General features: G+C 62.3%; 49 protein-coding genes (2 of these 49 running past the window's edge). 24 read left to right on the top strand and 25 right to left on the bottom strand.

The window, feature by feature from the left end:
• Positions 1-458: the beginning of a LacI family DNA-binding transcriptional regulator gene (locus ACZ9GA_RS09420; RefSeq protein WP_457362932.1), read on the bottom strand. Its footprint begins 568 nt before the window's first position; 458 of the gene's 1,026 nt are visible here — the first part of the coding sequence; its start codon is at positions 456-458; its stop codon lies beyond the left edge, outside the window.
• Between the two features lie 124 nt (positions 459-582).
• Between ACZ9GA_RS09420 and ACZ9GA_RS09415 the strand changes: the two genes are divergently transcribed.
• Genes ACZ9GA_RS09415 through ACZ9GA_RS09405 form a run of 3 tightly spaced genes read left to right on the top strand, consistent with a single transcriptional unit; the run spans position 583 to position 3,542 of the window.
• A complete protein-coding gene (locus tag ACZ9GA_RS09415; RefSeq protein ID WP_457362933.1) occupies positions 583-1,428 on the top strand; it encodes an SDR family oxidoreductase in 846 nt (281 codons plus the stop codon).
• Positions 1,428-2,576, top strand: coding sequence for a phytanoyl-CoA dioxygenase family protein (locus tag ACZ9GA_RS09410; RefSeq protein WP_457362934.1), 1,149 nt, complete (start codon positions 1,428-1,430; stop codon positions 2,574-2,576). Before ACZ9GA_RS09415 ends, ACZ9GA_RS09410 begins: the two co-directional genes overlap by 1 nt.
• Positions 2,577-2,618: 42 nt before the next feature.
• Positions 2,619-3,542 carry a sugar ABC transporter substrate-binding protein gene (locus ACZ9GA_RS09405; protein WP_457362935.1) on the top strand — a complete coding sequence of 308 codons (924 nt, stop codon included), beginning with the start codon at positions 2,619-2,621 and terminating at the stop codon, positions 3,540-3,542.
• Between the two features lie 270 nt (positions 3,543-3,812).
• Here ACZ9GA_RS09405 and ACZ9GA_RS09400 read toward each other — a convergent pair whose 3' ends face one another.
• Positions 3,813-6,206 carry a membrane-bound PQQ-dependent dehydrogenase, glucose/quinate/shikimate family gene (locus ACZ9GA_RS09400; protein ID WP_457362936.1) on the bottom strand — a complete coding sequence of 798 codons (2,394 nt, stop codon included), beginning with the start codon at positions 6,204-6,206 and terminating at the stop codon, positions 3,813-3,815.
• Between the two features lie 129 nt (positions 6,207-6,335).
• On the opposite strand from ACZ9GA_RS09400, the gene ACZ9GA_RS09395 reads away from it, so the two are divergent.
• Both ACZ9GA_RS09395 and ACZ9GA_RS09390 read left to right on the top strand, forming a co-directional pair.
• A complete protein-coding gene (locus ACZ9GA_RS09395) occupies positions 6,336-6,569 on the top strand; it encodes a hypothetical protein (protein ID WP_457362937.1) in 234 nt (77 codons plus the stop codon).
• A gap of 13 nt (positions 6,570-6,582) precedes the next feature.
• On the top strand, positions 6,583-7,584 hold the full coding sequence (locus tag ACZ9GA_RS09390; RefSeq protein ID WP_457362938.1) for a LacI family DNA-binding transcriptional regulator: 1,002 nt from the start codon (positions 6,583-6,585) through the stop codon (positions 7,582-7,584).
• A 235-nt stretch (positions 7,585-7,819) separates the two neighbouring features.
• On the opposite strand, the gene ACZ9GA_RS09385 is transcribed toward ACZ9GA_RS09390, so the two are convergent.
• Together ACZ9GA_RS09385 and ACZ9GA_RS09380 are read right to left on the bottom strand one after the other, a co-directional pair.
• Positions 7,820-8,731, bottom strand: coding sequence for a substrate-binding domain-containing protein (locus ACZ9GA_RS09385; protein ID WP_457362939.1), 912 nt, complete (start codon positions 8,729-8,731; stop codon positions 7,820-7,822).
• 104 nt (positions 8,732-8,835) lie between these two features.
• On the bottom strand, positions 8,836-9,399 hold the full coding sequence (locus ACZ9GA_RS09380) for a GNAT family N-acetyltransferase (RefSeq protein ID WP_457362940.1): 564 nt from the start codon (positions 9,397-9,399) through the stop codon (positions 8,836-8,838).
• Positions 9,400-9,507: 108 nt separating this feature from the next.
• Between ACZ9GA_RS09380 and ACZ9GA_RS09375 the strand changes: the two genes are divergently transcribed.
• From ACZ9GA_RS09375 to ACZ9GA_RS09360, 4 genes are all read left to right on the top strand, one after another.
• Positions 9,508-9,795, top strand: a complete 288-nt coding sequence (locus tag ACZ9GA_RS09375) for a hypothetical protein (protein ID WP_457362941.1) — start codon at positions 9,508-9,510, stop codon at positions 9,793-9,795.
• Between the two features lie 102 nt (positions 9,796-9,897).
• Positions 9,898-11,328 (top strand): FAD-binding oxidoreductase, encoded by a 1,431-nt coding sequence (locus tag ACZ9GA_RS09370; RefSeq protein ID WP_457362942.1) that lies wholly within the window; start codon positions 9,898-9,900, stop codon positions 11,326-11,328.
• Positions 11,329-11,440: 112 nt separating this feature from the next.
• Complete coding sequence (locus ACZ9GA_RS09365; RefSeq protein WP_457362943.1) at positions 11,441-12,001, top strand: isochorismatase family protein; 561 nt, start codon at positions 11,441-11,443, stop codon at positions 11,999-12,001.
• Positions 12,002-12,091: 90 nt separating this feature from the next.
• Positions 12,092-12,928 carry an aldo/keto reductase gene (locus tag ACZ9GA_RS09360; RefSeq protein WP_457362944.1) on the top strand — a complete coding sequence of 279 codons (837 nt, stop codon included), beginning with the start codon at positions 12,092-12,094 and terminating at the stop codon, positions 12,926-12,928.
• A 104-nt stretch (positions 12,929-13,032) separates the two neighbouring features.
• Here ACZ9GA_RS09360 and ACZ9GA_RS09355 read toward each other — a convergent pair whose 3' ends face one another.
• Complete coding sequence (locus tag ACZ9GA_RS09355; protein WP_457362945.1) at positions 13,033-13,797, bottom strand: hypothetical protein; 765 nt, start codon at positions 13,795-13,797, stop codon at positions 13,033-13,035.
• A gap of 123 nt (positions 13,798-13,920) precedes the next feature.
• Between ACZ9GA_RS09355 and ACZ9GA_RS09350 the strand changes: the two genes are divergently transcribed.
• Entirely contained in the window at positions 13,921-14,679 is a 759-nt protein-coding gene (locus tag ACZ9GA_RS09350; RefSeq protein WP_457362946.1) for an alpha/beta fold hydrolase, read from the top strand.
• A gap of 82 nt (positions 14,680-14,761) precedes the next feature.
• Here ACZ9GA_RS09350 and ACZ9GA_RS09345 read toward each other — a convergent pair whose 3' ends face one another.
• Positions 14,762-15,001 (bottom strand): hypothetical protein, encoded by a 240-nt coding sequence (locus ACZ9GA_RS09345; RefSeq protein ID WP_457362947.1) that lies wholly within the window; start codon positions 14,999-15,001, stop codon positions 14,762-14,764.
• A gap of 265 nt (positions 15,002-15,266) precedes the next feature.
• On the opposite strand from ACZ9GA_RS09345, the gene ACZ9GA_RS09340 reads away from it, so the two are divergent.
• The 3 genes from ACZ9GA_RS09340 (at position 15,267) to ACZ9GA_RS09330 (ending at position 20,488) form a co-directional block, all read left to right on the top strand.
• Entirely contained in the window at positions 15,267-17,330 is a 2,064-nt protein-coding gene (locus ACZ9GA_RS09340) for a TonB-dependent siderophore receptor (RefSeq protein WP_457362948.1), read from the top strand.
• Between the two features lie 156 nt (positions 17,331-17,486).
• Positions 17,487-18,110, top strand: a complete 624-nt coding sequence (locus tag ACZ9GA_RS09335) for a glutathione S-transferase family protein (RefSeq protein ID WP_457362949.1) — start codon at positions 17,487-17,489, stop codon at positions 18,108-18,110.
• Positions 18,111-18,289: 179 nt separating this feature from the next.
• Positions 18,290-20,488 (top strand): TonB-dependent siderophore receptor, encoded by a 2,199-nt coding sequence (locus ACZ9GA_RS09330; RefSeq protein ID WP_457362950.1) that lies wholly within the window; start codon positions 18,290-18,292, stop codon positions 20,486-20,488.
• 104 nt (positions 20,489-20,592) lie between these two features.
• On the opposite strand, the gene ftrA is transcribed toward ACZ9GA_RS09330, so the two are convergent.
• Positions 20,593-21,567, bottom strand: coding sequence for a transcriptional regulator FtrA (ftrA, locus tag ACZ9GA_RS09325; RefSeq protein WP_457362951.1), 975 nt, complete (start codon positions 21,565-21,567; stop codon positions 20,593-20,595).
• A 94-nt stretch (positions 21,568-21,661) separates the two neighbouring features.
• Here ftrA and ACZ9GA_RS09320 point away from each other — a divergent pair, with 94 nt between their 5' ends.
• A complete protein-coding gene (locus ACZ9GA_RS09320) occupies positions 21,662-22,099 on the top strand; it encodes a rhodanese-like domain-containing protein (RefSeq protein ID WP_457362952.1) in 438 nt (145 codons plus the stop codon).
• Between the two features lie 276 nt (positions 22,100-22,375).
• On the opposite strand, the gene ACZ9GA_RS09315 is transcribed toward ACZ9GA_RS09320, so the two are convergent.
• The 6 genes from ACZ9GA_RS09315 to ACZ9GA_RS09290 all read right to left on the bottom strand — a co-directional run bounded on the left by ACZ9GA_RS09315 (position 22,376) and on the right by ACZ9GA_RS09290 (position 30,401).
• Positions 22,376-24,328, bottom strand: coding sequence for a P-loop NTPase family protein (locus ACZ9GA_RS09315; protein WP_457362953.1), 1,953 nt, complete (start codon positions 24,326-24,328; stop codon positions 22,376-22,378).
• Between the two features lie 211 nt (positions 24,329-24,539).
• Complete coding sequence (locus tag ACZ9GA_RS09310; RefSeq protein WP_457362954.1) at positions 24,540-24,773, bottom strand: DUF6429 family protein; 234 nt, start codon at positions 24,771-24,773, stop codon at positions 24,540-24,542.
• A 23-nt stretch (positions 24,774-24,796) separates the two neighbouring features.
• Positions 24,797-25,768 (bottom strand): 5'-nucleotidase, encoded by a 972-nt coding sequence (locus tag ACZ9GA_RS09305; protein WP_457362955.1) that lies wholly within the window; start codon positions 25,766-25,768, stop codon positions 24,797-24,799.
• Between the two features lie 271 nt (positions 25,769-26,039).
• A complete protein-coding gene (locus ACZ9GA_RS09300; RefSeq protein WP_457362956.1) occupies positions 26,040-28,448 on the bottom strand; it encodes a TonB-dependent siderophore receptor in 2,409 nt (802 codons plus the stop codon).
• A gap of 481 nt (positions 28,449-28,929) precedes the next feature.
• Positions 28,930-29,898, bottom strand: coding sequence for a FecR family protein (locus ACZ9GA_RS09295; RefSeq protein WP_457362958.1), 969 nt, complete (start codon positions 29,896-29,898; stop codon positions 28,930-28,932).
• Entirely contained in the window at positions 29,895-30,401 is a 507-nt protein-coding gene (locus tag ACZ9GA_RS09290) for a sigma-70 family RNA polymerase sigma factor (RefSeq protein WP_457362959.1), read from the bottom strand. Before ACZ9GA_RS09290 ends, ACZ9GA_RS09295 begins: the two co-directional genes overlap by 4 nt.
• Before the next feature lie 854 nt (positions 30,402-31,255).
• On the opposite strand from ACZ9GA_RS09290, the gene ACZ9GA_RS09285 reads away from it, so the two are divergent.
• Both ACZ9GA_RS09285 and ACZ9GA_RS09280 read left to right on the top strand, forming a co-directional pair.
• Positions 31,256-31,987 carry a class I SAM-dependent methyltransferase gene (locus ACZ9GA_RS09285; RefSeq protein ID WP_457362960.1) on the top strand — a complete coding sequence of 244 codons (732 nt, stop codon included), beginning with the start codon at positions 31,256-31,258 and terminating at the stop codon, positions 31,985-31,987.
• Positions 31,988-32,001: 14 nt separating this feature from the next.
• Entirely contained in the window at positions 32,002-32,652 is a 651-nt protein-coding gene (locus tag ACZ9GA_RS09280) for a hypothetical protein (protein ID WP_457362961.1), read from the top strand.
• Positions 32,653-33,335: 683 nt separating this feature from the next.
• Here the strand turns inward: ACZ9GA_RS09280 and ACZ9GA_RS09275 are convergent.
• Positions 33,336-37,079, bottom strand: a complete 3,744-nt coding sequence (locus ACZ9GA_RS09275) for a hypothetical protein (RefSeq protein ID WP_457362962.1) — start codon at positions 37,077-37,079, stop codon at positions 33,336-33,338.
• A gap of 1,065 nt (positions 37,080-38,144) precedes the next feature.
• Here ACZ9GA_RS09275 and ACZ9GA_RS09270 point away from each other — a divergent pair.
• Both ACZ9GA_RS09270 and ACZ9GA_RS09265 read left to right on the top strand, forming a co-directional pair.
• Complete coding sequence (locus tag ACZ9GA_RS09270; protein WP_457362963.1) at positions 38,145-38,399, top strand: DUF3077 domain-containing protein; 255 nt, start codon at positions 38,145-38,147, stop codon at positions 38,397-38,399.
• 321 nt (positions 38,400-38,720) lie between these two features.
• Positions 38,721-39,143: a DUF7832 domain-containing protein gene (locus tag ACZ9GA_RS09265; RefSeq protein ID WP_457362964.1), complete on the top strand. Its 423-nt coding sequence runs from the start codon at positions 38,721-38,723 to the stop codon at positions 39,141-39,143.
• 85 nt (positions 39,144-39,228) lie between these two features.
• Here the strand turns inward: ACZ9GA_RS09265 and ACZ9GA_RS09260 are convergent, their stop codons facing one another.
• The 4 genes from ACZ9GA_RS09260 to ACZ9GA_RS09245 form a co-directional block, all read right to left on the bottom strand.
• On the bottom strand, positions 39,229-39,765 hold the full coding sequence (locus ACZ9GA_RS09260; protein WP_457362965.1) for a hypothetical protein: 537 nt from the start codon (positions 39,763-39,765) through the stop codon (positions 39,229-39,231).
• Complete coding sequence (locus tag ACZ9GA_RS09255) at positions 39,762-40,280, bottom strand: hypothetical protein (RefSeq protein WP_457362966.1); 519 nt, start codon at positions 40,278-40,280, stop codon at positions 39,762-39,764. The genes ACZ9GA_RS09260 and ACZ9GA_RS09255 overlap by 4 nt, the downstream gene beginning before the upstream one ends.
• On the bottom strand, positions 40,277-40,909 hold the full coding sequence (locus ACZ9GA_RS09250; RefSeq protein WP_457362967.1) for a hypothetical protein: 633 nt from the start codon (positions 40,907-40,909) through the stop codon (positions 40,277-40,279). The genes ACZ9GA_RS09255 and ACZ9GA_RS09250 overlap by 4 nt, the downstream gene beginning before the upstream one ends.
• A gap of 440 nt (positions 40,910-41,349) precedes the next feature.
• The gene (locus ACZ9GA_RS09245) at positions 41,350-42,231 is read right to left on the bottom strand and encodes an alpha/beta hydrolase (RefSeq protein ID WP_457362968.1); all 882 of its coding nucleotides are present in this window, start codon (positions 42,229-42,231) and stop codon (positions 41,350-41,352) included.
• A gap of 205 nt (positions 42,232-42,436) precedes the next feature.
• Here ACZ9GA_RS09245 and ACZ9GA_RS09240 point away from each other — a divergent pair, with 205 nt between their 5' ends.
• Positions 42,437-42,790 carry a hypothetical protein gene (locus ACZ9GA_RS09240; RefSeq protein WP_457362969.1) on the top strand — a complete coding sequence of 118 codons (354 nt, stop codon included), beginning with the start codon at positions 42,437-42,439 and terminating at the stop codon, positions 42,788-42,790.
• A 32-nt stretch (positions 42,791-42,822) separates the two neighbouring features.
• On the opposite strand, the gene ACZ9GA_RS09235 is transcribed toward ACZ9GA_RS09240, so the two are convergent.
• The gene (locus ACZ9GA_RS09235) at positions 42,823-43,350 is read right to left on the bottom strand and encodes a hypothetical protein (RefSeq protein ID WP_457362970.1); all 528 of its coding nucleotides are present in this window, start codon (positions 43,348-43,350) and stop codon (positions 42,823-42,825) included.
• 198 nt (positions 43,351-43,548) lie between these two features.
• Positions 43,549-43,770: a hypothetical protein gene (locus ACZ9GA_RS09230; RefSeq protein WP_155980456.1), complete on the bottom strand. Its 222-nt coding sequence runs from the start codon at positions 43,768-43,770 to the stop codon at positions 43,549-43,551.
• Positions 43,771-44,071: 301 nt separating this feature from the next.
• Between ACZ9GA_RS09230 and ACZ9GA_RS09225 the strand changes: the two genes are divergently transcribed.
• Positions 44,072-46,261, top strand: coding sequence for a TonB-dependent receptor (locus tag ACZ9GA_RS09225; RefSeq protein ID WP_457362971.1), 2,190 nt, complete (start codon positions 44,072-44,074; stop codon positions 46,259-46,261).
• A 375-nt stretch (positions 46,262-46,636) separates the two neighbouring features.
• Here the strand turns inward: ACZ9GA_RS09225 and ACZ9GA_RS09220 are convergent, their stop codons facing one another.
• The 4 genes from ACZ9GA_RS09220 to ACZ9GA_RS09205 all read right to left on the bottom strand — a co-directional run bounded on the left by ACZ9GA_RS09220 (position 46,637) and on the right by ACZ9GA_RS09205 (position 51,226).
• Positions 46,637-48,676 (bottom strand): pyridoxamine 5'-phosphate oxidase family protein, encoded by a 2,040-nt coding sequence (locus ACZ9GA_RS09220; RefSeq protein ID WP_457362972.1) that lies wholly within the window; start codon positions 48,674-48,676, stop codon positions 46,637-46,639.
• Positions 48,677-48,696: 20 nt separating this feature from the next.
• The gene (locus ACZ9GA_RS09215) at positions 48,697-49,323 is read right to left on the bottom strand and encodes a glutathione S-transferase family protein (RefSeq protein WP_457362973.1); all 627 of its coding nucleotides are present in this window, start codon (positions 49,321-49,323) and stop codon (positions 48,697-48,699) included.
• Positions 49,324-49,435: 112 nt separating this feature from the next.
• Positions 49,436-50,326 (bottom strand): LysR substrate-binding domain-containing protein, encoded by an 891-nt coding sequence (locus ACZ9GA_RS09210; RefSeq protein ID WP_457362974.1) that lies wholly within the window; start codon positions 50,324-50,326, stop codon positions 49,436-49,438.
• A 3-nt stretch (positions 50,327-50,329) separates the two neighbouring features.
• Positions 50,330-51,226, bottom strand: a complete 897-nt coding sequence (locus ACZ9GA_RS09205) for a LysR family transcriptional regulator (protein ID WP_457362975.1) — start codon at positions 51,224-51,226, stop codon at positions 50,330-50,332.
• Positions 51,227-51,608: 382 nt separating this feature from the next.
• Between ACZ9GA_RS09205 and ACZ9GA_RS09200 the strand changes: the two genes are divergently transcribed.
• Both ACZ9GA_RS09200 and ACZ9GA_RS09195 read left to right on the top strand, forming a co-directional pair.
• A complete protein-coding gene (locus ACZ9GA_RS09200; RefSeq protein WP_457362976.1) occupies positions 51,609-52,835 on the top strand; it encodes an MFS transporter in 1,227 nt (408 codons plus the stop codon).
• Between the two features lie 143 nt (positions 52,836-52,978).
• Positions 52,979-54,208, top strand: coding sequence for an MFS transporter (locus ACZ9GA_RS09195; RefSeq protein ID WP_457362977.1), 1,230 nt, complete (start codon positions 52,979-52,981; stop codon positions 54,206-54,208).
• A 13-nt stretch (positions 54,209-54,221) separates the two neighbouring features.
• Here the strand turns inward: ACZ9GA_RS09195 and ACZ9GA_RS09190 are convergent, their stop codons facing one another.
• Positions 54,222-54,761 (bottom strand): DUF3237 domain-containing protein, encoded by a 540-nt coding sequence (locus ACZ9GA_RS09190; protein ID WP_457362978.1) that lies wholly within the window; start codon positions 54,759-54,761, stop codon positions 54,222-54,224.
• A gap of 418 nt (positions 54,762-55,179) precedes the next feature.
• Here ACZ9GA_RS09190 and ACZ9GA_RS09185 point away from each other — a divergent pair, with 418 nt between their 5' ends.
• Both ACZ9GA_RS09185 and ACZ9GA_RS09180 read left to right on the top strand, forming a co-directional pair.
• Positions 55,180-56,811, top strand: coding sequence for an ABC transporter ATP-binding protein (locus ACZ9GA_RS09185; protein WP_457362979.1), 1,632 nt, complete (start codon positions 55,180-55,182; stop codon positions 56,809-56,811).
• Positions 56,812-56,822: 11 nt separating this feature from the next.
• A protein-coding gene (locus ACZ9GA_RS09180) for a MarR family winged helix-turn-helix transcriptional regulator (protein ID WP_457362980.1) crosses the window boundary here: on the top strand, positions 56,823-57,091 show its 5' portion. Its footprint extends 214 nt past the window's final position; the window shows 269 of its 483 coding nt (coding positions 1-269); the start codon lies at positions 56,823-56,825; its stop codon lies beyond the right edge, outside the window.

Raw genomic sequence — 57,091 nt, 5'->3', positions numbered from 1 at the left:
ACCAGCGTCACCACCGGTATACCGGCCGCCGCCAACTGCTTCACCGCCAGGTTCACCGCCGGCTCATCCGCCGCCTTGAGCACCACGCCATGGCTGCCCGTGCCCAGGCAGCGCAGCAGTTGGTCATGCATGGCCTGAGGTTCGATTTCCTCGAACAGGTGAAAGCGCGGCGCAATGCGGAACGGCGCCAGGCTGCCCAACTGCGACGTGATGGCCGCACGCACCGACGCGCTGAAACGTTGCGGGGTGTGCATCACCACGTCGACGTAGAAGGTGCGCCCCACCGCCAGGCCGTTTTTCTCCTGGGCTTCGAGCTCATCCAACGCCTGTTCGATGCGCCGTTGCGTCTGGTAATGCACGCTGCCGCGCTGGTGCAGCACGCGGTCCACTGTGGCCTTGCTGACCCCCGCCTGCGTCGCCAGTTGCTTGATGGAAAAGTGTTTGGCGCGTTCGAGCATGGGTTATCGGCCTGAGGTTTTTTTGAGGTGTTTTTGAGCTTTTTCCCGATGTCCCCAATGCTAGTCTCAGTTTCGCCAGCCGTCGAACTGGCGCACGGACAACAATAAAAACCAGGAGAAGCGCATGCCCACCACAGACCTCGCACACTCATTCACCGGCCAGTATTTCGTCGTCACCGGCAGCACCCAGGGCCTGGGCGCGGCGGTGGCCCATACCCTGGCGCGGCGTGGCGCCGCCGGGCTGATCATCTGCGGGCGCCGGCAAAGCCAGGGGCAGGAACAGGTGCGCCAACTGGCACAATTGGACTGCCAGGCCGTGTTCGTCGAAGCCGATCTTGAAAAGGTCGAGGACTGCCGGAACATCATCGACGCCGCCCGTACCCACTTCGGCACCCTGCACGGCCTGGTGAACTGCGCCGGCATGTCCGACCGCGGCACCATCCTTGATACCTCCCCCGAGCTGTTCGATCGCCTCTTCGCCGTCAACGTGCGTGCGCCGTTCTTCCTGATCCAGGAAGCCGTGAAGCTGATGATCAGCCGCGGCGTGGAAGGCAGCATCGTCAACATCCAGAGCATCGTCAGCCACGGCGGCCCCTCGTACCTGACGCCTTACTCCACCTCCAAGGGCGCCCTGGCGGTGCTGACCAAGAACGTTGCCTACAGCACCCTGCGCAACCGCATCCGCATCAATGGCTTGAACATCGGCTGGATGGACACCCCTCACGAAGACGAAATCCAGCGCCGCTACCACGGCGCCCAGGATGGCTGGCTGCAGGCCGCCGAACAGGCCCAGCCGTTCGGGCGCCTGCTCAAGCCCGAGGAAGTGGCGCAGAGCGTGGCCTTCCTGCTGTCCAAGGAGTCGGGCATGATGACCGGCACCGTCATCGACCTGGAACAAGGCGTGATCGGCTGCGGCGACGACGCCGTGCCACGCCCGCAGCAGCCGCTGAGCTGGACGGAGGGCGCCTGATGAACAGCAGCGCTTTTGTCACTGAAGCCGACGTGCGCCTGACCGATTTCAGCCAGCTGTGCGAACAGCACACCGACGCCGCCCGCTACCCGCACTGCACCGAGGTGCAGGCCAACGTGCCAATCTACGACGCCCAACGCCTGCGCGACGGCGACCGCCTGGCCGTGCTCAATGAGCTGCACCAGGTCTTCCGCGACGGCCCCGGCGTGCTGGTGATTCGCCAGGGTTTCCCGGACCCGGCGGTGATCGACCGCCACAGCGCCGTGTTCCAGGCCATCTTCGCCGAAGAAGCCGCTGCTGGCGTGGCCGCCGACCATTTCGCCAAGGCCGGCAGCAACGGCCGCATCTGGAACTCGCTGCAAAAAGCCGCCTTGCAGTCACCCGCCTCCTTCGTCGAGTACTACGCCAACCCGCTGATCGGCCTGGTGGCCGAAGCCTGGCTGGGCCCGGATTACCAGGTGTCGGCGCAGGTCAACGTGGTGCGCCCAGGCGGCCAGGCGCAGCAACCTCATCGCGACTATCACTTGGGCTTCCAGACCGTTGATGTGGTGCAGCGCTACCCCCTGCACCTGCAAGTGCTGTCCCAACACCTGACCCTGCAGGGCGCCGTGGCCCACACCGACATGCCGCTGGAAAGCGGCCCCACGCAGATGCTGCCGTTTTCCCAGCAATACCCCCTGGGTTACCTGGCCTGGCGCCGTCCCGAGTTCATCGAATACTTCCAGGCTAACGCCGTGCAACTGCCCCTGGCCAAGGGTGACCTGCTGTTCTTCAACCCGGCGCTGTTCCACGCCGCCGGCACCAACCGCACCCAGGATTTCCACCGCATGGCCAACCTGCTGCAAATCTCCGCAGCCTTCGGCAAGACCATGGAAACCCTCGACCGCGAGCGCATGATGCTGGCCGTGTACCCGCAATTGCTGGCGCAGACAGCCGACCATCTGCTGGACGCCGAAGGCGTGGCGGCGGTGATCGCCTGCACCGCCGACGGCTACTCCTTCCCCACCAACCTGGACACCGACCCGCCCCTGCACGGCCTGGCGCCGCAGACCGGGCAGCAACTGATGCACCAGGCCCTGCAGGAGCGCTGGGCCTACCCCACCTTCGCCGAGCGGGTGGCGCAGATGCGCGCCAAGCGTCAGGCCTGAAGCAAACACCCCTTAAAACAACAACAAGAGCGGTCCATCACCATGAAAAAACAACTTCTCGGTTTGCTGTTCAGCGCCATGCTTTCGCCCCTGGCTTTGGCTGACACCCACATCGGCGTCAGCATCGCCCAGGTCGACGATGTGTTCCTGGCGCAAATGCGTGATTACATGGCCGCCCACGCCAAGCAGTTGCAGGGCGTGACCTTGCAGTTCGAAGACGCCCAGGGCGACGTCGTGCGCCAGCTTAACCAGGTGCAGAACTTCACGGCCCAGGGCATGGACGCAATCATCGTCAACCCGGTGGACACGGCTGCCACCGCCAAGATCACCGCCGACGCGCAAAAGGCCAAGATCCCGCTGGTGTACGTCAACCGCCGCCCCGATGGCGACCAGCTGCCAGCTGGGGTGGGCTACGTGGGCTCGGATGAAGTGAAGGCCGGCGAGATGCAGATGCGCTACCTGGCCGACAAGATGGGCGGCAAGGGCAACCTGGCGATCATGCTGGGGCTGCTGTCCAACAACGCCACCCACAACCGCACCCTCGGCGTGAAAACGGTGCTCAAGGACTACCCCAATATCCATGTGGTGGAAGAGCAGACTGCCGACTGGCAACGCAGCAAGGCCATGGACCTGATGAACAACTGGATCGTCTCGGGCAAGCAAATCGACGCCGTGGCGGCCAACGCCGACGAGATGGCAATCGGCGCCGCCATGGCCATCAAGCAGGCCGGCATGCAGCCGGGCAAGGACATTCTGGTGGGTGGCAGCGACGGTGGCCCGGCAGGCCTTGAAGCGGTGAAACGCGATGAGCTGGCCGTTACCGTGTACCAGGACAACAAAGGCCAGGCCAATGGCTCCATCGACCTGGCCTTGCAGATGGTGCGCAAGGAACCCTACAAGCCAGAGTTGACCATTCCGTACCAGCTGATTACCAAGGCCAACTACAAGGACTTCGTAAGCCCGTAAGCGCACATGCCAGGCTGACACCATCACTCCAACAGGCCATGGCACGTTGCAAACCTGTAGGAGCCGACCTTGGTCGCGATGCGCCGCGCGGGCGGCGCTCGGTCTCAAGAGCGCCAAAAAACCAAGCCAGGCACCTATAAGCCCCACCGCAATCCGTAGCCGCTGCCGCAGGCTGCGCTGGCCCTCAATCACACTGCAGATGCGCTGCGTACACAAGGGCCAGCGCAGCCTGGCGGCAGCGGCTACAAGATCGTGGTGCTCTTCACTTCGTTATTGCCCCTTCGCCGCCCCCGGCAGCGCGTAGGCAATAATATAGTCACCGCGATTATCGTTGGTACCGGTGCGCGTCGCACCGCCCACGGTAACCACCACATACTGCTTGCCATCACGCCCCACGTAGGACATCGGTGCGCCCTGCCCGCCCACGGGCAGGCGGCCGCGCCACAGTTCCTTGCCGGTGTCGTTGTCCAGGGCACGGATGTAATAGTCCAGGGTGCCGTGGAAGAACGTCAGGCCGCCCTTGGTCACCAGCGGGCCACCCATGGTCGGCATGCCCAGCGGCATGTTCACGCCCGGCACAATGCCGTGCACCGGTGCGTCCTGGATGCTGCCCATCGGCACTTGCCACTTGGTCTTGCCAGTGGTCAGGTCGATGGCGGTCATGGTGCCGAACGGTGGTTTGAAGCACGGCACGCCCAGCGGCGAGACGAACATCGAACGCTCCACGCCCCACGGCGTGCCCAGCTGCTCGGAGTACTCACCCTCGGTGCTCGGCTTCAGGCCCACTCGGGCAGCTTCTTCACGCTTGATGAAACGGCCCCACTGCGCCATGCGGATGTCGTTGACAATCAAGGTGCCGGTAGAGGCGTCAATGGCGCCGCCACCCCAGTTGATGCCGCCGTAGTAGCCTGGGTAGATCAGGGTGCGCTGGCCGTCGGTGATCGGCGTGAACTCGCCTTCCCAACGCATTTCCTTGAAGTCGATGCGGCAGATCAGTTGGTCGAAGACCGTGGCACCCCACATGTCCGACTCTTTCAGGCGCTCGGCGCCCACCGACAGTTGCGAGTACGGCTGGGTGGGCGAGATGTGCATGCCGGGCATGCCGTCGGTGGCCACGGCGCGCTCCTCCACCGGGAACACCGGCTTGCCGTCACGACGGTCGAGCACGAAGATCTGCCCGCGCTTGGTCATGGCGATGATCACCGGCGTGGTGGTGCCATCCTTGCCCGGCAGGTCGTAGAGGATCGGTTGCGCCGACACGTCGTAGTCGAACATGTCGTGGTTGGCGGTGCGGAAGTGCCATTTGTCGACGCCGGTTTTCACGTCGATGGCGACGATGGAGTCGTTGTACTCGTCCGAACCTTCGTGGCGGTTGCCGTTCCAGAAGTCAGGCGTCTGGTTGCCGGTAGGGATGTACACCAGGCCCAGCTTGTCGTCATAGGCCGCGGTGCCCCAGAAATTCGGCGACTCCTTGGGGTACAGCTCGCCATCAGGTAGCGGCACGCCGCGCTTGGGGTTGCGTGCATCCCAGGCCCACAGCAGTTCACCGGTGCGCACGTCGAAGCCACGGGTCACGCCCGACGGCTCGTCGGTTTTCAAGTTGTCGTTGATTTTGCCCCCGACCACCACCACGTCACCGGCCACCAGTGGCGCCGAAGTCAGGTAGTAGGAGCCATCGGTGTTGGGGCCGATGCCCTTGAGCAGGTCGACCACGCCGTGGTCACCGAAGCTATCGCACAGCTTGCCGGTGTCGGCGTCCAGTTCCAGCAGGCGCGCGTCGACGGTGGTGGTGACGATGCGACGACGGCATTCGGCAGGCTGCGCCGGGGCGCCTTGGGCGGCACTGGCGGTGGCCTTGTCGGCGTCGTAGTAACCCACGCCGCGGCAACGCTTCCAGCCTTTGTTGGACGGGGTTTGCTTGATGTGCGCGTCGAACTTCCACTTCTGCGCGCCGGTCACCGGGTCCAGGGCGAACACGTTGTTCAGCGGCGAGCACAGGTACACCGTGTCATCGACCTTCAGCGGGGTGCCCTGGTATTCGGCACCGTCGATGGCCATGTCGCCGGTGTGGAAGGTCCAGGCCACCTGGAGGTCTTTCACGTTGGTCTTGTTGATTTGCTCGAAGGGGGCGAAGCGCTCGCCATGGGTGTTGCGACCGTAGGCAGTCCAGTCATTGCCGTCGGCCTTGCCGGCATCGGGGGCGATGACCTTGGCCTTGGCGCCGGGCTCGGCGACCACGGTGGGGTGCGGCTGGAACATGCCGTAGCCGATGCCGGCGATGCTCGCCAGCAGGGCCAGGGAGATGCCTGCACGCGGGCCGCTCGACAGCAGACGGCGATTGCCATCCAGCAGCGGCGTCAGCAGGGTGACCACCAGGGCGATGACGATGAAGGTCATCAGGCGCGGTACCAACTGCCAGAAGTCAAAGCCCACTTCCCACAGCGACCACACCAGGGTCACGGCCAGCAGCGCCAGGCTCAGCCACACGGCAACCACTTTGCGGCGCACCAGTGATGCGCCGCAGGCCACCATCAGCGCACCCGCCAACAGGTAGTACCAGCTGCCGCCCAGGGACGCCAGCTTGCCGCCGCCCACCAACACCGCCAGGCCCAGCACCGCCAGTATCAGGCCGATGGCGATGGGCACGATTTGTTTCACTCGCATAAAGGTTCCCGCTTCCAGGTTCAAGGAGCGCAGCCGCGCCCACGGCAGCCCCGCAGGTAAACCCTGCCGCACCCTTGAATTAGTGATTATCCCAAAGGCCCTGAATCAAGCGTTTCAGGACCTAAATTTATGGAAGCGCTTCCATTGATGCTGCAAAAAAAACAGCTCGCCGACGATAACCACATGAAAAATATGGCTGTTTGCCAGCTGCTGAGTGGCGCGAAGTCTATGGCGCTGCATTCACTGCGTCAATACGCCACATTAAACAATGCGAATAATTATCATCGGCAGATTTGTGAATTGTCCTCAGCAGCTGTCATCCGCACAGGGAGAGGAAGTCGGTATCATGGCGGCGAAAATTAGAGTGAACCCCTGCATGAGTAAACCTTTCGTAACCCTGGACGACGTCGCGGCCGCCGCCGGCCTATCCCGTGCGCAAGTGTCCAGGGCCCTGAGCGGTAGCCAGGGCGTGCGCGCCGAAACCCGCAAGCGCATCGACGCCATCGCCGCCCAGCTCAACTACCAGCCCAACCTGGCGGCGCGCAGCCTGGCCTCGGCGCGCTCCTCCATTGTCGGGCTGGTGATTGGCGACCTGAAGAACCCCTTCCACATCGAACTGGCCGAAGCGCTCGACCGCGAACTGACCACGGCAGGTTTCGACCCGGTGACCTCCCTGCGCGCCGCCGAAAACCCCCGGGTCATCACCGACCGCCTGCTGCGCCTGCGCGCCACCGGCGTGGTGATGATCGGCACGCACCACAGCGTGCGCGCCATCGCCGACATTGCCGAGCAGATGCCGTGCGTGTACATCGGCAGCAAGCGCATCAACCACCCGCAGGTCACCGCCATCGCCGTGGATGACGAGTCAGGCGTGCGCCAGGCCATGGCGCACCTGCTTGGGCTTGGCCACACGCGCATCGTCAACCTGGGCGGCAGCAACGTGGAAGCCTCGGCGCGCCAGCGCAGCAAGGTCTATGCCCAGATGATGCAGCAGGCCGGCTTGCAGCCACTGTCGCTGCCGGGCATGCACGACGCAGCCTCCGGCCGCCGTGGTGTGGAACTGGCGTTCGCTGCCGAGCAACCGCCCACGGCGATCTTCGCCTCCAACGACTGCATCGCCCTGGGTGCGATTGACCGGCTCAAGGGCATGGGCCTGTCGGTGCCCGAGGACGTCTCGGTGATCGGCTTCGACGATATCCCCGATGCCGGCACCGAGGTATTTTCGCTGTCCACCATCCGCCAGGATTGCGGCCAGCAGGCCACGGCGGCCGTGCAGGCGCTCAAGGCGATTATCAACGACGGCAAGGACAAGGCCCGGCAACGCGTCATGCCCGTGCAGATCGTGATTCGTCGTTCCACCGCCGCGCCAAAACCGTAGCCCCCCCCTTCCCTTGTGGGACCGGGCGAAGCTCGGGAAGAAGCCAATGGAAATACCGAGTCGTCCGCTTCCCGAGCTTCGCCCGGTCCCACAGGCAGGCGCCGCGTAGCCGCTGCCGCAGGCTGCGCAGGCCCTGTGCCTCACTGAAAATCTACAGGGTTCACACCGGCCAGCGCAGCCTGGCGGCAGCGGCTACGGGTATGAGTCGCGGTGGGTATTGGGCGGCGCCCGGGGATCAGCGCTGCGAGACTTTCTCCACCGATTCTTGGGTGACCAGTTGCGTGGCGATCCACACATTGGCCGGCACCGTCTCATGCTTGGCCAACCCCACCGCCGCATCCAGCGACCCCGCACCAATGGCCACCGGGTCACGGACGATGGTCGCCTGCATCAAGCCCTTCTTCAGCGCCGCCAGGCCGTCAGGGGTGCCGTCGATACCCACCACCTTGGTGTCGGTTTGCCCCGCCTGCTTGAGCGCCATCCCCGCGCCAATGCCCATCTCGTCGTTGTTGGAGGCCACCGCATCAATGTGCCGGCCCGCCGTGAGCCAGTTGTTCATCAGGTCCATGCCGGCCTCGCGCGCCCAATCGCCACTCTGCTCCTGCACCACCTTGATCTCCGGGAACTTGGCCAGCACGTCCTTCACGCCTTCGGTGCGCGCGCGGGTTTCGCTGTGGGCCAGGCGGCCAAGGATGATCGCCAGGTTGCCCTTGCCGCCCATCTGGGTGGCCAGGTATTCCATCTGCATGCGCCCGATGGCCCGGTCATCAGTACCTACGAACACCACCCCGGCCGGCAGTTGATCCACCTCGGGGCGGGTGTTCATGTACACCAGCGGGATGCCGGCGGCCAGCACCTTGTCGGTGATGCCCTTGGTGGCCGCGGCGTCGGCCGGGTTGACCACGATGGCATCGACCTTCTGGCTGATCAGGCTCTCGACCTGGCTCAACTGGCGCACCACGTCGCTGTTGGCGTCCTCGACCTGCAGGGTCACGCCGCCCGGTATCACCTTGGCCCGGTCCTGCATGGCCTTGACCAGGTAGGCAACGTAATTGTCGTACTTGCCCACGGCCACGCCCACCTTGAGTTCAGCGTGGGCAGCGAACGACAGCATCAACGCACAGCAGCAGACAAAGGGCCGGAACATGGGGAATATCCTTGTTGTTGGAGGGGGCGGCACATGCACCCGTGCCAGTGACGATAGTGGAATTTTTATCCCCAAACAATTAACACAGAATAATTATTCCAACATCAGGATAACTCCTTCCGCAGCCTGGCGGCAGCGGCTACAGGGTTGATTGCGCCGAACAGCAGCAGGTCATGAAACACCCCATCCTTGAAGAACGCCTGGCGGCTGCAGCCTTCGCGCTCAAGCCCCGCTTTCTCCAGCACCCGCGCCGAGGCCACGTTCACGGCCATGCACGCCGTGTGTACGCGATGCAGCTCCAGGGTCTGGAAGGCAAACTCCATCAACTGGGCCACCGCCTCGGTCATCAAACCCTGGTTGCGGTACGCCGCGCCAATCCAGTAGCCCAGATGCCCGCTGCGGTGCCGCAGGGATGGCCGCAGATTGATGACGCCAATCAGCTCGTCGTTGCGCAGGTGAATGCCGAACACGTAATTCTCGTCATCGCGTACAGCCTGCGCCGAGCGCTGGATGAACGCCTGGGCCGCCTGGGTAGTGTAGGGAGACGGCATGTTGGCGGTGTAGGCCATCACCATCGGGTCGTCGCCCAGTTCGGCCAGGCGCGCGGCCTGCTCCGGGGACAGCGGTGTGAGGTAGAGGCGTGGGGTGGTCAGCGTGGGTAGTTGCATCGAGGGCTCTCCTTGTCTGCCCAAGACAGTAATGCCCCAGCATGACAAGCAGATGGAAGGCTTTGTCGGGCATTGATAGACTGGGTGCTTACTGTTTGGAGTGCAGTCATGGAGCTGACAATAGATTCGGCAAGGGCGTTGCGCGATGGCGGCATCGACGCCCTGGCGGCGCTGGATGCTGCCTTGGCGGACACCTTGGCGCTGCTGCCTGAAGCGCAGCACGCCGAGGTGAAACGGGCCATTGGCAAAGCCATGGGCGCGGTCATTGAAGAGACCATCAGCCGGGCGGTGTCGGCGTTTCCGCAGCTGAGCCCGCAGCAGGCGGGCTGGAGCTCCATCGCCAAGGCGAAGTTGATGAAGCGCGCCGAAGCCGCCGTCATCTGGGAACCGGTGTAGCAAGCTGCCGAAGGCTGCGTCACGGCCCGCGCGTAGTGTCAGGTACTGCGCAGGGCCTGTGACGCGGCCTCGCGGCCGCTGCTGCATAGCGCGATGAACGACATGACACACGCCCTCACCCGCCGCGCGGTACTGCACGCCGGTGCCACCACGCTGGCATTCGGGCTGCTCTCGCCCCGCTCGCTGTGGGCCGCCTCGACCGGTGCGGTGGTCAACGATGTAACGCAACTGAACCCGATCCGCGTCGCCCGCATCCTCGCCCCACGCACTACCGCAGACATTTGCCTGGCCTTGGCCAGCAGCACCGGCACGGTCAGCATCGGCGGCGGCCGCTACAGCATGGGTGGGCAGATCGCGATTGAAGACAGCCTGCACCTGGACATGCGCGGGTTCAATCAGGTGGTCCATTTCGCACCCGAGCACAGGGTGATCCGCGTGCAGGCCGGGATGCGCTGGCGCGACCTGCAGACGGTCATCGACCCGTACGACCTGTCGGTCCAAATCATGCAAAGCTTCGCCACGTTCACCGTGGGTGGCGCGCTGTCGGTCAACGCCCATGGGCGCTATGTGGGCGCCGGCCCGGTCATCAACTCGGTGCGCGCGGTGCAGGTGGTGTTGGCCGACGGTTCGCCGGTGGAGGCTTCGCGCACCGCCAACCCGGCGTTGTTTCACGCGGCCATCGGTGGTTACGGCGCCGTGGGCGTGATCACCGAGGTCGAGCTGAACCTGGCCGCCAATGTGGCCATGGAACGTCAGGTGGACGTCATGCCCGTGGCCGACTACCCAACTTTCTTCAACGAAGGTATCCGCGGTGACCCGCAGGCCATCCTGCACAACGCCGATCTGATCCCGCCACGCTTCGACCAAGCCACCGCCGTCACTTGGCGTGCCACCGACAAGCCCGTCACGATCACCGAACGGTTGGTGCCGACCGGGCGGGCCTACCGTCTCAATGAGCTGCTGATGTGGAGCTTCGCCCGCTTGCCCGGCGGCGCGCTGCTGCGCAAGGACGTGGTCGACCCCTGGCGGCTGCGTGCCCACCCCGTGGTATGGCGCAACTACGAGGCCAGCGCCGATGTGGCCTCGCTGGGCCCGATCGCGACGCCGGGCAGCACCTATGCCCTGCAAGAATACTTTGTGCCGGTGGCCCAGTTCGCCGCCTTCGTGCCGCGCATGGCGGCGATCCTGCGGCAGTACCATGTCGCCGCCATCAACGTCTCCATCCGGCATGCCCCCGCAGCGCCGGAGGCACTGCTGTCGTGGGCGCGTGACGAGGTGTTTTCGTTTGTGCTCTATTACTGGCAGGCCACGACCGCAGACGATTGCGCGGCGGTGGGCGTGTGGACGCGAGCGCTGATCGATGAGGCCTTGGCGGCAGGCGGCACGTACTACCTGCCCTATCAACTGCATGCCACGCAGCAGCAATTCGCACAGGGTTACCCGGGGGCGGCGCGCTTGTTTGCGGTGAAGGCGCAGGTCGATCCGCAGCAGCGCTTTCAAAACAAACTGTGGGACAAATATCACGCCCCGTAGCCGCTGCCGCCAGGCTGCGCTGGCCCGTGTGAACCCTGGATATCTGCAGCGGGGCACAGGGCCAGCGCAGCCTGGCGGCAGCGGCTACGGGCTTTGCAGGGAGTTGGTTTATATGCAGGCTCACAGCGCACCCGTCGCGCTCATCATCCTTGATGTGCAGGACGCCATCGACCAGCCGGTCTGGGATGGCAAAAGCAACCCGGGCTACCTGGCCGTCATTCAACGCCTGCTGGCGCAGTGGCGCGCCAACGGCTGGCCGGTGCTGCACGTCAAGCACGATGAGGCTACGCCCACCTCAAGCTATTACGCCCACGGCCCCTGGAACGGCATCAAGCAGGAAGTCGCGCCGCACGGGGGCGAGCCTGTCATCGTCAAGCAGCAGAACTGCGCCTTCATCGGCACCGCGCTGGATGCCACGCTCAAGCACATGCAGGTGAAGCAGTTTGTGCTGACGGGTGTGGTGGTGCACAACAGCATCGACGCAACGGTACGTGCGGGGAAGGCGCTGGGGTACGACATTATCCTGCCTTCGGATGCGACCACTGCGGTGCCTGTTGTCGCGGCCAATGGCACATCATGGGACGCCGCCACGGTGCATGAACTGACGCTGGCGATACTGGACGGTGAGTATGCGCAGGTGGTGCTGTCGGATGAAGTCCTCGCGCCCACTTAACCCATTGTTGTGGCCCCCCCTTCATCTTTCATGCAATTTTCTCGACGCTTGCCGCTCAAACCCTGAACACCCTTCACCCAGGAGCCCCACATGCCCTCTGCCCCACTGATCACCCTCAACGACGGCGCACAGATCCCGCAACTGGGCCTGGGCGTCTGGCAGCTGGATGACGCACAGGCCTACGAGTCGTCCAAGGCCGCCCTGGCCGCAGGCTATCGCCATATCGACACGGCGATGATCTACGGCAACGAAGCCGGCGTCGGCCGCGCGGTCGCCGACAGCGACCTGCCCCGTGAGCAGATCTTCATCACCACCAAATTGTGGAACGCCGACCAGGGCTTCGACAGCACCCTGCACGCTTTCGACGCCAGCCTGGAACGCCTGGGCCTGGAGACCCTGGACCTGTACCTGATCCACTGGGCCATCCCGAAAAAAGGCCTGTACCGCGACACTTGGAAGGCCCTGGTGCGCCTGCAGGAAGAAGGCCGGGTGCGTTCCATTGGCGTGTCCAACTTCAACGCCGATCACCTGACCCACATCATCGACGACACCGGCGTGGTGCCGGCGGTGAACCAGATCGAAATCCACCCCGACTTCCATCAGGCCGAGCTGAGCCAGTGGTGCCGCGACAAAGGCATCGTCACCGAGTCCTGGAGCCCGTTGGGCCAAGGCGGCGACCTGCTGAAGCTGCCGCTGTTCGCCGAGATCGCCCAGCGCCACGGCAAGACAGCGGCCCATGTGATCCTGCGCTGGCACGTGCAAAATGGGCATGTGGTGATTCCACGCTCGTCGAACGCGCAGCGCATTGCGGCGAATATCGATGTGTTTGATTTCGAGCTCAGCGAGCAGGAGCTGGCGGCGATTGCCGCAATCAAGCAAACCGGTCGGTTAGGGCCGGATCCGCAGACGATTGAAATGGGGATGTAAGCCCCCTGTAGCCGCTGCCGAAGGCTGCGCTGGCCCTTGAGTACACGGGAAATTTTCAGCGTGGCTGAGGGCCAGCGCAGCCTGGCGGCAGCGGCTACGCACGGTCAGCGCCGGTCCAACGCTTTCGCCAGCGTAAAGGTCACACCGACCGCCAACACCACCGCCGCAGCAATGGATGGCAACACGCCCCACTGCACCATCGACAGCTTCAACGCCAGATAGAACCCCAGCACCCCGGCCGCGCCAATGGCGTTGCCGCGCACAATCCGCCCCATTTCCTGCGCCCCACCCTGAACGTGGGCGAACACCGCCAACGGCCAGGCAATGACCGGGATCGGCGCCAGCATGCCGCTGGCCACAGGCCCCAGCCACTCGGCGCTGGCGGTGATGGCCAGCAACAGCAGGGTGGCGGTGACCATGCGCATGGGGATGACCCAGCGTGGCACCTGCACCAGGCGCGCCGTGGTTGGCCGCGAGAACACCGCGGTCACGACAATGATCGACGTCAGCAGTCCCAGGGTCATGATGATCGACAGCGCCACGCTGCCAACCTGGCTCATGAACATCGCGGTCGCGCCGTACACGGCCAGCGAGGCGATGCACCCCATCGGCACACCCAAGCGTGGCGTCACCAGTACGTAGAACAGGTACGTGGCCTGGACGGCCGTCAGCCCTGCCAGGGCGCCCGGCACTGCGCCCAGGGCAAAGCCCGGGCCTTGTTCGAGGCTGAGAAACAGCATCACCAGGGCCGAGGTGACGGGCAAACCGGAAAGCAGCCCGGCCAGACGAGTACCCCAGCGGTTGCCGGCCAGGGAAATGCCGAGCATGAGCATGGGGGTGATGCATAGCTTGAGGTAGAAGGCAGTCATGGGGCCAAGGCTACACCACCCGGCGCCCCCTGCGACAGCGGCTACGCTATGGGGTGAAGCGGTCATTCAAGGACATTCGGGGTAAATCGGACCATGACAACCCACACACTGACCGTCAACGGCATGCAATTGAACGTCTCGATCCGCGGCCAGGGCTCACCCTTGCTGTTGCTCAATGGCCTGGGCGGCTTGATACCGGCCTTCAACCCCTTGCGCGATGAACTGCCGGACTACCAGACCATCACCCTGGACGTGCCCGGCGTCGGCGCATCACAAACACCCCGATGGCCGATGCGCCTGCCGGCCCATGCTGACCTGATCGCCGACCTGCTCACGCAATTGGAGATCGACCAGCTCGACGTGTTTGGCGTGAGCTGGGGCGGCACGTTGGCGCAGGAACTTGCCCTGCGCCATCCCTCACGGGTCCGTCGCCTGATACTGGCAGCGACGTCGACCGGGCCGGCGATGTGGGTGAAGCCCGCCGACATCGTGAGCTTTTTTGGCGGGGGCAGCAGTGCAAAGCGGCGCAAGCGCGAAGGTTCGCCCGACTCGATACAGTCATTGCTGCGGTTCGGCGTGGGTAACGGGATGCTCACGGGTGACCCGCGCGCTTATCTGCACCAACTGGCCGCGCTGGTGGGCTGGACCAGCCTGATGCGGTTGTGGCGCCTGCGTCAGCCCACGCTGATTTTGACCGGTGAGCGGGACACCTTGGTGTTGCCGTATAACGGGCACGTTCTGCGCCGCAGTATTCGGCGAGCCGAACTGCAGGTACTGCAGGGCGAGGGGCATTTGTTCATGGTGACCAGTGCCGAGTTGACGGCTGAAGCGATCCGCGATTTTTTTGGGAGAACGAACCATCAGGCTGCACGGCACGTGTAACGGGCCTGGGACTGTGTTGCCTGCATCGCGACTAAAGTCGGCTCCTACGGCATGTGCGTAGGAGCCGGCTTGCGGCGGGGACCTATTCGGCGTCGATCAGGCTGTCGGTTTTCGCGCTGCCGGGTTCCCGGTCCACCTGGGCGTCCTGGTCCGAGCCCGGGTTGCCAGGCGGTGGGTTCCAGTCCACCGGGCGTTCGCCATTGCCCTGCTTGGGTTCCGAACCGGTCTGCTCAAGCCCCGAATCATGGTCTTCACCGGTATCCGGTGTTTTGTCATCCGGCCCCGGATAGGCGGCTTCTGGTCCATCGATCGTGTTTACCATAACGATGACTCCCGTCTGGCGCGCAGGGTATCTGCGCCTATTAGTTGGGAGGGGTGGGCGCAGGCGCAAGTGCCCGCGCGCCGACGGATGGAGCCCGGCCAAATTATTTTTCACCCAAGCACTGAGGTGAAACCCCTCGGCATCCGTGTAGTAGGGATGGGACGCATTCGCGTCTTTACCACCCTACGGAGTCAAGCTCGTGCTCAAGCTGCCAAACCGGCGCCAATCCCTGGTTCTGCTGTGTTCCGCCCTACCCGCTCTTGCCATGGCTGCGCCGGCGAGCACTGAACTGCCCGCCAGCGTCATTGAATCCACCAGCGACGCCCCCAGCGATTCGGACAGCTACACCCGCGACGAAGGCAGCACGGCCAGCAAAACCGCCACCAAGAACCGCGACGAGGCACAAACCGTGAACACGGTTGCGGCACAGACGTTGAGCGATTACCAGGTCAAGGACCTCAACGACGCCATGCGCTTTGTCAGTGGCGTCACCCAGACCAACACCCTGGGCGGTACCAAGGATGCGTTGATCAAGCGCGGGTTTGGCAGCAACGACGACAACTCCATCCTGCGCGACGGCATCAGTTCGGCGATCGGTCATAACCTGGGGGCCACCACCGACCATGTGGAGGTGCTGAAGGGCCCGGCGTCGCTGATGTACGGGGCGCTGGAGCCCGGCGGGTTGATCAATGTGATCAGCAAGCAGCCGCAGTTCACGGCGGGCACCACCCTGACCGGCTCGGGTTACAGCGAGGGCGGCGGTTCGCTGGGCGTCGACACCACCGGCCCGCTGGGTGACACGGGCCTGGCGTACCGGCTGGTGGCCGAGCGCAGTCACGAGGATTACTGGCGCAATTACGGGGTCAATGAACATACCCTGATTGCGCCGTCGATTGCCTGGGTGGGCGAGCGCGCCAGCTTCTCGCTGGCCTACACCTACAACGATTACGCCAGCCCGTTCGATCGTGGCACCGTGTTCGTCAACGGGCGCCCGGCCAACATCAGCTACCGCGACCGCCTGGACGAACCCTGGGCCAAGACCGTCGGCATCAGCCAGAGCACCACGGCCAAGTTCGAGTACCAGCTTGATGACGCTTGGCGCGCTCGCCTGACCTACGGCTGGACCGAGGACCGTTACAGCCTGGCGATCGCCCAGCCAAGCACCCTGACCGGCACCACCCTGCGGCGGATCGCCAACGGCGGGCACTACGATTATGAAAGCCGCTACTCGGCGCTGGACCTCATCGGCGATCAGCAGTGGTTCGGCCAGCGCCATGAAATCGTGGTGGGCGTGGACAACCAATCGCTGGACAAGTACCGCGGCAAAACCTACCGCAACGCCAGCTCCAGCGCAGGCAACCTCACTATCCAGGACCCTGCCTACGGCAACCTGGCAGAGCCGGTGACCCTCAGCGCGGCGCAAAGCAACGCCGAGAACAACCTGGTCACCACCTCGGTGTACTTCAAGGACAACTGGCACCTCAATGACCGCTGGATTCTGGTGTTCGGCGGCCGGCAGGAACACTGGGATCAATACAGCGACCAGGGGCTTGGCAGCGCGTATACCGCAGGCGCCGATGCCAACGGCGACAAGTTCATCCCCTTCGGCGGCATCGTCTATCAACCCACCGACAGCGTCGCGCTTTACGCCAACTACAGCCGCTCGTTCGTGCCCAACGATGCCGATGATGCGGGCAACAGCTTCAAACCCACCGAAGGCCGCAGCTACGAGGCGGGCATCAAATACAACCCGGTGCCCACGCTCAACGTGAACCTGGCGGTGTATGACATCGTCAAGAAGAACCTGGTCAACAGTGTGCTGCAAAGCAACGGCGACAGCATCGACGAAGCGGTGGGCAAGGCGCGGTCACGCGGCGTGGAACTGGACGTGACGGGTGAAATCGCCCCGCGCTGGAGCGTCATCGGCACCTACGCCTATGACCACACCGAGGTGCTGAAAAACGATGAGTCCCCGGAGCAGGAAGGCAACCGCCTGCCCAACGCACCCATGCACACCGCCAGCCTCTACCTGACCCACCACCTGGCCCTGCCGGCCGAAACCGGTCAGTGGCACGTGGGCGCCGGCGCCCGCTACGTTGGCCAGCGCCCGGGCAACGATGCCAACAGCTTCTGGCTGAACAGCTACACCCTGGCCGACGCCTTTGTGCGCTGGGACCTGCCCACCCATGACTACAAGACCAGCCTGCAGTTGAATATCGACAACCTGTTCAACAAGGAGTACTACCCAGCCACCACCGGCAGCAGCACGCTGCAGGTGGAAGAAGGTGCGTTGAGAACGGCACGGCTCACGGCCAGCGTCTCGTTCTGACGGGCAGAAACCGCGGCGCACCGATCGCGGCCAAGGCCGGCTCCTACCCCGCACAGCGTAGGAGCCGACTTTAGTCGCGATGCGGACAACGCGGTCGCCTTGACCCACGCAATGCCGCCATGGACGATGGCCACTCCCCCACACAAGGACCAAGCCATGTTGCGAGTACTGGGTAGAGCCTCCTCCATCAACGTCAGAAAGGTGCTGTGGACCTGCGCCGAGCTTGATATCCCGTTCCAGCGTGAAGACTGGGGGTCAGGTTTCAAGCCCACCAGCGCCCCCGACTTTGTGGCGCTGAACCCCAACGCCATGGTCCCGGTGATCCAGGACGGCGACTTCACGCTGTGGGAGTCCAACACCATCATCCGCTACCTGGCCGCGCAGCACGAAGCCTGGGCCCTCTACCCCACCGCCGCGCGCCAAAGGGCCCGCGTGGACCAATGGATCGATTGGCAGGCCTCGGACCTCAACCGGTCGTGGAGCTACGCGTTCATGTCCCTGGTCAGGCAGTCGCCTGCCCATCAGGACGCTGACGCGCTCGCCGCCGGGTGTGCGGAATGGGGGCGCTACATGCAGATACTGGAAACACAGCTGACCGCGACGGGCGCCTACGTGGCGGGCACTGCGTTTTCGCTGGCGGACATCCCTATCGGTCTGTCCGTCAACCGCTGGTTCGAGACGCCGCTGGAGCATCCCCACTTGCCGGCGGTGAAGGCCTATTACGAGCGGCTGAACGAGCGTGCGGGCTTCCGCCTGCATGGCAGCAACGGTTTGCCTTGATCAACGATCCCTGCGGGCCATGGCGATAAGCACGGCGTGAACGGGTCCGCAAAACCACAGACAGCCATTGACAGCGGCGAGGGAACAACCCACCATCGCGCCGCCTCATGCGAATGATAGTGATTATCATTGGCCATCTGATATCGCATTCGCCTATTCCATCAAACAGGAGTCAATGGATGTCCCCTCGTTTTACTTCCCCTGCCCTCAACATCCGCCAGGCCGCACTGGCGGTGATGAGTCTTTCCGGCTCGCTGCTGACGGGCGAAGCGTGGGCCGAACCGCTCAGCTCCAGCCAGGCGGGCGCCCTGGAATTAGGCGCGACGAACGTCACGGACGTGCAGTTGGGCGCCACGACCGAGGGCACCGGCAGCTACACCACCGGGTCGGCCAACACCGCGACCGGCCTGCGCCTGTCCGCACGCGAAACCCCGCAATCGGTCAGCGTGGTCACCCGCCAGCAAATCGAAGACCAGAACCTCACCGACGTGGCCCAGGTGCTGGAGCAGACGCCCGGCGTGGTCATCGACAGCATGGGCCCGGCGGGCAGTGACGCCAATCACATTTATGTGCGCGGGTTCGAGGTTGGCAGCATCCAGGTCGATGGCCTCAACCGGCCCGACACCTACGGCTTTCGCGATGACCTGGCCGACATGGTGGCCTACGACCGGGTGGAGGTGGTGCGCGGCGCCACGGGGCTGATGTCGGGCACCGGCGACCCGGGCGCCACGATCAACCTGATTCGCAAGAAGCCGACGCTGGAAACCCAGCGCACGCTGACCCTCAAGGCCGGCACGTGGGACAACTACCGCACCGAGCTGGACGTGTCCGGCAAGTTGACCGAGAGCGGCAACGTACGCGGGCGTTTCGTGGCCTCCAATACCGACAGCCAGAGCTACGTGGATCGCCAGTCGCTGGAAAAACAGGCGGCGTACGGGGTGGTGGAATGGGATTTGTCCGACAGCACCATGCTGACGGTGGGCGCTGAATACCAGGACATGGACAACAAGGGCGCCGGCAACCACGGCTTCCCGCTGTTCAATACCGATGGCAGTCACTTCAGCCCTTCGCGCTCGTTCAACTCGGCGGCGGACTGGAGCTACCACAAGCGTCGAGCGAAAACGGTGTTCACCACCCTGGAGCACCAACTGGACAACGGTTGGCAGCTGAAATTGAACGCCGAACACAGCCGCCGCAGTTACGATGACGCCTTCGCCACCGCCGCCAGCGGCACCGTCAACCCCGATGGCAGCGGCATCAGCACCTGGACCGGGCGCTGGGCGGGTGAGCCCCGGCAGACCTCGTTCGACCTGACGGCCTCGGGGCCCTTCGAGCTGCTGTCGCGCGAGCATCAGCTGTACCTGGGCGCCAGCCATTACCGGGCCTACTACCGGAACGACGGTTACCCGCTGTGGACCATCCAATCCATCGACAACATCTACACCTGGGACGGCTCGCTGGCGATCCCGGACTCCATCTACACCAAGGATACGAAAAATGCGCTGGACGAAACCCAGGACGGCCTGGTGGCGTCGGTGCGCTGGAGCCTGGCCGATGACCTGTCGCTGATCACCGGGGCACGGTTGATTGACTGGCACCGTGACGAGGCGGACACCACGCTGTCCACGGGCATCACCAGCCGTACCTCGCGCAGCGAAACGGGCGTTGTTACCCCCTACGTAGGCCTGGTGTACGACTTCGATGAAAACTGGTCGGCCTATGCCAGCTACACCACCATCTTCAAGCCGCAGAGCAACAAGGACATCAGTGGCCGCTACCTGGACCCCGAGGAAGGCGTGAACTACGAACTGGGGCTCAAGAGCGAGTTCTGGGACAAGCGCCTGACCGCCGCAGCCAGCGTGTTCGAAGTGCATCAGGACAATCTGGCCGTGGCCGACGGCAGCAACCTGGCGCCGGACGGCAACCAGGCCTTCCGCGCCGAGTCCGGCACCAAAACCCGCGGTTTCGAGCTGGAAATGGCCGGTGAACTATTGCCCGACTGGCAGGTGTCCGCCAGCTACACCTATGCCGTGGCCAAGGACTCGGACAACGAGCGCCTGCTGACCGAAGTGCCGCGCGACACCTTCAAGCTGTTCACCAGCTATCGCCTGCAGTCCCTGCCGCAACTGAAGGTGGGCGGTGGCGTGCGCTGGCAAGGGGGTGAGTACTACAAGAACGCGGGGCCCAACGGCGAGACTTTCTCGCAAGGCGCTTACACCATCGCCGACCTGATGGCGCACTACGCGATCACGCCCAAGACCAGCGTCGGGCTGAACCTCAACAACGTGTTTGACCAGCATTACTACACCGCGATTGGCTCACGCGGCTGGTACGGCGCGCCCCGCAGCGCCACGGCGACGCTGGTGTACGCGTTCTAGCCGTTACGCCTCTACCTGTAGCCGCTGCCGCCAGGCTGCGCTGGCCGGTGTGAACACTGGAGTTTTACAGTGGGGCATAGGGCCAGCGCAGCCTTCGGCAGCGGCTACAGGGGTGCCCTCTCAACGGTGCCGAACTGCGTGCGATACGCCATGGGCGCCAGCCCCACGGCCTTGCGAAACGCCGCCCGAAAACTTTCCGCCGAGGCGAACCCGCAACGCCCCGCGATTTGCTCATTGCTCAGCGTGCTGCTTTCCAGCAATTCCCGCGCAAGGTTCATGCGCACCTGCAGCAGCCAAGCCTTGGGCGCCATGCCAGTCGCGTCGTTGAAACGCCGCAGAAACGTGCGCTCGCTCATCAACGCCTTGTCGGCCATCTGCTTGACCGACAGCGGGCTGTGCGCATGTCGAATCGCCCACTCCAATACCGACGCCAGCTCATCACGCGATGTGCGTGCAACAGGTGCCGGGATGAATTGCGTTTGCCCGCCCGAGCGCTGTGGGGCCATGACCAGGCGCCTGGCGACCGTGTTGGCCACCTGCGTGCCGAAGTCCCGGCTGACCAGGTGCAGGCAGGCATCGATCCCCGCCGCGCTGCCGGCCGAGGTAATCAATTGACCGCTGTCCACATACAGCACGCCAGGGTCTACCTCGATGTTGGGGTAGCGCGCCGCCAGTTCATCGGTGTAGCGCCAATGGGTGGTGGCGCGCTTGCCATCCAGCAGGCCCGCGGCCGCCAGCACAAACACCCCGGAGCAGATCGACAGCAATCGGGCACCGCGCTGGTGGGCCGCGCACAAGGCGTCCAGCAGCGCCTGGGGTGGCGGTTGGTCACGCCCACGCCAGCCGGGGATGATGATGGTGTGGGCCTCGTCGAGCGATGCCAAGTCGAAATCGGCCACCACTTGCAGGCCGCCTGCCGCGCGCATGGGCGGCGGGTCCACCGCAACGATGCGATGGCGGTACCACGGAAAATCGAACTCGGGCCGTGGCAGCCCGAAGACCTCCACGGCAATGCCGAATTCGAACGTGCACAGCCCGTCATACGCCAGCACGGCGACCAAACCTGGTTGATCTAACATTGGCGGAAAACTACCGGTCACTGTCGAGTCCGCCACTGTAGCCGCAGGGACCCGCTTCCTACAATGGGCACACTTTCAATCAGGAGTCAGCACCATGCCCAGCATGATCAGCGCAATACCCGCCGCCAGCCCATCAGAAGCACTGGCGCATTTCAGCCGGCGCCTGGCCTTCGAAACCGATTGCTCCGATATCCACCAAAGCCAGCAACGGGGCGATGTGGACTATGTGCTGGTGGACGTGAGAAGCAGCGAGGCATTTGCCCAAGGGCATGTACCGGGGGCAATCAACCTGCCCACGCGCACCCTCACCGCCGAGCGACTGGCCGCGTATCCGCACCAGACGCTGTTCGTGGTCTATTGCGCCGGGCCCCATTGCAATGGGGTGCATCGGGCAGCGGTGCGCCTGGCGGGGTTGGGGTATGCGGTGAAAGAGATGATCGGCGGGATTACGGGGTGGCTTGATGAGGGGCTTGGGTTGAGTGAAGGCGCCAGCCTTGCGGCATCGGGGAATGGCGTATCCTGCGCCTGTTGATATCTGCGTAGCCGCTGCCGCCAGGCTGCGCTGGCCCTTGCGTGCGCTGAAGATCTGCGAGGTGGTTGAGGGCCAGCGCAGCCTTCGGCAGCGGCTACAGGACGGCGTCGTCTGCATCGCGGCCAAGGCCGGCTCCTACCACGGACGGCGTAGGAGCCGACCTTGGTCGCGATGCAGACGACGCAGTTTCAAGACAGTTGCGGCTATAAGATGACGGTAAAATCAACGCCTTTCCAGGCATTTTCTCCAGGACAACTGCATGACACGCCCGCGGCCTCAGTAGCCGTGGAATTCGCGGAATTTCTGCGCCTTGTGGTAATCGATCCATTCCACCACATCATAGGGAATGAACAGCTGCTGCCGCGCCCGGGAGATGGCGATGTACACCGCGCAGATCCGCTCGTCGAATGCGTAGGCGTCCTTGAACTGCACGGTGGTCAGCAGCTCGGGGGTCAGCAGCACGCGGTCGAATTCCATGCCGCCGGCGTCCTGCGCCATCATCAGCGTGCAACTGACGCCTGGCAGGGCCTGCAAGCGATTCAGGCGGGTGATGTCGGCTACGTTGAAGCCCTTTGCCAACGCCTCTTCCACCCACAGGAACGACTCATCGTACTGGTTGGCCTCGCGCACCTGGCGCCAGTCGAGCAGTTCGTCGAAGTCGGCGTGGCCGCCCTTGTCGCTTTCCAGGCTGTAGTAACCGGGCTTGAACAGGGCGATGGCCGTGGTCATGAAATGCTGCAGGTCGTCCTGCGCGGCCTTGGTCGGGAAGCTGAAAGCGCAATGGGCATCGTGGAGTTGCATCAGCCATTTCATGGTGTCCCAGCGCGAGGCCGTCAACACCACGCAGCCTTCGGGCGGCACGAAACCCTGCGGGTAGTGCTCCACCCCGACGTCGGCGTTGCGGGCGCCTTCGAAGTACACCTTGCTCTTGGCCGAGTGGCGGGAAATCAGCGGGTTGACCAGGCGCTCCACGTTGCGGCCCGAGCGCACTGAGTAGCTGATGTCGCTGCGCCGCACTTCGCGGGTGCGCTGCACGGTGGCGCCCTTGACCTGCTGGTACTCGTCGCCCAAGGTGATCAGCACCTGCTTGCCGCGCTCGATGATCTGCAGCAACGAGGCAGGAATGTCCTGGCTTTCGTCGATCAGCACGTGGGTGAACCGCGCAGGCACCACGCAGCCGGCCAGGCTGGCGCGCTTGAGCATCATCAGCGTGGCGAAGTCGCCCTGCCCCGCCCATGCCGGTGTCGCGTCCAAGTAGGTCCACAGGCGGCTGGAATACTCGAGCAGCACCTTGGCGTCCAGGGGCGACAAGGCTTGTTGGAAGTGCGGCAAATGGGCAGCGCTCAGGCTGTAGTCGCGCGAGCTGCAATAGCGCTCCAGCACCTTGAGGCACACACTCAGAGTGGCCTGGGCATCGTAACTGCGGAAGCCCAGGATATTGAGCTCCATGGCCAGTGCCTGCCGGGTGAGCAACCTGACCGGTTTGCCCGAGGGCACAAATCGAGAGCGTTTGAGCAGCGCGTAGGCGAAGGCCTCAAAAGTGGAGCCTGCCCTTTTGTCGCGCTCGCCGCCCATGCGCTGGCGCAGTACGTCGAGTTTGCTCTTGGTGCGCGCCAGCACCAGGGTGGTCTCGGGGCGCAGGTACTCAAGCAACGCGCCCAGCAGATGGCTCTTGCCCACACCAGCGTAGCCCTGCACGTGCAGGTCTTCATCCAGGTTGGCGCGGAAGGTACGCACCAGCTTGTCTTGGGCATCGCTTAGCCAGCGCTCGCGATGCCGGGGCGTGACCACGTGCTCGTGGTAGGGATCGTTGTGCTGGTGGTGGCGCACGTTGAAGGTGTTGTCCCATTCACCGCCCGGCAGCAGGTACGCCTGCGCCGCCACCTCCTCGGCCTCCAGAAACCGCAAATTCAACTGCTTGATGGCCTCGAGGCCGTAGTACAGCTTGCCCTGGTCGAACAGCCGCTGCGCTTCAGACAACAGGCCCGCCGGGGGCCGTGCCTTGACGGCCCAGCTGATCAGCTTGGCCAGCACCTTTTCGGCGCCGGCGGCGTTGAGATCCTTCTCCGTGGCCTGGGCCAGGTTCTGGATCACCAGCACGGCGGCCAGTTCCGGGTCGCTCAGGCTGGCGAGCACGCCCGCGCCGTCGTCGGCCAACAGGCTGGCGCAGGTTTCCTGGGTAACGGGCAGGAAGAGTGGGCAGGTTAGATCAACGTGTTCGGGGTGCATGGGGTCTCATGGCCAGGGCGCGATGCCTGGCCTCATTTATTGCGTGGGGGGCGAAGTATGACACTTCCGGGGGTGGTGGTATCGCCCCACAATCGGCGGCGTCTGCATCGCGGCCAAGGCCGGCTCCTACCACGGGCGGCGTAGGAGCCGACTTTAGTCGCGATGCAGACGACGCGGTTGCAAGACAATTACTGCTATAAAGCACGGTTAATCAGGGCTTCTTGCCAAACAATCGATCAGCTATCTGGCGCCCTTGCTCCTGACCTTGTTCCGTCAACCACACTGACTTGTGCTTGTTCACGGGGTTTTCGATGAGGCCTTGCTCGTGCAATCGGTTCATCACCGTGAAGTCAAAGCCTTTCCAGGCATTTCCCCCTGATGAGCTGAACGCAGCCAACAGCGCCAGCACCGCTTCTTCAATACGTTTATCGTCGTATTCCATCATCCCGACTCCGCTCATGTGCTGATTCAGACTACTACCCCACTGCTATCGGGTACAGCCACCGCCACCCTCCCCCTGTTCGCCACCCCAAACGGCACATGCACCATCGGCAGGTTCCCCGCCGGCGACTGCAAGTGGCTGCGCTGGTCATCAAAGAACATGTGCGGCTTGAGAATCGACAGCACCCTGGCCTTCTCCATCCCGCCCAGGAAAAACGACTCGTCGGGCGACACGCCCCAGTTCTTCAAGGTGGTCACTACCCGCTCATGGGACGGCGCGTTGCGGGCGGTGACGATGGCGATGCGCAGGATGCGCTGGTAGTCGGGGCTCTGGGCGATTTTGTCGTCTTCCAGCTTGCGGATCAGCGACAGCTTGCGGAACAGGTCGGCCAAGGGACCTGGCTGGTGAGGGATGGCCTGGTGCGAGCGCTCGTAATTCTGGAACTCGTCCAGGTCGTCGTTCTGCTTGTACACGCTTTCGGCTTCGTCATCGGCGATCACGCCGTCGAAGTCGAAGGCCACGCGCAGTTCAGTGTCGATCTCGTCGTCATAGATGCGCGAGGGCAGCACCAGGCCTGCGGGGTAGTTCGCATCGATGGCGCGTTGCACGTCCGGTTCGTGGGCGCTGAGGAACAGCGAGGCGTTGAACGCCGGGATGTATTCGTACGGCGAGCGGCCGGACATGAATGCAGCACGGGTGATGTCCAGACCGTAGTGATGAATGGAGCGAAATACCCGCAGCCCGGTTTCCGGCGAGTTGCGCGACAGCAGCACCACCTCCACCGGCAGTTGTTCGGGGAAAGCCTTGTTGATGCTGAGGAAACGACGGATGAACGGAAAAGCCACGCCCTTGGGGAACGGCACGTCGAGGTTCTGCTCCTGATGCAGCCGGTACGCCTCCACGCCCTGGTTTTCGTAGATGTCGTCGGACACCTCCAGGTCGAACAGCGCGCTGGAGGCGACGCCGACGACCAGCTTTTTCTCGATGGGGTATGGCATGGGCGGGTTCCTTGAGGGGCTCAACGATGTGGCGGCTGGGCAGCTTGTATGTTGCCACAGGGTAGATGAAGTGGCGCATGTTCTTAGTGGGAGCGGGTTCTACCCGCGAAAAGGACGCCACGTGCCGCCAGGTATTACGCGGCGTTCTTTTCGCGGGTAGAACCCGCTCCCACAGGGGGGTAGCATCTGCCGAAGGCGGCGTCACAAGCGGCGCGGTGGGTCAGCCAATGTGCGGGGGGCCATCAGGCCCCTGCCCCCCCCCCCCCACCCGTTACAGCGCCCAGCGCGCATTCACCACCACATTGCGCTGCTCGCCATAGGACCCCGAATTGAACGTCCCCAACCCGTCGTAGTATTTCTTGTCGAACAGGTTGTTGAGGTTCACGCCCAAGGTCAGGTGCTGATCGACCTTGTAGTTGGCCAGCAACCCCACCACCCCGTAATCACGCTGATGCGCCTTGGTGCCAAAGGTGCTGTTGACCGCGTAAATATCGCTCTGCCACATCCAGTTGCCGCCCACCGTCAACCGCTCCCACTCGCCCGGCAAACGATAGGTACTGCCCAGCTTGAGCTGGTTCATCGGTTGATTGGTCTCGACCCGGTTGCCGTCCTCGTCATGGGACTCACGGTAGGTGTAGCCACCGATCACGTTCCAGCGCGGGGTCAGTGCGCCGGAGATTTCCGTCTCGATGCCGCGCGTGGTGGTGCCTGGAATGGCGCGGTAAATCTCAGTGCCGTCATCCGCCTCACCCACGAACTGCGGCGTATTCTTCTGCTTGACCTCGAACAACGCCAGGCTGGTGTTGAGCGCCCCATCAAAGAACTCACCCTTCAAGCCGATCTCATAGTTGTCGCCTTCCAACGGCTTGAGTGAAGTACCCGCCGACGTCTTGTAATACGTCTGCGGCAGGAAAATATTGGTATAGCTGGCGTATACCGAATACGTGTCATTGAGGTCATAGACCACGCCGGCGTACGGCGTGACCACACCACTCTTCTGCACCGTGTCGCTGGTCTTGTTGCCACTGGCGAAATCGACGGTGTCATCGATCTGCTTCCACCAACTGACCCGCGTACCGATGATGATCGACAATGGGTCATACGGCTTCAAGCGCACGGCGGTGTAGAACCCCGTCTGGCTGAGGCGCGTAAGGTTGTCCTGGGTACGGGACAAGTCCGGCTTGCCGCCCGGGTTGCCATCCCACTGATAGATATTGTCGACGTCGGGCGTCGCCAATTCGTACGTCGGATAGTTGAGGTGGGTGTAGGCCACGCTGCTGCCCACCACCAGTTCATGCTCGCGCCCGCCCAGGGTAAACGGGCCCGTCGCGAACACATCCAGATTGTCTTGAGTCTGATAACTGTCCAGCCGGTTGATGTACATCGACACCCCCGCCCCGGTCAGCGCATCCGGCGAGCCGCGGCTGGCCGAACCGGTGGTAGCGTCACGATACGCGTACTGATGGCTGTAGGACGCCTTCAAACTCCAGTCATTGGCCAGTGCATGTTCCACCAACGCCGTGAAGTTGTAATGGCTGTTGTTCATGTAACTCCAGCGCGCCCCCGGGTTGAAGGAGCGCGAGAAGTTGGTCGACGTACCGTCACTGTTGAACAACGGGATATGCCCGAAGCTCACGCCATCACTGTTGTTGTTCTGATAATCCAGGCTCAGGCGCAACAGCGTGTCTTCACTCAGGTCCATGTCCACCGCGCCGTACAGCACGCGCTTGTCGGTCTTGTACCAGTCGATGAATGAATCGGACTTTTCATACACCCCCACCAGGCGCCCCCGGATATTGCCGCTCTCGGTCAACGGCCCGGACACATCCGCCTCGGTACGGTAATGATCCCAGGCGCCTGCCTCGCCATACACATACGCCTGAGCCTCGGCGGTCGGACGCTTGCGCACCAGGTTGAGCGTGGCCGACGGCGTACCCGCGCCGCTGAGCAAACCCGTGGCACCGCGCACCACCTCCACGCGGTCATACAAGGCCATGTCCAGCAGCGTGCTGGTGTACTGCTGCGACTCGTTGGCGACCTGGGTGGGGATGCCGTCGTACTCGAAGTTCTGGATCTGGAACCCGCGCGAGTAAAACGTATAGCGATCACTGTCCCGGTGGTTGCTGGACAGCCCCGGGGTGAACTTGACCACATCGTTCAACGATTGCAGGTGCTGGTCATTCATCACCTGCCGGGGGATCACCGTGACCGACTGTGGCGTTTCGCGCAGCGACAGCCCGAACTTGGTCGCCGTATTGGTCGACCCCGTGGTGTAGGCGCCGGTGTTCTCCGTGGTCGCCCCCAGCCCCTGACCGTCAATGGTGGTAGCGCCCAACTCCACGGCATCGGCCGCCGACGCCGGCTGCACCGTGTAACTGCCCGCCGATGTCACCCGCAGCACCAACCCGCTGCCGCGCAACGCCTGCTGCATGGCCTGCTCGGCTGTCAGCTCGCCAGTGATGGCCGGCGCCGCCTTGCCGCGCACCAGTGCCGGTTCCAGCATCACGATGCGGCCGCTTTGGCGGGCGATGGCGTTCAAGGTGTTGGCCAGGCTGTCGGCGCCCAGCTTGAAATGCAGCACCTGCTCGCGGCTGGCGGCCGCGGTGGGGGTTGCTACGAGCGGCAACACCAGGGACAGGGACATGGCAGCGGCTAGGGCGTGGGGGCGAAATGGGGACACAGGGAGCTCCTGAAAAAGTCATCGTCAGGATGGAGGTGTAATGAGATTCGAAAACCGGACAGGTTGGGTGAAAAATATTTGAAAGCGCCTCACTCGGTTTGAATGACGAACACCCAAGGCGGGCAACGCCGATCCCACAGGCCATGGTACGTTGCAACAAAATGTGGGACCGAGGGAACCTCGGGAAGCGCCGCGCGGGCGGCGCTCGATCTCCAGAACGACAAAAAACCCAAGGCATGCACCTCCAAACCTTCATGCCATTTCATGACAGGCATCTTGCGGGTTCATCGAAAATCCTCGCTGGGGATCGCATCAAGGCCGCCAGGTGCTAGTCGAGGTTTTTCCAGTGTCCTCAAGATCGAGCGCCGCCCGCGCGGCGCTTCCCGAGGTTCCCTCGGTCCCACATTTGTTGCAACGTGCCATGGCCTGTCGGACCGAGTGGCCCGCCTTGTGTGCTCGGCATCAAAGCGGTGTGTATTGCTCAAACCCCGCGACTAATCAACACCAACCACGGGCTATACCGCTCGATACGCAGCGGCAGCGACTGCGCCATCGCCTCCAGCGCCTGGTCGGGCCTGTCCAGGCTGAACACCCCTTGCACCCGCAAATCCCGCGCGTCCCGGCTCACCCGGATAAAACCTGCGCGATAAGCCCGCAGCGCCTCCACCAAGGTTTCCAGCGGCTCGTCCACGGCGCTGAACACCCCCTCGCTCCAGTCCGCGCGGTGCGGCTGGCGCCCCAGCGAAACCATGCTGCTGGCACTCACGCGCACCGCCTCGTTGCGGCCCAGCACATGCTGTTCTCCATCATTGACCCGTTTCACCTGCACGTCCGGCCCCAGGTTGACCGCCACCGTGGCGTGCTCCTGCTGACTGACCATCCACCGGCCCGCGCCCACGCTGCTGACCACCGCCTGCGCACTGCGCACCTGCATCGGCCGTGCCTCAGCCCGCGCCTCGACAATCACCTCACCCCGGCGCAGCACCACGCAGCGCTCACGGGCGCTAAAGCGCAGGTCCACCGCGCTGCACGCGTTAAGTCGCAACTGACTGCCATCAGGCAACGCGATGGTGCGCCGCTGCCCTACCCCCGTACTGAAATCAGCCAGCCAGCTTTGCCCCTGCGGGCTGCGCGCCGCCAGCCAACTGGCACTGCCAAACAGGCCCAACGCCGCCACCCCACGGATGACCGAACGGCGCGACACCATGGGTTCCAGCAACACCTCCCTCGCCTGCTGCGCATGGCCGGGGGCGTGTTGATCCAACCGACGCAGCCGCTCAAATGGCGCGCCAGCCCGCTCCTGCAGCCGGGTCCAGGCGCTCAAGTGAGCGGGATCGGCCGCCAGCCACTGCTCAAAACCGTGCCGGCGCGCGGCATCACCGGGCGTGGCGCGCAGGTCCATCATCCAGTCGATGGCCTGCTCGGCGGCGGGGTCCAGGCGCGTGTTCACAAGGCCAACTCCGCCAGGTAGCAATGGCGCAGCGCCTGCTTGATATAGCGCGTCACCGTGCGCTCGCTCACGCCTAGGCGCCAGCCAATGTCGGCATAACTCAGGTCGTCGAGTTGGCTGTACAGGAAGGCCGCCTTCACCACCGGTGGCAGCCCGCCGAGGCTGAGCTCGATGGCTTCCAGGGCTTGCAGCAACGCTAGGGTTTCCTCGGGCGATGGCGCCAGGGCTTCAGGGAGCTGGCTGAGACGTTCGAGGTAAGCGGTTTCGAGCTGCTTGCGGCGGAAGCGGTGGAAAATCAGGCGCCTGGCGATGGTGGACAGATAGGCGCGGGGCTGGGCAATGGCGGCCGGGTCGGTGCGGGCGGTCAGCAGCTCGACGAAGGTGTCGGCGGCAGTGTCCTGGGCGTCCTGGGGGTGGCGCAGGCGTTGGTAGACGTGGCGCAGTAGCCAGCGGTGGTGGGCGGTGAAGAAGGTGGTGAGGTTGGGGGGCTGGAGGGTGGGCACGGTGAGGGGCGCCTGGGAATGGGAATTGTTTGCAGATGGTACAGAAGGGTGTCAGGGGGGACAATAGGGTGGAATGGGTTGCGATGGCGCGGGGGGTTGCTTTTTGGGGTTGGGTCGGAAGGGCTTGGCCTACTTTCTGTCGATAAAGCCAAACCCTGTAGCCGCTGCCGATAGGCTGCGCTGGGCGTTGCGTTTGCAATGCACGCCAAGCGGGATAATGGCGAAGCAGGCTGTGGGATGGGGTGATTGATAGACTGGGTTGAAAGCGACTTGGGCCTGCTGCCCACTATGAAAGCGGCCAGTCACTAGGCGCTTGTTCGTAGAGGGTAGCTTGTAGCACTGAACAGCTAAGCGCGGCCGAGAAAAGCGTGCATTTGACAAGTGAATGTCTGGAAGGCACTGCCCCGCCTCTCACAATCGCGACTGAGCCCTTTCAACCCGTTGCTGACGTTCGACAATAGACATAATGCGGCCCGGAACATCACTCAAGTGTCTTTGCATTAGGGGTGATCCAAACATTCTCAGGTGTGTACAGACAAAACTCTCAAATGACATTGTAATAAGTACTCGATATACTGGCGTCTGTATGAAAAGGATTTTTGACCGTGGGCTCTGGTCAAGGATCTGGATTGCCAGCGAGATTTTCGGACTACACAAGCTCGGAGGTAAGCCAGCTCCCTCAATATTCCATGGGCGCTGCACAAATTTCATACAGGGCGTAAGATACCAGCGCAATGATAGTTTCTAAGGCGCTGTAGTCCCAGTATCTTGATCGTTGGAACACCGATCCAATCACAACCGTGCAGCAAAAATTAATACGCATTCCACTAGCAATTAGCAGATAGGGATATCACATGATCCTTCCCCGAACCCCAGACGTAACCATAGAGTCTCTTGAATCAAGCGGGCGTTGTGCCCAGGCCTTATGGGATCGAGAGTATGAACAAGCGCCTACCATTCCATCATCGTTTAGAGCTGCACCAGCACACGCCCTTGTCGAACTGATGAAAACAGGCCAATTTTCCGCTAAGCGGGCTTTGGATCTTGGTTGCGGAAACGGCCGTAATAGCATTTTTCTCGCGAGTATGGGTATGCAGGTCACCGCTCTTGACTTCTGCCCCAAAGCGGTGGCTTTGACACTTGAACATGTTGCGAAAGCTGGACTCTTAAGTTCTGTCGAGGTCGTGAGCCACGACCTACTTGAGGGGATTCCAGGGGGCGATGAGTATTATGATCTAGTGATGGATGCTTATTCTCTTTGCCATTTCACCCGCGACGAAGATCAAAGACGCGTGTTGCATGAGGTAGCGCGCGTGCTGAAGCCAGGGGGACACTTTATCAAGATACATGTCGACAGCTCTGACATTTATTACCTAGAGCGGCTTCAGACTCAAACACCCTACGGACATATTAGTTTTGATTCAGCCAATGGCTTGAAAAAGATGCATTGTAGCTTGGTGACTTATACCGAACAGGTAGCTCCGCAGTTTGCCCTTGTCAAGGCTGTAAACATCTCCTTTCCCGACGATGTCCGCGGTAAGGTATACGAACGCAGCATCTTTGCCTGTTTGATGCAAAAAAGATAAGGGAGGGAAGTGATATGAGCGAAAAAAACATGGACCCCTCAACGGGTCAATTCATTGACCCTATGTTTGCGGTCATGATCGCTGCTGCTGTAGGCGAGACCATTTTGGTGTGGGTTAAGCAAGGCACTATCCCTGACCTTTTCACATTGACGGTTGTGATGGTAGGCTATGTAAACTTGCTCCTTAGTTGGTTCGGCTATCATAAATCAGTATTAAAAAAGCCAATACTCGGAAGCCTCCGATTTATTGTTACCGTCGCACTACTACCACTCTACTTACTTACTATAGTACTGGCGACCAAACCTTTTTACTGCGTAGCCTTGACCTATGCAGCCATATTTTTTCTCTGGTCTTTTTGGGAGCGCTTAAAACACCGAGAATACTCTTCAGATGAGAGCTTTCTTTCATTGCAACTCAGAACATACAACCTTATGGTCTACGCTGCAGCGACTTACGTGGTGATAGCTAAATTTATCCCTGCGTCTATCACCTCAGTAATGCCTGATCAATTTTTCTCGCTTGCCGACCCCGTGGGCTTAGCGCTGATCGTTTGTGCCATTGTCGTGCTCCGGACTCAGAAAAGTAGTAAAAATAGCAATACCCCTATATCGAAGATCATCGATCAGATTAAAATTTTACTATTTGGTGATCATGCTGACGTCTAAATAAACTTGCATCACCCCCCTGCTTGAGGCCTGATTAGCTGCTAACGCCCATTGAGAACGGCAGCTATGACTCGGTGGCTGCATGTGCCGAGCAGGGGCGTTCCTAAAACCAATACGGCTTTTTAGCTCTAACCCATTCAAGCTGGCGGGCGTAACCCTCTATTCGGTTTGGAAAGAGCCCTTCGTAAAGGGAATGGGGCATTGCCAGAATACTGAGTTCTATCCAAGCCCCCTTGGCTCATCGGAGCAATCTGAGATATGAATAGCAGTGCTTGAAACATAAGTGCCCGCACACAATTACACCACTACATGCTTCGACACAAAAACACCCAGATGCCCTCTAGGAAAACTTCTACAACGCCTGCAACAATCGAATAATTAGCTTACGGCACCGCGATATTTATGCCGCATCCTCGGATGCTGACTTATACCTTTACCCTGCGGCTGCGACCGAGATGGCTGGGGCGCGCCTTTGATCCCTTGGTCAACTGGCTGTTTGAGTGGGAACCCGTAATCGCTTTGCGGCCATGGCGGATTATTCGAAATCGAGCTGAGCGTCCCCTTATTCTGGAAGAGGAAAATCTGCTTGCAGATCTACCACTAACCGCTCCGTTGTATCCCATGTAATAGCTGATGAATCATTGCGAGTCAGGAGAGCTGACTCGCAAGAATGACACGGGAAGTCAGCGTTTCAGCTTGTCGACTTCCGCACTAAGATCCTCCCTATCCGCCATCCGGCTCCACGACTCTGACACCCTTTCAAGCATGGCAGATGTCCGGGTGAACTCCACGGCCAGTGCTGCCCAACTTGAGTATTGCCTTGCTAGCACTCGTTCCTGAGCCCCCCCCTCCCCAAACGACTTCATGTAAGCGCCACGCTTGTTAAAGCACTCAACTTCAAAACCGGTTTCAATTTGCTGTGAAGCAAGGTTTTCTATGACCATGCAAACCTCAGTCGGAGGCCAAATTGCCGCTATATCGAATCGTGGGGAGTGCGCGAAAGTCTTACCTATATGCTGATCCGCAATATCGGCAATATCTCTCTCAACCGCCGCCGTACGTACATCTGCAATCCAAGACTCAAGCTTCGCTTTATCAACACCCTCCGCGGTAGCTCCGGGCAATGTTTCGAAAGCTGAAAGCAACCTGAATGAGACGCTCGCTACGTTCCTTTCGCGAACTGTCAAATCCTTCCTTGCAGGCGAGCTTTTACCTCTAAAAACGTGGGACAGAATTTCGACAAAAAGATCCGAGTCTTCGGCCATTTGCTTATAGATAGTTAAGGGTCGTCGCTGATCCTGAATTGCAGGTAGATATGCATACTCCAACCGTGCGATAGCAAGGGGCTCAACATCCTCACGTCCATCAAGCTCTTTGAAAGCTGATTCGAGGTAATAAGAGAGCATCGTTCCACTTTGTTTACTATCAGACTGCCGTAACCCTTCAGAAAGCAGAGCAATAATCATCTCAGAATCAAACTCAGCTAGCCGGCGGTGCCCTAGGCATAGGACGTCAAGACTCCGCTCCACAGCACGAAACTCTTTCACGACCCTCATCAGATCATCCGAAGCCCCATCATTCGGAACGATATTAAGACGCCGCCAGTATTGCTCGTGAACATCCCGCCCCTGAGACTCAACAAAATCCCAAGTCCAGCTAGTAACCGGCCAACCGAGCAGTAAATAACATTTATCTCCTGCGTCAGGCACCAATGGAAATATCTTAGCTTCGATAATCTGAGACCAAGAATCTCCGTATCTTTGTGCGCCAAGTGCTGACGCGTAGAGGGCCAACTCGGGGACTGGAGACTGAATCACCGTGGCCTCAACTAGCGTGACAAGATCTGTTTGAGTGATCTGCTCGATATCGATTGCCTGAGCCACGAGCGTCGGAATGGCGACCTTTTTTGTGAGTTCTAGTATACCAAGTGGACCGGCGCGCTTCAGGATACGGGCCAAAGCCTCTTTTCTTAGAACATCAGGCTCCAAATCCGTAATCCCCTGATAACGCCCGACATGTGGCAACCAGTCATCAAACAGCTGCTTGTCCTGGTAAATAGGATCGACAGGACGATGCTTATCCAAAAGAGATTGAATCCCCAGCCGCTCCTCCTCTTCCAGAGTCCAATCACTGTCTGCATAAAACTCGTGCTTGGATACCATCGCCTGAAGTGCACTCCAGACCGGACTAACTGCGTTCGACAGATGCGTGGACAGATACGAATCAATAAACGCAAGTACAGCCTCTCGGTCGTCCGGCCTGAAGGCAGAGAAAGAGTTAACCAGCACTATTGCCCTTTCTTCATTATCAGCAGCCAATTTGATTGCGCGACTTACCACGGCATGCTGTGCATCCCAGACCACTCCAAAAGTAAGCTCCTCTGGTTTTACAGATGCAACATCGCGAAGCTTGGGTTTTTGGGTCGGCGAGACAGAGTCATGCGACCGCGGGAGCAGCTTGACCAAAAGCTGCCATCCTACCGCTGGAACCTTGGAAAGCACGCTATCGATGCATGCAATACGCTGGCGAAGAGTCGCATGGGTGTTGGGCGACCAGGTAAGCAGAATGTCCCTCAAGCTATTGATCGGACGGTTGACTCTGTTTGAGTCCGGTGTGGGATCCAGCTCGGCAAGCTTTGCTAACACGATCGCAGCTCGATTCAAAAGCTTCGGGTCCCAGGCTAAAACCTCAAGCGCCCAGAGGATCTGGATGTAGGGACCTGATGCACCAAATAACCAATCATCTTTGTCATGAAACAGACCAACGATCTTGTCTTTCTCGCCCTCGAACATAGATTCGAGGGCCGTCAAAAAAGGGCTAGGCGCAGCCTCTGCGATCAGGGTTGTCTGATCCGATAGCCCCACCAATGTCCGGTGATTCTTCCCCCACTCAGGGAGTGAACTAACTATTTCATCAACAAATTGCTGGGCGGTTGCCTGATTCATATACAACCCACCGACTTGGTCCATCGTTGCGATAATCAGGAGCGTAAGCGCCAGCCCCTCTCTCAACCATTTGCTGTAGTCCGCAGGGGAGACGTAATGAAGGGTGAATTTTTCATCACGAGACGGCTCTTCTATTACATGACTGAAAACCTTCAGCACCGCAGCTTTTAAACGCTGTAAATCCTGCTCACCAATCAATTGCCCGTAGAAGCTGAACGCATCAACCGGGGCCCGCACTTGCCAATATTCACCTACCCGATCAAACGGGGGATCAGCCAACATAGTGGAAGGAAGCAGCTTTTCTTCCAAATCCGCGTATTCCGCCATCCCAGAAAGCTCCGCCATCAAAAGCCGGTCGAGTTTCTGATTGATGGACCAACCGCCAGCTAGAAAAGCGGCCTTCATCCCAGCGGCGCTACTTACCCACTCGGGCGGAGAATAGGGTTGATTTGAAATGAGTCGCTCCAGAATTGTGAGACTACGCCCACATCGGTGAGCTAATTCATACCCTTCCTCGCGCTCAATCCCCATTGCCGTAAAGCCGTCAACCATTCCAGTCGCTGATGATCGCTTAAGCGACTTGTGCTTTCTGGCCTGAACCCCAGTTACTGCGGACAAAGTCGGCCCTTTAGCGGCAAGGACACCTGACATCCGATCGCCATCGTTTTTAGTAATGAATGTCAGGTTTGTTCGCTGGCTTAGGAAACGTGCTGCGGCCTCAGTCTCGACAATCAGAGTTTTCACCTCCAACGCTCTTTTGATGTCGGGAGGGGCCATCCGGATCGCCGCGACAGCAAAAGCAACAACTTCAATACCCGTCTCAGCCCCCAGCATGATTGCTTGAGCTGGCCCAGCGAGATTTTGAAGCAACTCTTCGGCAATCTCCTGACGGTCTCCCAGCACAACTTTCTCATGCAAACGAGGCTTGAAGCGCAAGCTGTACATCTCCCAAAACTCGTCCGTGCTGAGCGCGCCATTCCGTGGCGCGTTACCCAAGACGTCTCTTGCGTAAAGCGCCGCTACAGCTGGATGTAGATCAAGCCAGTGAACCAACTCGACGGCATCGAGATAAATGACCTTCTTCCACTTACCCTCGCTAGTCCTCTCGTTTTCCCATTCCGTGAGAAGCTCCCGCGGCGTGTCCCATTTTTCCAGATTTACCAGCACCAGAGTGCTCTCAGCCATCTCGACAGGATCTGTTTTCCCTGTCCGCTTGTTGTAGTCGTCGGTGGCTTTTCTTGCACCCGCACCGGCCCCAAATTCCCATTTGGATTTGCCAGCGGGTACAAACTCAGCCGGCTCAGTTGTCTCAAGGACGCCATCCCAGCCTCGAACTTGGCCAGCATCCCCGCCCGGAAATCGAAATCGACTCGCATCGGTGATGGACGCCCTTATCAAGTCAGCTATCAGGTCAGGAAGGTGCGCGCGAGCGTCAATCCTCTTTGCCCATTTTGCTAACCCTGCCTCATCGATCCACTGCATGTCGCAATCCTTTTTCACATGACTAACAGACTGAAATCTCGATCACCGAGAACATGGATTCCATTATGCCTGAGATGCCTGAAAGGGGATCTCCCCCGCAGATAACTCGGAAAACGACCAAATCTTGGATCGGATTTTCACACAGCAGCCTCGGGTGTTCCCCCTCATAGCCGCTGCCGCCAGGCTGCGCTGGCCGCTGCGTACGCTGGAGACTTCCATTGTGGTTGATGGCCAGCGCAGCCTGCGGCAGCGGCTACAGTGCTGGGGCTGGCCGTCCGCAATGGGTCGAAAGCGGTCAATGGTTCCGAGCGACTTTCGACCCATCGTCAGTAGACGTTCAAACGACTTCCGCCGCCGAAGTGAAGGTAAGACTACAGTCCCGGCACCGGCATTCGCCGAGTCTCCGAGTTATCAAACGCATTTCTCGCCCCCCGGATGTGCAGGAATTTTCTCAGGAAATTTCCTGCCTCCCCTCTGACAATCGTATAATCCACTTACATTTCCACCCTTGTGTTCATCTCATCCCGTTACTAACCTCCCCTCCGCCGCGGGCACACCCACGGCCAGGTTTGGTCACCTGATGCTATGAACATTTCAACACTGCCTAGCCATGCTTCGCGCATGACGCTTTATGGCGGCTGTGCGCGGGGCATCTTTGGATGCGCCGAGGTGTCCGTAGCTCGGTTGACCAACCCTCGCACAGTTGCCACCCATTCGTTTGGTCACGACTGGTTGGTGATTCCTTCAACTCTACGGAATCTTCACTATGGTCAAGCCAACACCTGATCCACCCATTTGCAATCTTCCTACGGGTCATCCGCTCTCCACGCTGCCCAATGGGCACCTTGAAACCGACGGTCTCGTGCTGGCTGAACGGTTCGTGAAACAGCGCGCGCTGCTTGAAGCTGAGCGGCGAAATGTTCAAGGGGCTGAGCCCAAACCGCCGCGCTGGTGGCACTTCTGGCGTTGGCGCAAAACTACGTAACCGGATGGCAATGCAAATGGCGCCCCTGCTCCTTACCTCGGCAGGGCCGCTACTCAGGTACATTCATAAGGACTTTGATCATGACCGATTTTCTGGAAACAACCGCCCTGCCCTTCGGCATGCGCGACTCGAAACAGCAGCCATTCTTCAGCGTCAATCCGGGGATCAGCGTGGAGGATGCGCTGTGTCACCTGGGCCACCTGCTGCGGTGTGCTTATGACTCGGCCTATGAGCTCACCGATGGTGAAGGTGTAGAAAAAGGGCTGGTTTGGTCGACCCTGCATCATATTGAAGGGGCGAAGGGTTTGGTTGATGCGTTGATCGCGGAGCGGTAGGACTGGTTGATGTAGGCACTATCCGGCCTGGGGGCCGTTCTACTGGTAGGGGAGCGGGCTTGTGAGTGAAATGCTGAGGCATCAGAGCTCGCTGGCAAGCCAGCTCCCACAAGCCAACCGCGTCTATGAGGCACTGGTTTTTCAGTATGAATAGGGGGTGGATGGGAGGGCCAGCGCAGCCTGGCGGCAGCGGCTACGGGGTATTTCAAGGCAATTGCGCAGCTCCGGGCAAACCGCATGAAACCTTCAGCCCAGCCCTACCCCGCTCCCGCTGGAACGTGCTAAATAGAGCCCCCCCCCCAAAACAGACCAAGGACGTCGATGAAATACGACGACGCAAGCTGGCACTACGAAGGCAACTTCCCCGCAGGCCAACCCCAGGAACACGGCGGCACGCACATCGCGCTGTTCCTGAAATGGTGCTTCATCAAAGGCTGGGCGGGAGAATTGCACAGCGAGGAAGCGCCTGAAACCGTCGCCCAGGTCATCAGCGGTGAGCTCAGCGCTACCGAATTTCTATTCAACTATTGCGATGGCCAGATCACCGACGAAGACCTGAGTGACGAAGGGAATCTGATCGCGCAGCAGTATTACGGCGACGATGGGCTGTACCTTCAGGACTACTCAGATCACTTCGGTGACTTGATGTATGTGGCGCCGGAGGCTGAGCATGACTTCGCGAAGTTCTGCTCGATTCTGGACGCGCGGGTTGAGAGTGGCGTGCTGGTGAAGGCGCAGGCTTGATGCTTTAGCTGTATGGCGACGCTGGCCTGAGCGTGCGCTGGGGATGTTCAGCGTGGTTCAGGGCCAGCGCAGCCTGCGGCAGCGGCTACGGGGTGATTGACGTTTGGGCTGGGGCGATGACTAACGGCACCACTTGATCGCGCTCCATGTCGCGCAGCAAATCCCCGAGCATTTCGCGCTTGTTGATCGTGCCTTTGGGCGGCACGTACCAGGCAAAGACGCTGTACCCGTCACGCGCGTAGCTGTAGTGCTTGAGCAAGTGCCCATCGTGATAAATATCGCCCGTCAAGCCGTCATGGTAGTGGTACGGCAACGGTAGAGTTAACAGCGACAGGGCCCCGAATATACCTATCGCCAGGTTGGGCGTCTCTTGGCTTTCCTTGATCTGCAGGCTGTAGCCATGCGGGTTGTAGCCACCATCCAGAAACGAGAACGCGCCGGTGCCCTTGAGGGCGTCGACCAGTTCGGCCTGGTATTGCTCTTGAATGCGCAGGTATGGGGCCGGCAGCATCAGGCTGACGGGCACGTATTGTTGCTGCGCCTTGTAGTCCAGCGGACCCAGGCTGGTGACGCAGCCACCCAGTATCAGCGCCAGCGGCGCCATGGCCATCAGGCGCTTCATTGGGCGTACCCCACGCTGGGCATCAGGTGATCATGCTGCACGTCGGCGGCGAACGCCTGGCTGATGCGGTCCAGGTTCTGGCCTTTCATTTCGCCGCCCTGGTCCAGCAGCCAGGTGTATTTGCGCGTGACGTTTCGGTAGTGGTAGTGCTTCAGCGCCACGTCGTCGTGCAGCAAGGTGTAGTCGATCTGGGTGTCGTAGGTTTGCGGTATCGGTATCAGGAACAGGGTGGCGGCGCCGAGGAAGATCAGGGGCGTGGAGATGTCGCGGGTGGTGTTGATGCGCGCCTGCACACTGTAGCCGCCAGGCGCCCCGCCGCCTGACTGGACGGTACGGAACACACCGGTTTCACGCAGGCTGTTGCGTACGCTGGCGGCGTCCAGGGGCGAGTCGACCATGACGTTGATGGGGGCCAGGTAGTCCTGGCCGTCGGGCGCCGGGCGCTCGGGCAAGGTGTTGGTGGCCGCGCAACCGACCAGCAGGGTGGAACCCAGGGCAATCAAGGTGTTTTTCATGGGGCTATGTGCTCGGCCGGGACGATGTAAGGGCGGGCGTTGTTGAGGTTCAACGGCAGGGCCTGCAAGGTGGGCAGGCTTGGGACCTGGCGCTGAGCCAAGGGTTGGTCGCGGTGCAGTTGGTCGCGCCACAGGTAGGCGCAACCGGCCGCAAAGCAGTACGAACGGAATTCGCCCAGGTAGTAGGCCTTGCCGGCTTCCAGGCGCAGGGGCAGGTTGAATTTTTCCCGCGGTGCCTGGGAGCGCGCCATGGTGCCCACGCCGGGGACGTAGTCCAGGGTGGAGAATGGCGCGTCGTAGAGTTCGTAGTCGCCGGGCTTGAGCGCCATCACGAAGACGCTGGCGCTACCGCTGTCCTTGACGTCCTGGGGCGTGAAGATGGTGGGCTGGTGATGCCACACCGCTGCGGCGCCGTATTCGGAACCGCGTTTGCGCAACAGCAGGCGCTGGTCTTGCCAGCTGGCACTGGCGGCGTTGAGGGGGCCAATGGCGCCGACCAGGTAGGCGACGGGCTCACCGGGGTGCGGTTGCAGCGGGCCGCTGACGTCTGCGGCGGGTTGGGTGATGCAGCCGGTCAGGGTGGCGGCGAGTAGCGTAAGCGCGCACAGCGCGAAAAGACGGGACAACATAACGATTCCTGGCTGGAGGACGACGCGGCCAGGAATCGAAACGACGGGCTCCTTGCCACGGCTTGGACGATGCAAGCGGAGCGCAGGGTAATGGGGTTGATGGCGTTGCGCCATTAACTTTACGTTCAGGTTTTATGATGAAGTTACGGCAGGTGCGGTTGGAGGCTGAGGCGGTGTATCCGGCGGACCGCGTTGCCTTTATCGCGAGCGACTTTGCCGCAATGGCATACCCTGTGGGACCGGGCGAAGCTCGGGAAGGGTGTGCCAGGCTGTCCGCGTCGTCTGCTTCCCGAGCTGGCGCCCGGTCCCACAGGAGACCGTGGTTTGGGGCGGCAACCGCGTCGTCTGTATCGCGGCCAAGGCCGGCTCCTACGCCGTGCGAGGTAGGAGCCGGCCTTGGCCGCGATGCAGACGACACGGTTTCTCGGCCTTCTGGGGGCTTACTGCGCTGCAGCGAAGCGCAATGCAGGCACCAGCGACGCATTGAACATCGCCCCATGGCTCAACATCAGTTCCTGATAATCCACCGCCACATTCGCCCGCCCCGCCAAGCCTTTGGCCAATTCGCGCGCGGCCTCAGGTGACACCTCACTGGCCCCGGCCGGGCCGCGCTCCAGTTTCGGCGCCGTCCCGCGCATCATCAACAGGCGTACGGGGTTGGCAGGCGCCAGCTTGCGCTGCTCACCCAGCAACACCCCCTCCCCCCACCACACCGAAGGGTCCGCCACCGCGTACGCTTGAAAATCCTGGGTACGGGTGAACAGCACATGCAACGCAAACAACCCGCCAAACGAGTGCCCCCACAGCGTCTGTCTTTGCGGATCGACCTTCGCCAAAGCGGCCACTGCCGGCTTTACCCGCTGTTCGATCAGTTCGGCAAACTGATCCGCCCCGCCGCTAGGCCTGCCATCCGCCATGGCCGCGCCTGTCGGCAACCTGGGCGTATCGTCATATGCCCGCGCCACCACATCGAACCGCGCATTCACGGCGTAACCGATCAGCACCAGCACCGGCAACGACTTGCTGTCCACCTGCCCCAGCATCTGGTCGTCCAGGCTGGCCAGCACCGCGTTGCCATCGAGCATGTACAGCGCCGGATAGCCCGCCGCTGGCGCCGCTTGTTTGGGCACGCCCACCCAGATGCGGTAGTGCCGCTTGGCGTCCACCGAGTCCAGGTCAAGCTGGGTGAAGCGGTACAACGATGAGCCTCGCTGGGCGATGTTGGGGGTGGTGGGCAGCGACAGGTCGGGGCGCGCGAAAGCGGTCGTCGCTGCTGCCGCCGAGAAGAACATCACAAGCAAAAACTGGGTAAATCGCGTCATCTGAAGGGCACCGTCCGGTGGGTGTCGAGGGCCCTGCCGGGGCGGGCCAGTCCAAGGATGGCAGCCACAGTATTGCAAATAACACTCATTTACTACCGAAAATTGTTTGTGATTCCCGACACATAGCGTGTGTGGTCATGATCGCGAGATTGCCGCCCCAAGAGGGAAGCTGGCACGATGTAATCATGTTCAGGGAGGACACATCATGATCTTGCGGCTGCTGTTACTGACCTTTGCGATCTTGTTTGTCTGGGCCTTTATCGCCAGCCTGCGCCGCGCCAATGCGGAGCACAAACATCGAATGGGGCCAGGCATCGAGGAGCCCTACACCCAGGCGCTGATCAAGGCGGGGCTTACGCCTTCACAGGTGATGATTCTCAAGGACCGCACGGCATCGGGCTCCAGGTCAGAGGGGATGCCGTTTCAGGTGCACCGCATTGTGCTGAGCCCGCCAGAACGCTACTTCGTTTACATCCATATTGAGGATACGCCGCCGGTGTTGTCGCCGATTTCGGCGAAGCGGGCGCAGTTGGCGGCTGGGGGGAATTGGTTGCCTTAGCAGGCGCACATGGCGTCCTTCCCACGCCTGCGCTAACGAGCGCCGCTGGAGTTTTTCCGTGCAAGGCCGATCTGTCCGCCGCAGGCTACCCACGTCAGCGTGAAGAGATAGCCGAATATCGTCAGGCCAATTTCCCACGGCAACACCTGGCTGTCGAAGGCCGCTTGCGTCTGCTTGCACTGCAGGTCGCTGGTGCACCTGGACACACAGACCTGCTTGTCGCCCACCCAGCAGTTGTTGACCAGGTCGCCGTAGCGATCCACGCGGATCCGCTGGCCCGTCTCAAGCAGATCCCGGGCAACCACGGTGCTCCGGTCCCCCCTGATAAACACTTTCTGGTACTGCCTGACGGTCTCGTCGGGTTGCAGTTCCAGGTCATAACCGCCTTTGGGCGTACCCACCCAGACGATACGGCCTTCGCTGTGGGCCAGAGGCCTGTCGGTCATGTCGGGGGTACCGGTGTACCAGTCAACCAGTGGGAATATCAACAGCAACGCCAGCCATGAAACATGACCTGCCGGGGATAGGCCTTTGAAGAAGCGCAGAGCGAAGTCGGGCATGGGGCTGGGGCGACTTTGATGGTTTTGGCCGAGGTTGCCACGCCAGGTGCGTAAACGCAAAGCAAGCCCCGCGCCGTAGCCGCTGCCGTCAGGCTGCGCTGACCGATGTGAAGCCTGAAGATTTGCAGCCAGGCACCGGGCCAGCGCAGCCTGGCGGCAGCGGCTACGGTGACGGCCAGGCTCTGGTTCGAGGATGTATCAATGCCCCGCACGCCCCACCAACTCACGCCTGAGCCGAGCAATTTCATTGCTGTCACAGCCATGCATGGTCACCAGCGCAGCGATGCGCTGACGGCAGGCGCGCAGTTCGGCGTTGGTTTCATCCAACTCGTTGGCCAGCAACTGGCAGCGGTGTTCCAGCAATTCCAGCGGCGAAGGGAAAGGCGCTTGGTCGGTGGAATCCATAAGGTCGTCGGTCATGAGCATTGGCTTGCCAGTGAGTAGAGTACAAATGTTCTCCTGACAGAATAACGTCAACCACTGGATGGATCAACAGTACAAAACAGCCGATGGTCGCGTACCGATCGATGAAAAAAGCCGCTTGCGCCCCACGCTTGAGCACACCCATTCAAGACAACCCAGTATCTGTATCAAGCATGAGACGAAACGCAAATAATCGATAACGATTTGCAATCACCGCTGTTAGTATCGGCAACCGAGAATCACTCGCAATTGCCACGGACCGGCACTGTGGAACATCAATACCGTCCAGGAACCGCCCATGCCTCGCCCATTTCCCTTGCGCCCTACCCTGCTCGCCCTGTGCTGCTGCACCAGTGTGACGGCCAACGCCGCCGAGCCGATCGAGCTTGATGCCACGGCCATCGACTCGGACACGATCAAGAGCCACCCGGACACCCGTCCGGACGCGTATGCCGGTGGCCAGGTGGCGCGTGGTGGGCAGATGGGGCTGTTGGGCAATCAGGATTTCATGGACGTGCCGTTCACCATGACCAGCTACACCGCCAAGCTGATCGAGGACCAGCAGGCCGAGGACATCGGCGATGTGCTGGCCAACGATCCGTCGGTGCGCCAGTCCTACGGCAGCGGTAACCAGTCGCAGGTGTTCGTGATTCGCGGGTTGCCGCTCAACAGTGACGATATCGCCTACAACGGCCTGTACGGCGTACTGCCGCGGCAGATCATCGGCACCGAGGCGCTCGACCGGGTGGAGGTGTTCAAGGGGCCCAACGCGTTTATCAATGGGGTGAGCCCCACCGGTTCAGGGCTGGGTGGTAGCGTCAACCTGCAACCCAAGCGCGCCACTGATGCGCCGATCCGCCGCTACACCCAGGACATCAGCAGTGACGGCCGCAGGGGTGAACACCTGGACCTGGGCCAACGCTTTGGTGAGGACAACCGCTTCGGTGCACGCCTGAATTTGATGCAGCGCGAAGGTGAAACGGCCATCGACGATCAGGACCAGCGCACCAAGCTGGTTACCCTGGGGCTGGATTACCGGGGCGATGACTTTCGCCTGTCTGCCGATATCGGTTACCAGAAGCAGCACCTGACCCACCTGCGCAACAGCGTCAAGCTGGGCACCGGGCTGACTGGCATCCCGTCGGCGCCGGACGCCAGCAAGAACTACGGGCAGGACTGGTCGTGGGAAGACACCGAAGACACCTTCGGCATGGTGCGGGGCGACTGGGACTTGAATGACAGCTGGACGGCGTACCTGGCCGCCGGTGCCAAGCACACCCGCGAGAATGGCTTTTACGGCACCCCGACCCTGACCAATGCCAGCACTGGGGCGGCGACCATCAGCGGCTCGCAGATTCCCCATGATGAGGACAACGCCACGGTCATGGCGGGGCTCAATGGGCACTTTATCACCGGGCCGGTGAGCCATCAGGTTAGCCTGGGGGCGACGCAGTTGTGGGCGCAGCAGCGTAACGCGTTCAATTTCTATCGTTACGGCGCGGCCAGCGGTGCGACCAATATCTATAACCCCTTGGACTTGACCAAACCGCCCACTAGTTACTTGGTGGGTGGCGACCTCAGCGACCCGGGCGTTACCGGCAAGACCCGCACCCGCAGCCTTGCGCTGTCGGATACGTTCGGATTATTCGACGACAGCCTGCTAGTGACTGCGGGCGTGCGCCGTCAGGAGATGCTGGTGCAAGGCTATGCCTACAAAGGTGGCACCAGCGCGGCCTACGACGGCAGCCGCAACGCGCGTTACGACGAAACCATCACCACGCCAGTCTACGGCCTCGTCTACAAACCCACCGAATACGTGTCGCTGTACGCCAACCACATTGAAGGCCTGGCGCAAGGGCCGACCGCCTCGGGCAGCGACGTTCTTAACGCCGGCGAAATGTTCCCGCCTGGTCGCACCAAGCAGAGCGAAGCGGGGGTAAAGCTGGACTTCGGCAAGGTCGGCGCGAATCTGGCGGTGTTCCGCATCGAGAAGCCCACGGACGGGTATGTGCAAGGCAACGTCTACGTGCGTGAGGGTGACCAGGTCAACAAAGGCATCGAACTGAGCCTCTTCGGCGAACCCATCGACGGCCTGCGCCTGATGGCCGGTGGCACGCGCATGAGCTCGCAGGTCAACGGCACCTTGAACGGCGTCAACGACGGCAACCATGCCATTGGCGTTCCGACCTTCACCCTCAATGCCAGCGCGGACTGGGACGTACCGGGGGTGCCGGGCCTGGCGCTGAACGCGCGCATGTTGCGCACCGGCGGCCAGTACGCCGACCCCGCCAACAACCTTAGCCTGCCGACCTGGAACCGTTTCGACGCGGGTGCCCGCTATCAGCTCAAGGTGGCGCAGAAGGACGTGACCTTGCGCGTCAACGTCGAAAACCTCACCGACAAGAACTACTGGGCCTCGGCCAACGGCGGTTACCTGACCCAGGGCGATCCGCGGCTGGTGAAGTTCTCGACCACCCTCGATTTCTGATCGTAGCCTGTAGCCGCTGCCGAAGGCTGCGCTGGCCGGTGTGAACCCTGGAGATTTTCAGTGCACCACAGGGCCAGCGCAGCCTGGCGGCAGCGGCTACAGCGTCCTGTGGGAGCAACCGGGGTCGCGCTCGACCTTGCTCCCGTTTGCGCCAGGCAGGCCCCATCGCGAGCAAGCTTTGCTCCCACAGTGGGGAAGCAACCACCGCTATAAGCCGCACCACTGTGGGAGCAAAGCTTGCTCGCGATGGCATCGACGCCGTAATCCAGAAAAACCGCGTCGTGTGCATCGCGGCCAAGGCCGGCTCCTACCACGGACGGCGTAGGAGCCGACCTTGGTCGCGATGCACACGACGCCATTTCAAGACGGTTGCCGCTACAGATCCAGCACCAATGCCTGCATCCCCTCCTCACTCTGCCCCGGTATCGCACAGCAAATCAGCACCCGGCCCGCCTCCGGCATCTGCGCCGGTGGGGTGGGGTAATGCACGCTGCCGCTGATCAGCCGGGTGCTGCAGGTGCCGCACGAACCACCACGGCAACTGAACTCGGGGTTCAGGCCGCGGCGTTCGGCCAGCTCCAGCAGGCTGCCATCCCCGGGGGCCCAGCGCGCTTCGGTGGTGGAAGCATTGAAGTAAACCGGTGTCGGCACGCTGGCCGCTGGCGGTTGCGGCGCGGCAGGCGGCGCGGCGCTTTGCAGGCGGCGCAGGGCCGAGGGGCCGAACGCTTCGGCGTGGATGCGCGCATCGGGCACGTTGATACTGCGCAGGCCGTCGTACAAATCCTGCAGAAAACCAGCCGGCCCGCACAGGTAAAAGTCGTAGTCATCCAGCGGCAGCCGCGCCTTTACCTCGGCGAAGGTCAACCGGCCGGCGATCTGGTGGTCGCGCCCCAGCACCGCGTCCGACCCCGGGCTGCTCAGGGCGCGGTGGATGTGCAACAGCGCCGCCGGGTTTTGCTGTAACTGGGCCAGTTCTGCCTGAAAGGGCAACTCCGCCAGGGCCCGTGCGCTTTGGAACAGATGAATCGCGCGCGCACTGCCCTGCCCCAGGTTCTGCGCCACCAGCTGCCGGGCCATCGACATCATCGGCGTGATACCCACCCCGGCCCCCAGCAACACCACCGGCCGTTGCGTGTCCTCGACCAGCGTGAAGCCGCCCACCGGCGGGCGCACGTCCAGCAGATCACCCACCTGCACCCGGTCGTGCAGGTAATGCGACGCCGCGCCCTGGCGTTTGACGCTGATACGCAGGTGGCCGTCGGCCGGGGCACTGGAGAGGCTGTAGGTTCTGACCAACGCCTGATCACCCAGGCGCATCGGCAAGTGCTGACCCGGCATGAACGCGACGACTGCAGCGTCCGGCGCTTGCAGGTAGAACGAACGGATGTCACTGCTTTCCTGTTGCACCCGGGTCACCCGCCATTGCTGCCACTGCCGGCGCTGCTCGGCCTGGCGCAGGCGCTCGCCGGTTTCAGCCCAGGTGCCGGTGGCCAGGCTGGTGGGGGCATAGTCGTGGAACTGCCAGCGCAGTTTCAACGCCGCCGGGCGCAGCACGGCGTGCAGCACTTCGAAGGTCCACAGCCGCTCGGCGCCTTCAAAGGCCTTGATCAAGGGGCTGTCGAGCAGCAACTCGGTGCGCCCGGTCAGTTGCAACAGGTCGCCGCTGGTGAAGTCGATGAACAGCAGGCCGGCCACGGGGTTGGCCTGCAGGTTGCCCAAGGTGTTGAAGAACAGATTGCCGGCGTAGTCGGGGATGGTCAGGCGGTTGCCCTGCACGTCGATGAAGCCGGCACGGCCACCGCGGTGGGAGACGTCAACCGAGCGTTGCTGGGCGTCATGATCGACGTAGCTGGCGATGAAAAAGGTATCGGCGGCGGCGATCAGGGCGCGGGTGTGCTCGGTCAATGCCGTGAAGTCCTGTCGCGCAGGGACACCGCTTTCAGGCTCGGGCAGGCGGGTATAGGCGCGCTCCTGAATGTATTTGGGGCAGTTGCCGTAGGACTGCTCCACCTCCACTTCCAGGCCCCCCGCCGAGGCCTGGCGGATCAGGCCATTGATGCGGTTGCGGCGCCGGGTGTGCAGCTCGATGCCCAGCATGCCGATGGCGTGTCCCGCCTGCAGCCCGGGCGCGGCCGGGTCTTGCGGATCAGGCTGCACGGCCAGGTGCAGGTGGTAAGGGTCGGCGGAACTGACAAAGCCCTCCGGCCCTTCCAGCACCGTGGCCCAGGGGCGACCGTCGGCGTCCACCGCGCCCACCAGCATGAAGGGCAGCTGGTGGTAGAAATCGCGGTGTTGGTCGGGCATGTAGTCACGGATCACCCGTGGCCCGATTTCGTCCATGCGCTCCGAGGCGAGGAACCGTTGCTGAAGGGTCTTCTCCCCGGCATGCCAGGGTGATTTTGGCAGGTGGTTCATGGCGCGGGCTCCTCGATCGCTTAGTGGGCTTGCAGGCCCGCTGCGGTGCGCGGCATGGGCACGAAGCCTGGCAATGCCTCGATGCGCTGCAGCCAGGCGCGAACGTGCGGGTAGTCCTGCAGCGAGACGTTGCCCTCCGGCGCGTGGGCGATGTAACTGTAGTTGGCCACGTCGGCGATGGTCGGTTCCGGCCCGGCCAGGTAGGGGCTGTTCGTCAGTTCGCTGTCCATCACCTTGAGCAGTGCGTGGGCGCGGTTGATCACCTCCTCGGCATTGAAGGCGGCGCCAAACACCGTGATCAGCCGCGCGGCAGCCGGGCCGTAGGCCAACTGGCCGGCGGCCACCGACAACCAGCGCTGGATGCGCGCCTCGGTCAGCGGGTCCTGGGGCTTCCAGCTGCCTGTGCCATAGGTCTTGGCCAGGTACACCAGGATCGCGTTGGAATCGCTGAGCACGGTGCCGTTGTCATCGAGCACCGGCACCTGCCCGAAGGGGTTGAGGGCCAGGAACGCCGGGGTCTTGTGCTCGCCCTTGGCCAGGTCGACCGTAATCAGTTCGGTGGGCAGTTGCAGCAGCGACAGCATCAGCTGCGCACGGTGGGCGTGGCCGGACAGGGCAACGTGGTACAACTTGATGGCGTTTGGCATGGGTGTGGCTCCGTGGAGGTGGTAACACAGTGCAGCCATCCTGCGCCCATCCACCGCCGAGCAGAATCACCACCCTGAGCAATCCATAATTCCGTTTTCTGAAATAAAGCCTCTAGCGCAAGGCCGGATGATCGCGCAGCAAGGGCGCGGCGAAGTCGATGAACGAGCGTACCCTCGCTTCGGCACGACGGCCATGACGATAGCTCAAGTACACCGGCACGTCCTCGCCTGCCAAGCCGCTCAGTATCGGCTCAAGTGCGCCGCTGGCCAGTTCCTCGTGGACCTCGTAGCTCATGCAGCGGATTACCCCCAGCCCCAAGGTAACCGCGTGGATAGCGCCGCGCTGGGTGGTGCAGGTCAGCACCTGTGCAGCTTTCAGCGCACGGTGGGCGCCGTTGCGCCCCGGCGCCTCCTGACCAGTCGACGACACCACCACCGCGCGATGGGCTTTGAGCTCGTCAAGGGTGCCGGGGCGCCCCCAGCGGGACAGGTAGCCTGGCGACGCACACAAAATCGGCCTGGCCTTGCCCACAGTCAGGGCGAACTCGGAAGAGTCCGGCAGGGCGCCGACCACGATAGCCGCATCGATGCCGTCCTTGAGCAGCCTGGGCACGCCTTCACAGGCCTGGATGGACAGGCGCACCTGGGGGAAAGCGTCCAGATAGGCAACCGCGATGGGGGTGAACACCTGGGAGTCAATCAGCAGCGGCACGGCGAGGGTCAATTGCCCCTCGGGACTGGCGTGCAGGCCGGCGGCGGCACGCTCGGCCACTTCGGTCTGCGCCAGGATATGCTCGCAGCGTTGCGCGAACTGTTCACCGGCAGGGCTCAGGCGCACGCCGCGCGGGCCGCGTATCAGCAATGTGCTGTGCAGTCGCGCCTCCAGCGCGGCGATGGTGCGCATCACCGTGGCCGGCGACAGCGCCAGGTGGCGGGCAGCCGCGGCCAGGCTGCCGGTCTGCGCCACGGTCACGAAGGTGTGCATCTCGCGGTAACGGCCCATCCATCAGCCCAGCGCTGCGGCTTGCAACGCCGTATCGGCGAGGAAGCGGCTGGCGCAATGATCGACGAAGGTGCGTACCTTGGCCAGCACCTGCCGGTCTGCCTGGTACAGTATGTTCACCGGGAACGCCGGGGTCTGAAACGCCTCCAGCACCACCTCAAGCTCGCCCTTCTCCACCCACTGCGCCGCCTGGTAGGACAGCACCCGCGTCAACCCCCAGCCCAACCGCGCCGCATTGATGGCTGCCTGGTTGGAACTCACCAGCAGGCGCGGTTGCGGGTGCAGGACCACCGCCTGCCCCTGGCGCTGGAAATGCCACTCGGTGAGCAGGTTGCTGGCCGAAGACATCACCACCGGCAGGGCCATGACCTCTTCGGGCTGCGTGGGCCGGCCGACGCGGTCCAGAAAACCCGGCGCGGCGCACACCACCGGGCGGATGCTGCCCACCTGCACGGCCTGCAGACTGCTGTCCGACAAGGTGCCGATGCGCACGGCCACGTCGACGCCCTCTTCCACCAGGTTGACCAGGCGATCCACCAGCACGGCGTTGATGGTGACCTGCGGGTGCCGGTCCAGGTAGTCGGTGATCAGCGGCATCAGAAACGACTCGCCGAACATCACCGGCGCGGTGACCGTCAGGTTGCCCCGGGCGCGCAGGGTGCCGCCGGCGGCCAATTCCTCGGCCTCCTCCAGCTCCAGCAGGATGCGCTTGCAGTCCTCCACATAGCGCCGCCCGGCCTCGGTCAGGCGCAGGCTGCGGGTACTGCGTGCCAGCAACAGCGTGCCCAGTCGCGCCTCAAGCCCGGCGATCACGCGCGTCACGCTGGGCGGCGACATACCCACCACCCGAGCGCCTGCGGCGAAGCTCTCGGCCTCCACCACGGCCAACAGCACTTTCATTTCCAGAAACCTGTCCACGCTCGCCCGCCTTACAGAACGTCAATGGGCACCACTGTAGCTGCTGCCTGCGGCGGCTTGCTACGGGAGGGTGTGTAGCGCGTCGATCGCGTCGCCTGCATCGCGGCCAAGGCCTGCTCCTACCTCGGACCGCGTAGGAGCCGACTTTAGTCGCGATGCAGACGACGCGCTTTCAAGCCAGGCGCTGCTACGCGTTGCCAACACACGGCTCACCAAGCCCCGCCACACAACGTGTTATCGACCACGTTAATGATAACTATCGAACGAGCCGCCTGTCGGTTTGCCGACATCGGCCCCTATAATCGCCGCCAATCACCCCTCCCCTCGCCTACAGCAGGCGACATCCCCTCTGGAACCCAGCACGATGCCAAGCACCCGCCAGGCCCCTCATGGCCTCCCCGAACATGACCAACAGAGCGTCAGCCAACAATGGCTGGCTATCCTCTCGGTCGCCGTGGGCGCTTTCGCCCTGGTGACCAGTGAATTCCTGCCCGTGGGCGTACTCAACGATGTCGCCAGCGACCTGGGCATCAGCGCCGGCCACGCCGGGCTGATGGTGACCCTGCCCGGTATCATGGCCGCCCTCGCCGCCCCGTTGTTGTCGGTGGGCATTGGCGCCATGGACCGGCGCTACCTGCTGATCGGCCTGACGCTGATCATGATCATCGCCAACGGCGTGGTGGCCTACGCCAGCGACTTCAGCCTGCTGCTGTTCGGGCGCGTACTGCTGGGCATCAGCATTGGCGGTTTCTGGGCCACGGCCATTGCCCTTAGCGGGCGCCTGGCGCCCAAGGGTGTGGGCGTGGCGCAGGCCACGTCGATCATCATGGTGGGCGTCACCCTGGCCACGGTGCTGGGCGTGCCCGTGGGCACCTGGCTCAGCGGCCTGATGGGCTGGCGCATGACCTTCCTGATCACTGCTCTGGTGGGCGTGCCGGTGCTGCTGGCGCAGATGTTTTTGCTGCCGCGCCTCACCCCCGAGAAAGCCATTCGCGTCAGTGACTTGCCCGCCCTGTTCATCAACCCGCAAGCCCGTATCGGCTTGATCGCGGTGCTGCTGATTGGCCTGGCGCACTTTGCCGCCTACACCTACGTCGCCCCGTTCTTCAAGCAAAGCGCCGGCTTCGACGGCCCCACCATTGGCTCGTTGCTGCTGCTGTACGGCGCGGCCGGTGTGGTGGGTAACGTGTTCGCCGGCTTCGCCGCCAACCGCAGCGTGCGTTACACCCTGCTGCTGGTGGCGCTGATGATCGCCGTCAGCACCGCCCTGTTCCCGCACTTCGCCACCGGCATGACCGGCGCGGCGATGCTGATCGCACTGTGGGGTTTCGCCTTCGGCGCGTTCCCGGCCTGCGCCAGCATCTGGATGTTCGTGGTAGCGCCCAAGGATGTCGAACGCGGCATGCCGCTGTTCGTGGCCATGTTCCAGGTGATCATTGCGCTGGGGTCGTTCTTCGGCGGGCAGATCGTCGATCAGTTGGGCACTTCGGCGCTGCTGAGCCTGGCTACGGCGCTGGTGGGTTGTGGTTTTGTGACGGTGCTGGTGTTGGGGCGCAATGTGAGCAATAGCTTGGTGGGCCAGCCTGGCTGAAGCCTGCCAGGCACGGTAGCCGCTGCCGCCAGGCTGCGCTGGCCGCTGTGCCCCCCCCGGGATTTCCAGCGGGGCACAGGGCCAGCGCAGCCTGGCGGCAGCGGCTACGGTATGATGCGCGATCACAAGCGCAAGGACGTCGTATGCGTAAGGATTACCTCGCCTTCTTCACCTCGCTGTTCCTCTCCAGGCTGGCCGACCAGATCCTGCTGTTCATCGTCCCGCTGGTGGTGTTCCAGACCACCCAAAGCGCCTCATGGGCCGGCCTCGCCTTTTTCGCCGAGTCCCTGCCGCGATTCCTCGCCTTCCCGGTGTGCGGCGCCCTATGCGATAAGTACCCGCCCATCAAGGTGCTGCACATCAGTCAGTTGGTCCGGGCTTTATCGTGTGTGCTGGCGATGGTGCTGTACGCAAGCCTGGGCGGAATCGCCTGGTTGGTGGCGCTGTCGGCGCTGTGCGGGGTGCTGACCACGCAAGGGGTCATGGCCCGTGAAGTGCTGATGCCAAAGGTTTTTCAGCACTACAGCTACACCCAGACGTTGTCCTATTCCCAAATCGCTGACCAGACCGGGCTGGTGCTCGGGCCGCTGGTGGCCGCGTTGTTGCTGCAGGTTTGGGCCTGGCATTGGGTGGTGCTGCTGATTGCAGGGCTGTTCCTGCTGGCAGACCTGTGCATGGTGGCGTGGCAGCGTCTTAGCCGTATCACGTTGGAGGTTTTCGAGCAGCATCAGGACATCTGGCTGCAACCGGTGCGAATTGCCTCGGGTCATATCCGCACCCTGCCGGAGCTGAAGAAGATCATCACCCTGGCGGCAGGCGTCAACCTGATCGTCGGTGTCACCCTGGCGACGTCGGCGGCCATGGTGGTCGGGCAGTACGGCGCGGGCAAGGACAGCTATGCGGCGTTGCAGGCGGCGGGCGCGGTGGCGACGATCGCGATCCTGTTTGTGCTGGCGCGGGTTGTGCTGCCCCTGCGGTTGCTCGGCGGGCTCGGCTATTCAATGATCGCCATCGGGGGCGTGATCAGCGCATTGAGCCCGAGCGTGGGCGGCTATGTGCTGGGGTTTGTGCTGATCGTCGGTTTCGACAAGATGTTCAACGTCTACATGCGCTCTATCCGCCAGCGGGTGATACCGCCGCAGGACTTTGGCAAGACCGTCGGCGTGATCACGCTGCTGAACAACCTGTCCCAGCCACTGGCAGGGTTACTGGTGGCGTTGCTGGCGGTGCCTTTGGGCACCCGGGCAGTCATCCTAATGTTGGCCGTGTTGACGATCATCCTGGGGGCATTCGCGACCTGGTGGTTTGCGAAAGTGCGCGCGACCGTCTCGATCTCGACTCAGGCAAGCGAGCCCGGCCAACCCGCTAATTAACAAGCATAACGACCTACTTCACTTCAAACGCGTCATAGACCACCGCATTGCCAAGGCGCATGGCACTGCCCACCCCCACGGTGTGGTTGAGCCAGGCGTAGCGAGGTGCGGCGGTCTCGAACTTCAGGGTGATGCGGAACTGGTACAAGCCAGGGTCGACGTCCTCCCCCGCAGCGACCTTCTTCATCACCTCGGCGGGGCCGAAACGGTACCCCTCGGTGCGCAGATAGATCAAGGCGCCATCGTCGGTCTGCAACAGGTAACGGGTGTCGATGATCGCCACGCCGTCAGGGGTCACCACCTGCCAGTCCGCGCCGTTGTCGAGAATAGTGCCTTTGAGCCGCGGACCTTCGAAGTGCCCCCCGGTGATGGGGATGATGCGCCGCTTGCCTTGGCCGCTGGTGGCCCCCAATTCCCAGATGGGGGCCACCAGATCAACGCTGAAGCGCGCCAGGGGCTCCAGCTTCAGAGGGGGCGGGTCGTAAGTGGCGGCTTGCGCCAAACAGGCGCTGGCGGTGAGTGCCAGGAGGGGGAGCTGTTTGCGAAGGTTCATGATGGCGGGCAGTCCGTTGTTGTTATATTGAATAACAACATTAACTATTTTGACGATCGAGATGCAATAGGCCTGCGGAGCCGCGGCGGTCTTGGAACCGTGGCGTCAGCATCGCGGCCAAGGCCGGCTCCTACGCTGTCCGTGGTAGGAGCCGGCCTTGTGATCGACGCAGCCCTGTAGCCGCTGCCGCCAGGCTGCGCTGGGGCCATGCCTCGCTGGAGATTTTCAGGGCTCACGCGGGCCTGCGCAGCCTGGCGGCAGCGGCTACAGGGCCGGCGCTGGCTTAATAAAAACGCAAAAAATAGTTGTGTTTATCCACTATCGGTACTAATTGTAAAAGCCAAGGTCGCTCAGACGACGCTTGTGCCCCGCGTCACTTTTCAACTTTCTGCCCTCGCTCACGCAGGGAACCCGGAATATGGATCGTGCCCCCGCTGTCCCCAGCGCGCCCCCCTTGCTGTCGGTGCAGGCACTGACGGTCAGGTTGCCCGCCGGCATGGAACGTGCCCACGCCGTGGAGCACGTCAGCTTCGACCTCAACGCTGGCGAGATCCTGTGCATCATCGGTGAATCAGGCTCCGGCAAATCGGTGACCGCCAACACCCTGATGGGCCTGCTGCCCGCCTCCATCGCCGTTACCCACGGGCAGATACTGTTCAACGGCCGCAACCTGCTGGCCTGTGACGAACCCACCCTGCGCGGCTTGCGCGGGCAAGCGCTGTCGATCATTTTCCAGGACCCGCTGTCGGCCCTGAACCCGCTGATGACCGTGGCCGAACAACTGATGGAAACCCTGGCCGCCCACGGCGTCAACGACCCACAGGAGCAGCAGCGCCGGACACTCGCGCTACTGACCGAAGTGGGCCTACCCGACCCCGCGCAGTTGCGCCACCAGTACCCCTTCCGACTGTCCGGCGGCCAGCGCCAGCGGGTGATAATCGCCATGGCCCTGGCGCTGGACCCGCAATTGCTGATTGCCGACGAGCCCACCACTGCCCTCGACGTGACCACCCAGGCGCAGATCCTGGACATGATCCGCGCCCTACAGCGGCGCAAAGGCATGGGCGTGATGTTCATCACTCACGACTTTGGCGTGGTGGCGGAGATTGCCGACCGCGTGGTGGTGATGGAAAAAGGCCGCGTGGTGGAACAGGGCCCCGTCGAGCAGGTGCTGCACATCCCGCAGCACCCCTACACGCGCAAACTGCTGGCGGCCGTGCCGCGCATGGCCCGGCACAACCGCGAGAATGCCCGCCAGGCCCCGGTGGTGCTCAGCGTGCGCGAGCTGTGCAAGACCTACGTCACCCCCGGCCGTTTCTTCACCAAGGGCCGCACCGTCCAGGCGGTGAACAAGGTCAGCTTCGAGCTGCGCGAAGGCCGCACACTGGGCATTGTCGGCGAGTCGGGCTCGGGCAAGTCGTCCCTGGGCCGGCTGCTGATGAAACTTATGCCCAGCGACAGCGGCAGCATCCACTTCGACGGCCATGACATCTGCAGCTTGTCGCAAGCGGCGTTCCGGCCGCTGCGGCGCTACATCCAGATGATCTTCCAGGACCCCTTCGCCTCGCTCAACCCGCGCCACAGCATCGGCAAGATCCTCACCATCGGCCCCCACGCCCACGGCGTGGCCTATGAAAAAGCCCGCACCAAGGCACTGAAACTGCTCAAGCTGGTGGGCCTGGACGCCAGCGCCTTCGAGCGCTACCCCCACGAGTTTTCCGGCGGCCAGCGCCAGCGCATCGGCATTGCCCGTGCCCTGATGTTCGACCCCATGGTGCTGATCGCCGATGAAGCGGTATCGGCGCTGGACGTGTCGATCCAGGCGCAGATCATCGAACTGCTGGCCACGGTGCAGCGGGAAACCGGGGTGGCGATGATTTTCATCACCCACGACCTGCGCATCGCCAGCCGCATCTGCGATGAGGTGGCGGTAATCCACCAGGGCGCAATTGTCGAGACCGGCGCGCCGCATCAGGTCTTCAACCACCCTGCGCATCCCTATACCCAACGCTTGCTGGCGGCTGTGCCGCGCAGCGACTGGGCCCATTGAGGAGCACTGCCATGACCGCGCCGCTGCCCGCCACCCAGGTGGCACACGTCGATTTGGGCGCCCTGGGCCACCTGCTCAGTTTCTTCATTCGCAGCCTGAGCATCGCCGTGTCCCAGGACCTCGACGACCAGCTCAAGGGCCTGGAAGTGGCCCAGGGCACGGGCAAGATCAGCACCCTGCTGCTGGTCAACGACCACCCCGGCATCCGCCCCTCGGTGCTGGCGCGCATGCTGTTCAAGGACCGCGCCGCCATGGGCCGCATCGTCGAAACCATGGCCGC

This window comes from Pseudomonas sp. TE3644, from assembly GCF_056278815.1.
The sequence above is the reverse complement of the archived record's forward strand: the minus strand, read 5'-3'. Positions and strand labels throughout refer to the sequence as shown.

Coding starts and splice junctions, on each gene's coding strand:
- ACZ9GA_RS09315 (WP_457362953.1), bottom strand. CDS start 24,328: ATGCACCCCGAACACGTTGATCTAACCTGCCCACTCTTCCTGCCCGTT.
- ACZ9GA_RS09330 (WP_457362950.1), top strand. CDS start 18,290: ATGTCCCCTCGTTTTACTTCCCCTGCCCTCAACATCCGCCAGGCCGCA.
- ACZ9GA_RS09255 (WP_457362966.1), bottom strand. CDS start 40,280: ATGAAAAACACCTTGATTGCCCTGGGTTCCACCCTGCTGGTCGGTTGC.
- ACZ9GA_RS09370 (WP_457362942.1), top strand. CDS start 9,898: ATGACACACGCCCTCACCCGCCGCGCGGTACTGCACGCCGGTGCCACC.
- ACZ9GA_RS09375 (WP_457362941.1), top strand. CDS start 9,508: ATGGAGCTGACAATAGATTCGGCAAGGGCGTTGCGCGATGGCGGCATC.
- ACZ9GA_RS09395 (WP_457362937.1), top strand. CDS start 6,336: ATGGAAGCGCTTCCATTGATGCTGCAAAAAAAACAGCTCGCCGACGAT.
- ACZ9GA_RS09205 (WP_457362975.1), bottom strand. CDS start 51,226: ATGAAAGTGCTGTTGGCCGTGGTGGAGGCCGAGAGCTTCGCCGCAGGC.
- ACZ9GA_RS09400 (WP_457362936.1), bottom strand. CDS start 6,206: ATGCGAGTGAAACAAATCGTGCCCATCGCCATCGGCCTGATACTGGCG.
- ACZ9GA_RS09250 (WP_457362967.1), bottom strand. CDS start 40,909: ATGTTGTCCCGTCTTTTCGCGCTGTGCGCGCTTACGCTACTCGCCGCC.
- ACZ9GA_RS09270 (WP_457362963.1), top strand. CDS start 38,145: ATGACCGATTTTCTGGAAACAACCGCCCTGCCCTTCGGCATGCGCGAC.
- ACZ9GA_RS09380 (WP_457362940.1), bottom strand. CDS start 9,399: ATGCAACTACCCACGCTGACCACCCCACGCCTCTACCTCACACCGCTG.
- ACZ9GA_RS09190 (WP_457362978.1), bottom strand. CDS start 54,761: ATGAACCTTCGCAAACAGCTCCCCCTCCTGGCACTCACCGCCAGCGCC.
- ACZ9GA_RS09405 (WP_457362935.1), top strand. CDS start 2,619: ATGAAAAAACAACTTCTCGGTTTGCTGTTCAGCGCCATGCTTTCGCCC.
- ACZ9GA_RS09415 (WP_457362933.1), top strand. CDS start 583: ATGCCCACCACAGACCTCGCACACTCATTCACCGGCCAGTATTTCGTC.
- ACZ9GA_RS09275 (WP_457362962.1), bottom strand. CDS start 37,079: ATGCAGTGGATCGATGAGGCAGGGTTAGCAAAATGGGCAAAGAGGATT.
- ACZ9GA_RS09200 (WP_457362976.1), top strand. CDS start 51,609: ATGCCAAGCACCCGCCAGGCCCCTCATGGCCTCCCCGAACATGACCAA.
- ACZ9GA_RS09390 (WP_457362938.1), top strand. CDS start 6,583: ATGAGTAAACCTTTCGTAACCCTGGACGACGTCGCGGCCGCCGCCGGC.
- ACZ9GA_RS09260 (WP_457362965.1), bottom strand. CDS start 39,765: ATGAAGCGCCTGATGGCCATGGCGCCGCTGGCGCTGATACTGGGTGGC.
- ACZ9GA_RS09285 (WP_457362960.1), top strand. CDS start 31,256: ATGATCCTTCCCCGAACCCCAGACGTAACCATAGAGTCTCTTGAATCA.
- ACZ9GA_RS09365 (WP_457362943.1), top strand. CDS start 11,441: ATGCAGGCTCACAGCGCACCCGTCGCGCTCATCATCCTTGATGTGCAG.
- ACZ9GA_RS09350 (WP_457362946.1), top strand. CDS start 13,921: ATGCAATTGAACGTCTCGATCCGCGGCCAGGGCTCACCCTTGCTGTTG.
- ACZ9GA_RS09220 (WP_457362972.1), bottom strand. CDS start 48,676: ATGAACCACCTGCCAAAATCACCCTGGCATGCCGGGGAGAAGACCCTT.
- ACZ9GA_RS09195 (WP_457362977.1), top strand. CDS start 52,979: ATGCGTAAGGATTACCTCGCCTTCTTCACCTCGCTGTTCCTCTCCAGG.
- ACZ9GA_RS09185 (WP_457362979.1), top strand. CDS start 55,180: ATGGATCGTGCCCCCGCTGTCCCCAGCGCGCCCCCCTTGCTGTCGGTG.
- ACZ9GA_RS09305 (WP_457362955.1), bottom strand. CDS start 25,768: ATGCCATACCCCATCGAGAAAAAGCTGGTCGTCGGCGTCGCCTCCAGC.
- ACZ9GA_RS09345 (WP_457362947.1), bottom strand. CDS start 15,001: ATGGTAAACACGATCGATGGACCAGAAGCCGCCTATCCGGGGCCGGAT.
- ACZ9GA_RS09310 (WP_457362954.1), bottom strand. CDS start 24,773: ATGATGGAATACGACGATAAACGTATTGAAGAAGCGGTGCTGGCGCTG.
- ACZ9GA_RS09230 (WP_155980456.1), bottom strand. CDS start 43,770: ATGACCGACGACCTTATGGATTCCACCGACCAAGCGCCTTTCCCTTCG.
- ACZ9GA_RS09210 (WP_457362974.1), bottom strand. CDS start 50,326: ATGGGCCGTTACCGCGAGATGCACACCTTCGTGACCGTGGCGCAGACC.
- ACZ9GA_RS09410 (WP_457362934.1), top strand. CDS start 1,428: ATGAACAGCAGCGCTTTTGTCACTGAAGCCGACGTGCGCCTGACCGAT.
- ACZ9GA_RS09265 (WP_457362964.1), top strand. CDS start 38,721: ATGAAATACGACGACGCAAGCTGGCACTACGAAGGCAACTTCCCCGCA.
- ACZ9GA_RS09385 (WP_457362939.1), bottom strand. CDS start 8,731: ATGTTCCGGCCCTTTGTCTGCTGCTGTGCGTTGATGCTGTCGTTCGCT.
- ACZ9GA_RS09340 (WP_457362948.1), top strand. CDS start 15,267: ATGGCTGCGCCGGCGAGCACTGAACTGCCCGCCAGCGTCATTGAATCC.
- ftrA (WP_457362951.1), bottom strand. CDS start 21,567: ATGTTAGATCAACCAGGTTTGGTCGCCGTGCTGGCGTATGACGGGCTG.
- ACZ9GA_RS09355 (WP_457362945.1), bottom strand. CDS start 13,797: ATGACTGCCTTCTACCTCAAGCTATGCATCACCCCCATGCTCATGCTC.
- ACZ9GA_RS09235 (WP_457362970.1), bottom strand. CDS start 43,350: ATGCCCGACTTCGCTCTGCGCTTCTTCAAAGGCCTATCCCCGGCAGGT.
- ACZ9GA_RS09335 (WP_457362949.1), top strand. CDS start 17,487: ATGTTGCGAGTACTGGGTAGAGCCTCCTCCATCAACGTCAGAAAGGTG.
- ACZ9GA_RS09215 (WP_457362973.1), bottom strand. CDS start 49,323: ATGCCAAACGCCATCAAGTTGTACCACGTTGCCCTGTCCGGCCACGCC.
- ACZ9GA_RS09225 (WP_457362971.1), top strand. CDS start 44,072: ATGCCTCGCCCATTTCCCTTGCGCCCTACCCTGCTCGCCCTGTGCTGC.
- ACZ9GA_RS09360 (WP_457362944.1), top strand. CDS start 12,092: ATGCCCTCTGCCCCACTGATCACCCTCAACGACGGCGCACAGATCCCG.
- ACZ9GA_RS09320 (WP_457362952.1), top strand. CDS start 21,662: ATGCCCAGCATGATCAGCGCAATACCCGCCGCCAGCCCATCAGAAGCA.
- ACZ9GA_RS09245 (WP_457362968.1), bottom strand. CDS start 42,231: ATGACGCGATTTACCCAGTTTTTGCTTGTGATGTTCTTCTCGGCGGCA.
- ACZ9GA_RS09240 (WP_457362969.1), top strand. CDS start 42,437: ATGATCTTGCGGCTGCTGTTACTGACCTTTGCGATCTTGTTTGTCTGG.
- ACZ9GA_RS09280 (WP_457362961.1), top strand. CDS start 32,002: ATGAGCGAAAAAAACATGGACCCCTCAACGGGTCAATTCATTGACCCT.